This window comes from Actinomadura sp. DC4 (genome assembly GCF_030406325.1).
Lineage (GTDB): Bacteria > Actinomycetota > Actinomycetes > Streptosporangiales > Streptosporangiaceae > Actinoallomurus.
In genome coordinates this window covers 1-54,327 of the sequence record NZ_JAUEQY010000005.1, presented here as the reverse complement: position 1 = coordinate 54,327, position 54,327 = coordinate 1, and the positions used below count along the sequence as shown (strand labels likewise).

The window sequence follows — 54,327 nt, the reverse complement described above, 5'->3', positions numbered from 1 at the left end:
GACGATGCCCGCCGCCAGCCACAGCACCGCCGCGCCCAGGATCAGGGACAGGCTGGCCGGCAGCGCGCCCTTGATCATGCTGGTGACCGGGCTCTGTGTGGCGAAGGAGTAGCCGAGGTCGCCGCGGAGCAGACGGGTGACGAAGTGCCAGTACTGCACCGGCAGCGGGTCGTCGAGACCCAGCCGGTGCCGTACGAGGGCGAGTGTCGCCGGGGTCGCGGACTTGCCGGCGAAGCGCGCCGCCGGGTCCTTGGAGGTGGCGAAGAAGAGGATGAAGACGCCCAGGGTGACGATCCACAGGACCAGTACCCCGAAGAGGATCCGCCGGATCAGGAAACGGAACATGTCGGCTACTTCCTCTTCTTCTGCTTCTTGCGGTTGGCCCTCTGGGCCGCGAACAGCCGCTCGGACCGCGGGTCGAGCGCGTCGCGTACGGCGTCCCCGAGGATGTTGAACGCCAGCGTGGTGAGCAGCAGGAACAGCGCCGGGATGAACAGCGTCCACCAGGCGACCGTGTAGCTCTCGGTCGCGTCGGCGAGCATGTTGCCCCAGCTCGGCGTACGGGGGTCGGTGCCGGCGCCGAGGAAGGACAGCGTCGACTCGAAGATGATCGCGGTGGGGATCGTCATCGAGCCCAGCACCGTCACCGGGGCGATGAGGTTCGGGATCACGTCGATGAACATGATCCGTACGTTGCTCGCACCGAGTGACCGCGCGGCCTCGATGAACTCCCGCTCCTTGATCTGCAGCACCTGCCCGCGGACGATCCGGCCGATCGAGGCGAACGAGAAGAAGGTGATGACGAAGATCGTCAGCGGAGTGCTGGCCCCGAACGCCGCCGCGAGCGCAATGGCGAACAGGAGGTACGGGAAGGACAGCGTCACGTCCATGAACCGGGCGAGGATCGTGTCGATCGCGCCGCCGTAGTAGCCGGCCGTCGCGCCGATGATGACGCCCAGGATGACCGCGAGCGCGGTCGAGACCAGGCCGACGAGCAGCGAGACGCGCGCGCCGTACACCCCGCGTACGAGGATGTCGCGGCCGAGCCGGTCCGTACCCAGGTAGTGGTGGCCGTTCGGGCCCACCGGGAGACCATCGTCGGTGACGCCGAACTTCCGGTCGCCGAAGTCGGGCTGGTAGCCGACCCACTTGGCGATGAGCGGCGCGAGCAGCGCCATGAGGACGAGCAGGATGATCACCGTCAGGGAGATCATCGCCGCCTTGTCCTGACGGAGCCGCGCCCAGGCGAGCTGCCACGGGCTGCGGCCCTCGATCTTGCGTCCGCCGGGCACCTCGCTCGCGGGCGGGACCGAGGCCTCGGCTTCGAGATCAGTGAGGCTCATGATCGATACCTATGCACTCGGGAGCGTGGGCTCGGTGGACAGCTGATCGATCGCGGCGTGCTCCTCGGCGAGGTTCTCCGCGGGCTCTACGGGGTGGTGGCAGGCGGTCAGGTGACCCGCGCCGTCGCCGCCCCGCACGACGAGCTCGGGCACGAGGTCGACGCAGTCCTCCTGGGCCTTCGGGCAGCGCGGGTGGAACCGGCAGCCGGACGGCGGCCTGATCGGCGAGGGCACGTCGCCGCTGAGCACGATCCGCTCCCGGCGCTCGGCGGCGTCCGGGTCGGCGATCGAGGCGGCGGACAGGAGAGCGCCGGTGTAGGGGTGGCGGGGGTTCTCGTACAGCTCCTCGCCGTCGGCGTTCTCCGCGAGCTTGCCGAGGTACATCACCGCGACCCGGTCGCTCACGTAACGTACGACCGACAGGTCGTGCGCGATGAAGACGTAGGTGAGCCCGAGCTCGTCCTGAAGGTCCTTGAGCAGGTTGATGACCTGCGCCTGAATCGACACGTCGAGCGCGGAGACCGGCTCGTCACAGACGATCAGCTTGGGCTTCAGGGCCAGCGCGCGGGCGATGCCGATGCGCTGCCGCTGCCCGCCGGAGAACTCCGCCGGGAAACGGTTGAAGTGCTCGGGGTTCAGGCCGACGAGCTCCATCAGCTCCTGGACGCGCTTCTTGCGCTCCGCGCCCGAGGCGGTGCCGTGGATGTCGAACGGGTCGCCGATGATCGCACCGACGCGGCGGCGCGGGTTGAGGGAGCCGTACGGGTCCTGGAAGATCATCTGGACGTCGCGACGGAACGGCTTGAGCTGCCGTCCGCGCAGCCGGGAGATGTCCTGGCCGTCGAAGACGATGCGCCCCTTGGAGATGGGGTGCAGGCCCGTGATGCAACGGGCGAGAGTCGACTTTCCACAGCCGCTCTCGCCCACGATCCCGATCGTCTCGCCGCGGCGGACCTTCAGGCTCACACCGTCGACCGCGTGGACGCGGGCGACCTCGCGCTTGAAGATGATGCCCTGCTTGATCGGGAAATGCTTGTAGACGTCGTCGATCTCGACGAGGACGTCAGAGTCCTGGCTCACTGCGCCTCCCCGGCGTCCACGATGGTGGTGTCCCCCGAACGGCCGGCGGCGACCGCCTCCTGACGGATGCGCTCCGCGTCCGCGCTCAGCCCGGCGGCCTCGTGCGGCAGCCAGCAGGCGGACGTGTGACCGAGATCCGGGAAGCCGTCATTGTCGTTGACGGGGGTGAGCTGTGGTTCTTCCGGAACACAGCGGTCCATGACGTACTCGCAGCGCGGGTGGAAGGCACAGCCCGACGGGAGGTTGATCAGGGAGGGCGGCTGCCCGGGGATGGGCTTGAGCCGCTCCTTCGCACCCGTCGAGCCGGGGATCGACTCCAGCAGGCCCTTGGTGTACGGGTGGTGGGGGCGGTAGTAGAGCGAGCGCCGCTCGGCGTGCTCGACCGGCTTGCCGCCGTACATCACCAACACGTCGTCGGCGAGGTCGGCGATCACACCGAGATCGTGCGTGATCATGATGAGAGCCGTGTCGAACTCGCGCTGCAGCCGCAGCATGAGGTCGAGGATCTGGGCCTGGACGGTCGCGTCGAGCGCGGTGGTCGGTTCGTCCGCGACGATGAGCTTGGGGTTCAGCGAGAGCGCCATCGCGATCATCGCGCGCTGGCGCATACCGCCGGAGAACTGGTGGGGGTAGTCGTCGACCCGCTGGTCGGGCTCGGGGATCCCGACCATGCCGAGAAGCTCGACCGCCCGCTTACGTGCCTGAGCCTTGTTGACGTCCGGCTCGTGCTGCCGGATCATCTCGGCGATCTGCTTCCCCACCTTGTACAGGGGGTGAAGGCTCGACAGGGGATCCTGGAAGATCATTGCGATCTCCTTGCCACGGACCCGACGAAGTTGCGCGTCGGACATGGCCAGCAGATCCTGCCCCTCGAACAGGGCCTCCCCATCGATCAGAGCGCCCGCCGTAAGACCGAGGAGCGTCTGGGTGGAGACGCTTTTCCCGGAGCCGGACTCGCCGACGATGCCCAGTGTCTTTCCTCGCTCGACGGCGAACGACACGCCCCGGACGGCTTGTACCAATCCGTCAGACGTGTCGAATGAGACCTTTAGGTCTCGGACCTCGAGAAGGCTCATGTCCTCCCCTTCGAAAGCTTGCTGCCTCGTGCCAGAGCCACAGCATGTCTACCTGATAACGGCTCTGCCTGCGACATCGCCGCCAATGGACGGTACAGCTCCATTACTGGAGCCTGCAGCAGTGCGGCCGGGCTCGCCGCCACCGACGCGCCCGGCCGCCACCTGCTGTTGTACGTCAGCTACCGGAGCTGAGCCACAGGTTGGTGAAGTCGAACTGCTGAGCGATCGGCAGCCAGACCGCACCCTTGACCCGCGAGGAGTGGTACCACGGGGTCTTCTGCGCCATGAAGGGCACGATCGCCGCGTCCTTCATGATCTGCACGTCGGCGGCGTGCCAGAACTTCTGGGTGTCCTCCGCCGTCTTGGCCGTGAGGGCCTTGTCGATCAGACCGTTGGTCACCGGGCTGTCGTAGTCACCGTAGTTGGAGGTGCCATCGGCCCAGTTGCGGCCGTCGAACAGCGGGGAGATGACGGCGCGGCCGTTGTTGCCGAACCAGTCCGGCACCCAGCCCGGCGCGGCGACGTCCCACTTGCCGGCCGTGGTGTTGTCCGTCTTCTGCAGGAACTGCGTGTAGAAGTCGGCCTGGGGAACCGGCACACCCTCGACGGTGATGCCACACGCCTTGAGGTCCTGCGCGTAGCTCTGGAAGATCGCCGGGTGGTTGCCGGCCTGACGGTAGGCAGCCTTGATCTTGAAGCCGTTCGGGTAGCCGGCCTCGGAGAGAAGCGACTTGCACTTGGCCGGGTCACCCTGGCTGCCGTTCGTCGGGTAGAGGTTGTAGTCCTCGTAGCCGATGCTGTCCGGCGGGATGATGGTGTTCAGCGGCGTGTTGTACTTCGGGCCACCGTAGACGCGGGCCAGCGCGACCTTGTTGATCGCGTACTCGATCGCCTGACGCACCTTGAGCTTCGACATCGCCTTGTTGGCGTTCGGGCTCCGGAAGTTGAAGACCAGGTACGGGTTGGAGATCGGCGGGCCGTTGACCGTGAGGTTCGGGTCGTTCTTGGCCGCCAGCCGGCCGAGCGCGGAAGCCGGCATCGCCACGTCTGCGGAGATGTCGGCGCTGCCGCCCTCGAGCTGCTGCTGGACGCCCTCGGGCGACTCCTGGCCCTCGGTGAACACGATGCTGTCCACGTACTGGTGGCGCAGGGGGTCGGTGTCCTGCTTCCAGTTCGGGTTCTTCTCGAAGGTGATCGACTTGCCGGGGTTGAACTGCGTCACCTTGTACGGACCGGCCGACACGAGGTGACGGAACTGGTCCGGGCTGCCCGGCACGTACTTGTAGTACTCCACCGGCACGGCCGACGCGAACGTCATGCCGAGCAGGCTGATGAAGTCCGAGGCGGGCTTCGTCAGCGTGAACTGGATGGTGGCGTCGTCCAGGGCCTTGACCCCGGAGATGTCGTGACCGTTCTCGTAGGTCTCGATGCCCTTGGGGTCCTGCTGGAGCTTCTTGTCCTTCAGGAACGGGTCACAGTAGGACTGCATGCCCTTGATGTTGGGCAGGTAGTAGTTCGGCGCGCCGACCGGGGAGGCCGGGTTGCACATGTGCTTGAAGGCCCGCACGAAGTCGCCGGCCACCATCGGCCGAGGCGGCTGCGAGTCCCACATGATGCCCGGACGGATCTTGATCTTGTAGGTCAGACCGTCCTTGCTGATGCCACCGTTGTCCGCCGTCGGCATCTCGGCCGCCGCGTCGGGCACCGGCGTGCTGGCGACCTTCGCGTCCTTGGAAGCGGGGTAGGCGAACAGCTGGCGAGAGTAGGTCCGCTGGAAGGCGCTCGACACGGTGCTGTAGGCGCTGGTCGGGTCCAGGTTGTCCTGGCCGCCGGCGCCGACGAGCTTGAGCGTGCCGCCCTTCTTGGGCTTGCCGTCGTCTGAGCTGCTGCTACTGCCGCTCCCGCCGCCACAGGCGGCAAGGCCGACAGCGAGCACGCCGATGGCGGCCGCTGCCCTCAGCCCCGTCGTTCTACCAGTCATGTACGCCCTCCTCCGGCCTTGCGGCCGTCTTACGCTATGGGGTCAAAGCATGCCGGGGCAGGCACGCCTCAAGGTGCGAGAACACCCTGAGCCGGGGTCAGAGTCCAGCTCAGATTGGTAAAGAGTGGGACTGGTTACTCAACCGTTCAGATCGCGAGACAAGCCCGTGACAACGTGACGACATACCGTCAAAGGGGCATTGCGCTACGTGTCGCCGTGGGGGGTGTCCTCTGCCGGGCCGATCCGTTCTGGTTGAGCACGTGTCCCTCTCGCATTCCCGGTGGTGACGGAGGCCGCTCTGGGAGTCGTCCCAGGTGACCGGCTTCTCGTCAAAGGGGATTGTAAGCGGGTCGTCCCAGGTCGCAGACACCAGGAGGCCCGTACGCGATGCGCACGGGCCTCCTGGTCATTCAGGACGTAACGGTCAAGCTGCTTACCGCTCGGCTTGCTTGGTCGCGGTGGCTCCTCGCTACCGCTCGATGTCCCCGGCGATGAAGCCCTCAACAGCCTGGCGGGCCTCGTCGTCGTTGTACTGGACCGGCGGCGACTTCATGAAGTACGAGCTGGCCGACAGGATCGGGCCGCCGATGCCGCGGTCCTTGGCGATCTTCGCGGCGCGCACGGCGTCGATGATGACGCCGGCGGAGTTCGGGGAGTCCCAGACCTCGAGCTTGTACTCCAGGTTCAGCGGGGTGTCGCCGAAGGAACGGCCCTCGAGGCGGACGTAGGCCCACTTGCGGTCGTCGAGCCACGGCACGTGGTCGGACGGGCCGATGTGCACGTCGGCCTTTGCCATCTCGTGCGGGATCTGCGAGGTGACCGACTGGGTCTTGGAGATCTTCTTGGACTGGAGGCGCTTGCGCTCCAGCATGTTCATGAAGTCCATGTTGCCGCCGAAGTTGAGCTGGTACGTGCGCAGCAGCTCGACGCCGCGGTCCTCGAACAGCTTGGCCATCACGCGGTGTGTGATGGTCGCGCCGACCTGGGACTTGATGTCGTCCCCGACGATCGGCACGCCGGCGTCGGTGAACTTCTGGGCCCACGTCGGGTCGCTGGCGATGAAGACCGGCAGGGCGTTGACGAACGCGACCTTGGCGTCCAGGCAGCACTGGGCGTAGAAGCGGTCGGCCGCCTCGGAGCCCACCGGCAGGTACGACACGAGAACGTCGGCCTGGGTGTCCTTGAGGATCTGGACGACGTCGACGGGCGACTCGTCCGACTCCTGGATGATCTCGCGGTAGTACTCGCCGAGACCGTCGAAGGTGTGGCCGCGCTGGACGGTGACGCCGGACGGCGGCACGTCGCAGATCTTGATCGTGTTGTTCTCGCTGGCCACGATCGCCTCGGACAGGTCGCGGCCGACCTTCTTGGCGTCCACGTCGAACGCCGCGACGAACTCCACGTCACCGACGTGGTAGTCGCCGAACTGAACGTGCATCAGACCGGGGACGCGCAGGTCGGTCGAGGCATCCTTGTAGTACTCGACTCCCTGGACGAGCGAGCTCGCGCAGTTGCCGACTCCGACAATGGCGACGCGCACTGAACCCATGCGGGGTGCTCCTTTTTCTCTTGATGCCGGGACGCGCTCGCGTCTCTCAGCGGTTCTCTTCGTCTTGCTGTGCGCGCTCGCGCCCGATCAGCTCGTTGAGCCACCGGACCTCGCGCTCGACCGACTCCAGCCCGTGCTGCTGCAGCTCGAGCGTGTAGTTGTCTACTCGCTCCCGAGTGCGGGCCAGCGCGGTACGTACGCCATCCAGCCGTTCCTCGAGGCGGCTGCGCCGGCCTTCGAGGATCCGCAGCCGTACGTCGGCGCGGGTGTGAGCGAAGAAGGCGAAATGCACTCCGAAGCCCTCGTCCTCCCAGGAGGCGGGGCCGGCCTCGGAGAGGAGCTCCTGCAGGTGCTCCTTCCCTTCGGCGGTGAGCTTGTAAACGATCTTCGATCGACGAGTGGCGGCCGGCCGTACGGCGGTGGGCTCTTCCTCGTCCTCCGTGATCAGCCCCTGCCCGAGCAGTTGCTTCAGACACGGGTACAAGGACCCGTAGGAGAACGCGCGGAACATGCCGAGCAGCGTGTTGAGCCGCTTGCGCAGCTCATACCCGTGCATCGGGGACTCATTGAGCAGCCCGAGCACGGCGAGTTCGAGCACGCCACCCTTGCTTCTCATGACACCCTCCGCTCCACCACTCGTCTCGATGTATCGCTCGAATGTATCGACTCGATACATCTGAAAGATACGTCGAGCGGTTCGCGACCGCAAGCGCGAACCCTTGTGACGTCGGCGTGGCGCGTCAGAACAGCACACGAGGGGGAGGCCAGAGGCCCCCGAGGCGTCGTAGTCTGCTGGCATGTGGTCGCAGCGAATGGTCGTCGACTACGGCCTGGCTCGCCGGGCGACGCTCGCCGACCTGTTCTCCGGCGGGCTGACCGTAGATGACGCATGCGACGCGCACCCGTACCTCCTGCGGGCGGCGAAATACCACGGTGAGCCCACGGACAACGCCTGCCCGGTGTGCCAGAAAGAACGCCTCACGCACGTCACGTACGTCTACGGTGACCAGCTCGGCCGCTACGCCGGCCGTGTGAAGGCCACCCGGGAGCTCCAGGAGATGGCCCGGGAATTCGGTGAGTTCCGGGCGTACGTGGTCGAAGTGTGTCAAAGTTGCGGCTGGAACCACTTGACACGCTCGTACGTACTAGGACATGGGGAGACTGCCCCCGACGAGGGCAGAACCGCACGCACGTAGCTGTGGCTTAGCTGTGGAAACCTCCACAGGCGGTCTCGCTCACTCGTCCGCCCCAGTACTGTCGGACGGATTGAACGCCGTACCCCAGTGAACGAGGTCGCGTGAGTTACGGAAGCGATAACGGGCCAGAGTACGGGCCACGGGGACATGAGAGGCCCACCCCGCCGACCCGGCCGCAGACGCCGGTCGGCCGGTCTGACCTGCCGTCGCTGCCCAGCGGTTCTCCGCAGGGCGGTCTTGAGCGTTACGGCGGTCCTCCCAATCGACCACCCGGTCCGCCGCGCCGCCCAGGCGGGCCCGGAGGCCCTGGGGGTCCGGGCGGCCCCGGCCGTCCTGGTGGACCCGGTGGGCCTGGCGGACCCGGTGGACCGGGCCGACGCCGTGCCAGTGGTAGTGGCAGTGGCGGTGATGGCGGTCGCCGCGGCACGCGGGGCAAGGCGCCGCAGAAGGTCGGATGGAGACGGTTCGTCCCCTCCTGGAAGATCGTGCTCGCGGTGATGGGCGTCGGTACTCTCGCCTCCATCTGCATGGTCGGGGTCGCCTACGCGATGGTCAAGGTCCCCCAGGTCAACGCCGACGCCACGGTCCAGGGTTCGACGATCTACTACAGCGACGGCAAGACCGTCATGGGCAAGATCGGCTCATCGCGACAGATCGTCAAGCTGAACGAGATCTCGCCGGCCATGCGCGACGCCGCGCTCGCCGCCGAGGACCGCAAGTTCTACAGCGAGTCGGCCATCTCTCCGACGGGCATCGCCCGGGCCGTGTTCAACAACCTCTCCGGGGGCGACACGCAGGGTGGATCGACCATCACCCAGCAGTACGTCAAGAACGCCTACCTCAACCAGCAGCGGACGTTCACCCGGAAGTTCAAGGAGATCTTCATCTCGGTGAAGGTCGGCAAGCAGCAGGACAAAGACACGATCCTGCAGAACTACCTGAACACGATCTTCTTCGGCCGTGGGGCGAACGGCATCGACGCCGCCGCCGAGGCCTACTACAAGGTGCACGCCAAGGACCTGACCGTGCAGCAGGCGGCGGTGCTCGCGGCCTCGATCAAGGAGCCGGACGACGGCTCCGGGACCTCGTACTACGACCCTCGCAGTACCGGTCAGAAGCACCTCGACGCCATCGCGCGCTACAACTTCGTCCTCGACGGCATGAACAAGATGGGCAAGCTGTCCGACGCCGACCTGGCGAAGTACCGGGACCATCCGACGATGACGGTGAAGAACTCGGGCGGCGCCACGTTCGCGGGGCAGAAGGGCTACTTGATCCAGCGGGTCAAGAACGCCATGCACAACATGAAGTTCTCTGACCAGGACCTCCAGACCAAGGGTCTGAAGATCTACACGACGTGGGACAAGAACCTTCAGGAGAAGGCGAAGGTCGCGGTCGAGCACAACCTCCAGTCCACCGGCATGCCGAAGGACACCCGTGTCGGGCTGGTCTCGATCAATCCGAAGAACGGGGAGATCGAGGCGGCGTACGGCGGTAAGGATTATCTGAAACGGTTCGTCGACGACGCCTTCTACGCCACGGCCCAGGTCGGTTCGGGCTTCAAGCCGTACGTGCTCGCCACCGCGCTGACGCAGGACATCGGCCTGAAGAGTCAGTTCGACGCCAGCGCGCCGGCCTACTTCGACACCAAGGGCGACCGGGTGCACGCCGGTGATCCGGGCGCGTTCGAAGTGCACAACGACGAGGGCAACCCCGTCCAGCCGGTGGTGAACCTCGTCACGGCCACCCAGATGTCGTACAACACGGTCTACGTCCCACTCGGCTTCAAGGCCGGATCGGACAACGTGCTGTCCCTGGCCACGAAGGCCGGGCTGCCGGAAGACGCGATGAAGCCGCACGTCGGCCAGTCGGGTTTCTTCCTGGGCCAGTCCTCGATGAGCCCGCTGGACCAGGCGACCGGCTATGCCACGATCGCCAACGACGGGGAGTACATCCGTCCGCACACGATCCGCAAGGTGCTCGACGCCAACTTCCACCCGTACCAGCAGTCGCGGTGGAAGAACGTCGAAAAACACCGGGCCTTCGACTCGGACGTCGCGCATGACGTGCAGTACGCGATGCAGGCCGTCGTCAGGTCCCCGGGTACCGGTATCCGTGCCGCGCTGCCCGGCCGGGAGGTCGCGGGCAAGACGGGTACCACCAACGCGAACAAGGCGGCCTGGTTCAACGGGTTCACACCCAACCAGCTCGTGACGTCGGTCGGAATGTGGCGTTATGACGATCCGGTCACCAAGGGAAAGAACAAACACGCGGGCCGGTACGTGTCCATGACGAACGTCGGTGGCCTGGCCAGGGTCAACGGTGGTAACAACCCGGCCCAGATCTGGCACGACTACATGAGCAGCGCGCTGCAGGGCAAACCCGTCACGACGTTCCCGCCGGCTGCCAACGTCGGGAACCCCGAGCGGTACGCCACAGCGAGGCCGACCCCGACCCCGACCCCGACGCCGACGGAGACGCCGACGTGCCGGCCGGACCAGAACCCGATGAGAGACCACTGCAAGCCGGGTCAGGACGACGGGACGCCGGACTGCACCCTTCACCCGCATCGGTCCCAGTGTCAGAATTCGACGCCGCCGACGCAGCCGACGTGTCAGCCGCCGTTCGGCTGCCAGTCGACGCCGCCCGGCGGTGGCAGTGGGGGTGGCAAGGGCGGCAATGACGTCCAGGAGCACGCCGCCAGACCGATCGACGAGTAGCGTTCTGGCGTCATGGGAGAACCCCAACTGATCGGCGGGGGCGGGGGGGGGGCAAGCCCCACCCGCCCCCCCCCCCGGGGCCCCCGCCCCGGGGGGGGTGTGCCCGGCCCGGTGGCCCCCACCCGCCGGGGGGGGGGGCGCGGGGGTATTCAGAAGAGGGGGGGGGGGGGGGGGGGGCGGCGTGGGGGGGGGGGGGGGGGGTGTGGGGGGGGGGGGGGGGGGGGGGGGGGGGGGGGGGGGGGGGGGGGGGGGGGGGGCCCCCGGGGCTATATCCCCCCCGCCCCCCCCCCCACCCCCCGTCGGCCTGTTTGGGAGTGGGCCCTGGGGGGCCCCGGCGGGGGGGGGGGGGGGGCGCCGGCCCCCCCCCCCCCCCCCCCCCCGCCGACGTGCGCACCGGCCCGTGGCATCTTGTCCCGGCCCTGTTCGCCACGACCGTCGTCGTCTCGGTCCTCGGCTATATCCAGAAGCTTCCGTGCCGCGGGGCCGGGTTCGACTTCGTGCCCACGGTCCGCAACGCCTGTTACACCGACGTCTATCCGCTCTACTTCGGGCGCGGGCTCGCCGACGGCAAGATCCCGTACCTCGACAAGATCCCCGAGCCGGTCGAATACCCGGTCCTGACCGGCGGCTTCATGCACGTCGTGGCGGTGGTGTCGCGCTGGTTCGGCGGTTCGGACGCCGTGTCGCGCGGCATGTGGTTCTACGACCTCACGTGCGTGGCGCTGATGCTCTGCGCCGTGGTCACCGTCGTCGCCGTCGCGTACGCCTCGGGCCGGCACGGCCTGCGGACCGGCCTGCTCGTCGCGGCCTCGCCCGCCCTGCTGCTGTCGGCGTACATCAACTGGGACCTGCTCGCCGTCGCGCTGTCCGCTCTCGCGGTCGCCGCCTGGGCGCGCCGCCACCACGGCCTGGCCGGGGTGCTGCTCGGGCTCGGGGTGGCCGCGAAGTTCTATCCGCTGCTGTTCCTCGGCCCGCTGTTCCTGCTCTGCCTGCGGGCCGGACGGCTACGGGAGTTCGGGCGGCTCCTCGGCACCGCCGTGGTCGCGTGGCTGGTCGTGAACGTGCCGATCATGCTGCTGGCCTTCCACAGCTGGAGCCGTTTCTACACCTTCAACCAAGAGCGGCCGGTCGACTGGGGCTCGATCTTCTTCATGGCCGGGCGCAAGGGCCTGTCGTCGGTGGACGACGTGCCGACGCTCAACCTCATGGGCGAGACCGGCTTCGCGGTGCTGGCCCTGGGCATCGCCCTGCTCGTCCTCCTCGCGCCCCGGCGTCCCCGGCTGCCACAGGTGCTCTTCCTCGTCCTCGCGGCGTTCCTGCTCACCAACAAGGTCTGGTCGCCGCAGTACATCCTGTGGCTGCTTCCGGTGATCGCGCTCGCCCGGCCGAAGCTCCCGGCGTACCTGCTGTGGCAGGCCGGAGAGATCGTCTACTTCTTCGGCATCTGGTGGTATCTCCTGGCGGGTTCGCTGCAGCAACCCGGCATGGGCCTGTCGGACACGCTGTCGGCGGTCTTCTCCGGGCACGCTCCGGCCGGCGGGATCAACGACAACGTGTACTACATCGCGCTGCTCGCGCGGTTCCTGACCGTGCTGCTGCTGGCCGCGCTCGTCGTGGTCGACATCCTCGTCCCACGGCTCGACGTCGTCCGCGGAGACGGGGTGGACGACCCGGCGGGAGGCGTGCTGGACGGCGCCGACGACCGATTCGTGCTCCTGAGGCGGCGTACGGCACCCCAGGCAGCCTGAGTGGCGACTCCTGCGAGGCTGCTCGAGGGGGTCGACCGGCCGGCCCTCGGCGCGTGGTTCGGCACCCGCCTGGGCGTCCTCGTCACCTCGGTGACCATCGCGGCGTTCTGGTCGTACGGGGACTTCAAGGACTCCTTCCTGGAGCGATGGACGCAGTGGGACGTCGACCTGTTCATCGAGATCGCCAAGTACGGCTACCGGGGCGACCCGGCTCAGCCGCAGGACGCCGGGCTGCCCGCGTTCTTCCCCGGCCTGCCGATGCTGATCCGCACAATCCACATCGTGATACCGAGCTGGGAGCTGTCGGCGCTGCTGATCAGCCTCGTGGCCGGGACGGTGGCGATGGCCGCGCTGGCGCGCCTCGGCGGCGCCGGCACCGGCCCGAAGGCCGTGCTCGCGCTGCTGCTCAGCCCGTACGCGGTGTTCCTGTTCGCGGGGTACTCGGAGACGCTGTTCCTGGCGTTCGCGCTGCCCGCCTGGCTGCTGGCCCGGCAGCGCCGCTGGGAGCCGGCGGTGCTCTGCGCGATGGGCGCGGCCTGCGTACGGGTCACCGGGATCTTCCTGGCCGTGGCGCTCATCGTGGAGTTCCTGGTGGCCGACCGGCGCTGGCGCGTGGCGCCGTGCCTGCTGGCGCCGTTCGCGCCCGTGTTCGCCTACACGGTCTACCAGTGGCGGCGTACGGGGGACTGGCTGGCCTGGCAGCACGCGCAGCAGGAGGGCTGGGGGCGATCGCTCGCCTGGCCGTGGGAGGCGTTCCATACGACGTGGGACGCGGCGTTCGGGGTGCACAATGAGTTCACCGGGGCGTTCCGGGTGGAGCTCGTCGCGGCGGTGGTCGGGGTCGCGCTGACCCTCTGGCTGCTCGTGCGCCGGCGATGGGCGGAGGCCGTCTATGTCGGCCTGCCGCTGGCCTCGCTGCTCACCTCGGCGTTCTACCTGTCCATCGGCCGGGCCACCTTGTTGTGGTGGCCGGTCTGGCTGGCGATCGGCTCGTTCCGCCGTCCCGCGTACATCGTGACGGTCCTGCTCTTCGTGCCGCTGCTGGTTTCAGAGATCGCGCTGTTCACGTCCGGCAAGTGGGCGGGATAGCCTGCTGAGTGGGTGACCGAATGATCGAGGAACTCCTGACCGGACGGCTGGAGCCCGGTGTCCACCGGTGGGCGACCTCCCATCGGGAGGCGGCGCGCGGCGTCACCGAGGCCGAGCGTGAGGGCTGGCGCGTCTTCTGGCTCGACGGCACCGGCCTGCGCGACAAGCGGACCCTGCTCGACCGCTGCGCCGTGGAGTTCTCGCTGCCCTCGTACTTCGGGCACAACTGGGACGCGCTGCAGGACTGCCTGAACGACCTGTCGTGGGCGCCGACGGCGTCCGGTTACCTCGTGGTGTACGACCACTGGCAGGACCTGGCGGACGCCGACCCGTCGGTCCACGGCACGCTCCTGGAGATCTTCGAGGCGGCCATCGCCTACTGGCGGAAGACCCCGACCTCCATGGCCGTGCTCCTGCCCGAGGCTTAGAGGTTGTCGCGCAGCCAGGCGATGTCGGCGGCCTGCCCGTCGCCGGGGGTCTCGACGACGACCGGCGCGCCCGCGTCGCGTACGACCTTGAGGATCAGCTCGGGGTCGATCTTGCCGTCGCCGAGGTTCGCGTGCCGGTCGGCGCCGGAGCCGAAGGCGTCGCGGCTGTCGTTGCAGTGGACCAGGTCGATGCGGCCGGTGACGGCCTTCACCCGGTCGACGATGTCGGTGAGGTCCTCGCCCGCGGCGTGCGCGTGGCAGGTGTCCAGGCAGAACCCGACGTCGAAGCCGTCCAGGGCGTCCCACAGCCGGGCGATGCGCTCCAGCATGCGGGCCATGGCGTTGTCGCCGCCCGCGGTGTTCTCGATGAGCACCGGGACCGCGGTCGGGGTCTCCATCCGCTCGAAGACCTTGCGCCAGTTGTCGAAGCCGAGCTGCGGGTCGTCGTTCTTCAGCACGTGCCCGCCGTGCACGATCAGGCCCTTGGCGCCGATCTTCGCCGCGCCCTCGAGCTGCTGGGTGAGGATCTTGCGGCTCGGGATGCGGATGCGGTTGTTGGAGGTCGCCACGTTGACGACGTACGGCGAGTGCACGTAGATGTCGACGCCCGAGTCGCGGATCTCCTCGTGTTTCTCCGGCAACACGGGAGCCTTCCACCCCTGAGGGTCGCCGAGGAAGAACTGCGCGACCTCGGCCTTCTTCGCGGCGGCCGCGGCGAGGGGGTCGGTCTGGTCGACGTGGGCTCCGATACGCACCATGGCGTCGAGCCTACGCGCAGGCGGCGGCCCGCGCGTCAGATCGTGAAGCCGCCGTGCGAGAAGCCCAGCCCGAGCCCGACGAAGGCCAGCCCGATGCCGATGACGTTCACCCAGCGCTCCCTCGTGGTGGCGGAGACGAGCTGGGAGTACAGGCCGAACAGGACGGCCGCGATGCCCACGCAGACCGCGACGAGGTGCGCGGGGGAGATGATGCCGGCGACGAACGCGACCAGACCGCCGGCGAGGGTGATCGCGGCGAGGGAGGTCTCCCGTCCGTGCGCCCTGCGGTTCCGATGCCGTGCGAGGACCGATCGCATTTGCGTGTACACCCCCTCTTTCCGTACTTCCCTGCGAGACGCCTGGTCAAGCAGCTCGGATCCCGTCTCGGTTCTGTCGGACCCTCGCGATAATGTCGAACACGATTTCGAATGGAGGCTGCGATGATGACCCGCGAGCTGATGGCCGTCGACGACGTCGAGCTGATCGATGAGCTGTCCCTGCTGACCACCCAGACCGCGCGCATGCGGTCGCGGATGGCCGACATCATGACCGAGCTCGATCGCCGGAGAGCGGGCGATTGAGCAGCTGGTTGTTGGTAACCTGTGTCGATCGCGCGGAGCCGATCCGCGACGAGACGCAAGGCCCTCCTGTCACGGAGAGACCGTGACCGCACCAGTCCAAAGGAGGTTGGGACTCGCATGCGTCGTTACGAACTCATGGTCATCCTCGACCCCAGCACCGAAGACCGCACCGTCGCACCGTCACTCGACCAGTTCCTCAACGTCGTCAAGACCGACGGCGGCAGCGTGGAGAAGGTCGACGTCTGGGGCCGTCGGCGCCTGTCGTACGAGATCGAGAAGAAGTCCGAAGGCGTCTACGCGGTGATCGACCTGACGGCGACCCCTGCCACGGTCAAGGAGCTCGACCGGCAGCTGAACCTTCAGGACACCATCCTGCGCACGAAGGTCATCCGGCCCGAGGCCCACTGAGCCTTCGCTTTACACGTCACCCGAATCTGTAGCTGGAGAGCCTCATGGCAGCAGGCGACACCCAGATCACGATCGTTGGCAACCTGGTCAACGACCCGGAACTCCGCTTCACCCCCAACGGGCAGGCGGTCGCCACGTTCCGGGTCGCGTCCACGCCCCGATTCCGCGACCAGCAGTCCGGTGAGTGGAAGGACGGCGAGTCGCTCTTCCTCACCTGCAACGTCTGGCGGCAGGCGGCGGAAAACTGCGCCGAGAGCCTTCAGCGCGGCATGCGGGTCATCGTCCAGGGCCGGCTCAAGCAGCGGTCGTACGAGACCCGCGAGGGTGAGAAGCGCACCGTCTACGAGATCGAGGCCGACGACGTCGGTCCGTCCCTGAAGAGCGCCACCGCCAAGGTCAACAAGACTCAGCGGCAGGGTGGCGGCTTCGGTGGCGGCGGAGGCGGCGGCCAGGGTGGCGGCGGCTTCGGCGGCGGCAACCAGGGCGGCGGAGGCGGCAACCAAGGCGGCGGCTTCGGCGGCGGCGGCGGTAACCAGCCTGCGGACGACCCGTGGGCCACGGGTGGCGGCGGCGGAGGCGGCGGATTCTCCGACGACCCGCCGTTCTAGCCCCATCCCTCATCATCCAACCGACCATTCCCGCGTGAGCGGGGCTCTCTCAGGAGGAGCACCACGATGGCGAAACCGGCACCACGCAAGCCCAAGAAGAAGGTTTGCCTGTTCTGCCAGGAGAAACTCTCCTACGTCGACTACAAGGACACTGCGCTGCTGCGCAAGTTCATCTCCGACCGCGGCAAGATCCGCGCCCGCCGGGTGACAGGCAACTGCACCCAGCACCAGCGCGACGTCGCCACCGCGATCAAGAACGCCCGCGAGATGGCGCTGCTGCCCTACACCAGCACGGCTCGCTGAGAAGGGAGACACTGATCATGAAGCTCATCCTGACTCAGCAGGTCTCCGGCCTCGGCGCTCCGGGCGAGGTCGTCGATGTCAAGGACGGCTACGGCCGTAACTACCTGATCCCGCGCGGCTTCGCGATGCTGTGGACCCGCGGCGCGGAGAAGCAGATCGACTCGATCCGCAAGGCTCGCAGCGCTCGCGAGATCGCCAGCATCGAGCAGGCCGAGTCCATCCGCGGCGACCTCGAACGCCTGAAGGTCCGCCTGCGCACGCGCGCGGGTGAGAGCGGTCGCCTGTTCGGCGCCGTGACCCCGGCCGACATCGCCGGCGCGGTGAAGGCGGCCGGCGGCCCGCAGTTGGACAAGCGTCGCATCGAGGTGACCAACCCGATCAAGACGGTCGGCGCCCACAACGTCGCCGTCCGCCTCCACCCGGAGGTAAGCGCGAAGATCGCACTTGAGGTCGTCGGCGGGTAGTCAGCATTGTGTTGGAAGGGCCGGGTCCTGTCGGGACCCGGCCCTTTCGATATGTGCTCCTTGACGGCGCCGCTCACCGCCGCGGGCAGCGTGGCAAGCCGGTGAGGTCAGGAGACCACCGGCCAAGGCAGTGCCGGGAACGAGCTGCGTCGGCAATGCCGCAGTGGCGAACGCAACGGACTTGACGCGGCCCCCCGCCGACGCCACCGACGAGAAGGCGGTCGGTGCCGCGCTGAAGGGCTGCGACGCGGTCGTCCGCCTCGCCGCCCTGGCACCTCAGTCTGGGCGCTCCATGCGAGGGCGTCGTGGGCAGGGTGTCGGCGGCGCTCAGACCACGTGCGCGCACCGCGTGTCCCGAGGGCGCCGCATGAGAGCCTGCGTCGAGGCGTGCTCTTCCGAGGGGGCCGCCCGCCTCGGCGGAGGACGCTCCTGAGTCACGTCCATCCGACGTTGTCCACAGGAGACGATCGGGTTATCCACAGTTCCGTCGGGCGCTCTCGACGGGGGCTGTGTGGTGCGGAACCCTTGGTCTATGGGCTACTGCTCCGTCCTCATCTGCCGGCGTGGGCCGCCGGTTCCTTGCGGCTATGCACAGGTCTGACTGATCCCCCTTGTGCTAGTTGATCCGTCGTTCCACGTGAAACGCCCGAATCTAACGTTCTCGCTTTCTGTGATCGTCTGGCTACGCTGGCGATCAGTCGCGGAGCGGGGGGTGATGTGTGACCGGCGCAGAGGGGATACTTCGCCGAAATCTTCTGCGTACGGCGATCGGAATCGCCGCCGCGGATGTGATGCTTGCCGGAGGTGCCATGCAGGCCAACGCCGCTAGTGGACCGAAGGTCTACACGCGCAGAGAGTGGGGCGCCGACTCGCCTCGCCGGCCGCCCCGGCTGATCGATCGGCCGCCCGATCACATCATCGTCCACCACACCGCCTCACCCAACACGAGCGACACGTCCCGGGCGCACGCGTTCGCGCTGTCACGGCAGATCCAGCGATTTCACATGGACGGCCGTCATTGGGACGACATCGGCGAGCAACTGACGATCAGCCGAGGCGGCCTGGTCATGGAGGGCCGCGCGGGCAGCCTGCAGGCCATCGCCCGCAACGGCCTGGTGGTCGGGGCGCAGTCCCTGCACCACAACCGCCACACGTTGGGCATCGAGAACGAAGGCACCTACATCAGCGAAGAGGTGCCCGCCCGACTGTGGAGATCACTGGTCGAAGTCTGCGCCTGGCTGTGCATGGCCCACAACCTGAACCCCACCACCGCGATCGTCGGCCACCGCGACTACAACAGCACCGACTGCCCCGGCGACGTCCTGTACCGGCGTCTCCCCCGACTCCGTAGAGAGGTCTCACGCATCATCGGCCAGGACGCCGACGACCCGAGCGGCGACGAGGACATGTCAGATGACCCGCAACATGTTCTCCTGTCGCACCGCCGCCACCGAACCGCCAAGCACTGACCCCTCAGCCGACGAGGCCGACGCGCCACGAAATCCGCGTGGCCCGACCACCAACCGCCGACGGCCGAGGGTATGCGGCGGCGCTGCACGAGGGGATCGCCGACGCGTTCTCGTGTCGCCGAGACGGCGACGGGGCAGCGAAGCGCTGACAGGTGGGGGTAGCGGTGGTAGACGCTCGCCGACGTGATCGGCGTCGGACCACTGAGCACTGACGCCTGGCCGGCAGTGGCGACGTCCGGGATTCCCGGCTGTTGCACTGGTGTCACCGATCGCCACTGCGGCGGCTCGGGTGGCGGTCATGGATACGGCGGGGAAACCGCAGCGTGCTCTCCTGCCGTATCGCCGGTGTTCGGTGGTGAGGGCTGACGGGCAGGGTGGCGAGGGCGACCCGTTCGGATCTTGGGCGTGGCTTCTGCCGCTCTGCGGGTGGTGGATTGCCGAGCGCTGATGGCTTGGGCGGCGGTGGAGGCGCTTCAGGGGAATCCGACGAAGTTCGCCTGGGCCCCGGCGGCGATGGGCCATGAGACCTCGACGGCTCAAATGGCGCGGGCGGTGCGTCAGGGGATTTTCAACGTGTTCTTTGTCGAGCCGGCGGTATCGAGACACCCGTGCTGACGGCCTGGGCGGTGATGGAGACGCGTCGGGGATTCAACGCGTTTCTCCGTCGCATCGGCGGTGTGGAGTCGCCGAGTGCTGACGGCCCGGGTGGCGGTGGCGGCACGTCGGGAGTCCCTCGACGTGCTCCCCTGTTGCACCGCCGGTACCGGGCCGTCGAACACTGAGGCATCGCTCGATCAGGTCTCGATGGTCATGTAGCGGGCGCGTCGCCGGGCGACGTCGGGGTCGAGTCCTTCGACGAGAGCCCAGATGCCGGCCACCCGTTCAGCCCAGGCTTCGGGTGGAAGACCACCCAGGCCCTCGGCTGCGAGATCGTCGATCGCCCGGGTGAGGCTGGCAAGCCGCTCGCCATGAGTAGAACACATGTTCGAAGTCTAGCGTGATCCACCGACATTCGAGTGGCTTTGAGAGACAGATGAAGCGTGTCTCGCCCCCGTCGTCCACAGGACCGGCCGTCCACCGGACCTGGAGCGGACAAGATCAAATGCCAGCTCGACCGGGGACCCGCGAGTTCGGTCGTCCGCCCCAATGCTCCTGGCGGGCGACGCGGTCCGAGCATCCCCACACCTCCGACACAAACAGCATCTCGCACGGCACCGACATTCCCACTGTCTGAAATCAGGGCCAGGCCCGGCGTCGAAGAGCCCGCACAGCCGGGCCGCACGAGACCCGCAGCCCGATCACCAGCCGTCCCGGCACCATAAAAATCGGCTCGTCTACTCGCCAAGACCATCGGACGACGATGGCTCGCCGAACCACCCGCGGAGAGCATTCCGCAGCTCACCGACATCCTCCCCCGCCCATGCGACATGACCGTCCGGCCGCAAGAGCAGCGTGTCGGTCTCCTCCGTGGCGCCGGTCACCATGTCGACGCGCTCCGCCCAGGGCCGTACGGCATCGCGCACCTCCGCGCGGTCGGCGAGGTCCAGCAGCAGAGGACGTCCCGCGAGAGAGAGGTCGGCGACGCGCGTCGGCCCCGAAGCGGTCTTCAGCTCCAAATCCGGACAGTACAGACCGGCCAGCGGGTGGTCCCCCGACGCCCCGTACCGAATGTCGAGCTCGCCCATGAGGTCCGTCAGCAGCCGGTTCGCCTCAGGTGTCTCGGCGAGCATCGTGAAGATGTCCCGCAGCGCGTCCACGCCGGGGCCGGGCCGCATCAGCGCCACCTGCGCCCGCGTGTTGTGCAGCACCCGTTCCGCCACCGGATGGCGCTCGGACGAGTACGTGTCGAGCAGGCCGGCGGGCGCCCACCCCCGTACGGTGGCCGCCAGCTTCCACCCCAGGTTCACCGCGTCGCCGAGGCCGAGGTGCAGCCCCTGCCCGCCGAGCGGCGGGTGCACGTGCGCCGCGTCGCCCGCCAGCAGGACCCGGCCCGCGCGATAGGACGGTGCCTGCCGCGTGTTGTCCGTGAACCGCGTCACCGAGTGCACCGCCGTGATCGTCACGGACGTCCCCGACACGCGCCGCACCGACTCCTGAAGCTCGGCCTGGGAGACCGCGCGCGAAGCGGGCGGCCCGTCGAACTCCAGCGTCAGCACTCGCTGCGGATGAGGCCCGCGCACCATGAGACCGTGCGGCACCCGATGCCAGCCCATGGGAAAGAAGTCCGGATCGTCGAAGTCGGCCAGCGCCTGGTGCCCGGTCGTCACACCGTCAAGGCCCGGGAACGCGAAACCCGCCGCCTTCCGGACCGGGCTCCGGCCCCCGTCGCAGCCGATCACCCAGCCGGTACGCACCTCGTACGGACCGTCCGGGCCTGAGAGGGAAACGGTCACGCCCGCATCGTCTCGGTCCAGCCCGGTGAACGAGTGTCCGCGCCGGATGGCGACACCGAGCGACAGAGCACGCTTCTCCAGCGCCTCCTCGATGCGCTGCTGCGGCGCCATCACCAACGACGCCGGCGCCGAGCCGCCCCGCAGTACCCACAGGCCGGCGAAATGTCCCGTCGGACGACCGCCCGCCGCGGCCTGCAGGCTGGACCCGCCGGGCTTCCGCCCGCCCATCAGGTCCGCGATGCTCGGCAGGTCGCCGAGCAGCGAGACCACATCGCGGCGGGTGAGGATGTCCGCGCCCCGGCCGCTGACGGCACCCGCCTTGAGCGTCGGATCGATCGTCTCCCGGCGCTCGACCACGAGCGTGCGGATCCCGTACGACCCCAGCTCGCAGGCGAGGAACAGGCCGACCGGTCCGGCTCCTGAGATGACCACCTCGTACATGCCACACTCCCCTTAACGCTGTTAAGGACTTAACGCTGTTAAGGCTGCATTGAACAGTGTTAAGTTGTCAAGCCAAGGAGGTGACGATGGCTCTCGACCGCGAGACCGTGCTGGACACCGCGCTGAGGATCATCGACGAGGTCGGCCTCGACGGGCTCTCGCTACGGCGCCTGGCCAAGGAGCTCGGCGTCCAGGCACCGGCGCTGTACTGGCACTTCTCCAGCAAGAAGGACCTGCTCGACCATCTCGTCGCCCTGGTGAACGAGCGCGCCGAGAGCGGCACCGACGGCCCCGCGCCCGGCCAGTCATGGGACGAATGGCTCGCCGAGGGCATGCGGATGCGGCGTCGTTCGATGCTGGCCCAGCGCGACGGCGCGCGGCTGACGGCCGGAAACCGGCCCACCGCCGACAGCCGGCCGCGCATCGAACGTACGCTCGGCGTGCTCGTCGCGGCCGGGTTCACTCCGCAGGACGCGATCCGCGCCGTCCTCGTCCTGGGGCACTACGTGAGCGGTTTCGTCATGGACGAGCAGTTCGACGCCGACCGCGAGGACGACGAGCCGCAGGACCTCGGAGACTTTCCGATCATGCTGGCCGGCGGCCGGGCGGCGCTCGACCGGGACACGCTGTTCGAGTACGGCCTGCAGCGCATGCTCGACGGCATGCGCGCCCAGCTCAGCGTACGGCCCCGGTGACCAGCCACGCGTCGTCGCGCGCCCGCAGGCCGAGCGTGACCAGGCGTGCGGCCATCCACACGCCGATCGCGAGCCACAACGCCACGAGCCCGCCCCCATAGGCGTGCACGAGCCAGGCGGCGGGCAGGAACGCCAGCGTCTGGATGACCCCGACGATCGCCAGGTACGCCTGGTCGCCCGCGCCGATGAGCACGCCGTCCAGCACGAACACCACCCCGGCGATCGGCTCCAGCAGCGCGACCACGAGGAGCGCGGCCAGCAGCTGTGACCGTACGGACGGATCGGCGCTGAACACGGCCGGCAGCCACGGCCGCGCGACCAGCACGAGCAGGCCGAACACCACGCCGCACGCGATGCCCCACTGGATCATGCGCCGCGTCGCCGTACGGGTGCCGGCGATGTCACCGGCGCCGAGATACCGGCCGGTGATGGCCTGCCCGGCGATCGCGATGGCGTCGAGCGCGAACGCCAGCAGGTTCCAGACGTTGGAGGCGATCTGGTGCGCGGCGATCTGCGCGTCGCCCATCCGCGCCGCCACCGCGGTGCCGATGACCAGCACGACCCGCAGGCTCAGCGTACGGATCATGAGGTTGAAACCGGCGCTCGCCGACGCCCGCAGGCCCTTGGCGTCCGGCCGTAGCGGTGCGCCGTGCCGCCGTGCGCCTCGTGCGACCGCGGCGGCGTACAGGACGGCCCCGCCGGTCTGGGCGAGCACGGTCCCCCAGGCGGATCCGGCGACGCCCCAGCCGAAACCGAGGACGAACAGCGCGCCGAGCAGGCCGTTAGCCGTGAACATCCCGATGGAGACGTACAGCGGCGTCTTGGTGTCCTGCATCCCGCGCAGTACGCCGGTACCGGCCAGCACGATCAGCATTCCGGGCGCGCCGAAGAGGCTGATGTGGAGGTAGGTCTGTGCCTGCGGCGTCACCGCGGCGGACGCGCCGAAGGCGTCGACGAGTGTGGGCGTCAGCGGCCAGCCGACCGCGATGATCAGGCCGCCGATGATCGCGGCGAGCCAGATGCCGTCGACACCCTGACGGATCGCCTCGCGCAGATTGCCGGCCCCGATCTGGCGCGCCACCGACGCCGTGGTGCCGTACGCGAGGAAGACGCACAGGCTCACGAACGTCGCGAGGACCTGCCCGGCCACACCGAGCGCACCGAGCGGGACCGTGCCGAGATGGCCCACGATCGCCGAGTCCGTGAGCAGGAACAGCGGCTCGGCCACCAGCGCCCCGAACGCCGGGAGCGCGAGGCGGAGGATCTCCGGGTCGTGCGGGTGCCGAAATGCCATGATTCGCCACCGTAAACCACAAACGACCGTTGTCGCTTACCCGGTGCTGTGGGTGACCTGTGGATGACCGGCGCCCGAGCTTTCTTCAACCCACAGGCGGTGGACGGTGTTTTCGCAGGTGGAAGGGTCTACAGGGGGAGGTCGCCGAGTAATCCACAGGCTGTCCACAGGCACTGTGCACAGCCGTCCCGGCGTGTATGCACAGGCCGTCCACAACGGGCTCCACAGCCGCCTTTGCGTATGACAGAGCCAACCCCCAAACTGTCGGAGCAGTGAGATAGATGTGGAAGGTGTGAGCGGCTGAGACGACAGGGGGTGCGGATGTGAGCGTCACCGAGATGTCGTCCCACGAGAGCGAGTTCGAGCGCACGCCACCGCATGACCTGGCCGCGGAGCAGTGCGTCCTGGGCAGCATGCTCATCTCCCAGACCGCCATCGCCGAGGTCATCGAGCTGCTCTCGGCCCGCGACTTCTACCGCCCCGCGCACCAGATGGTGTACGAGCGCGTCCTCGACCTGTACGGCCGCGGCGACCCGGTCGACGCGATCACCATCAAGGACGAGCTGCTCAAGCGCGGCGAGCTGAGCCGCATCGGCGACGCGCCCTACCTCCACACCCTGGTCGCCTCGGTTCCGACGGCCGCCAACGCCGGCTACTACGCGAAGATCGTCGAGGAGAAGGCCATCCTGCGGCGGCTGGTCGAGGTCGGCACCCGCATCGCCCAGCTCGGCTACAGCACCGACGGCGCCGACGCCGACGACCTGCTCGACCGCGCCCAGGCCGAGGTCTACGCGGTCGCCGACAAGCGCACCGGCGAGGACTACGCGCCGCTGAGCGACATCATGCCGGGCGCCCTCGACGAGATCGAGGCGATCGGCAGCCGCGGCGGCCAGATGGTCGGCGTCCCGACCGGCTTCACCGACCTCGACGCTCTCACCAACGGCCTGCACCCCGGTCAGATGGTCATCATCGCGGCTCGTCCCGCCATCGGGAAATCGACCCTGGCCTTGGACCTGGCGCGGGCGGCGGCGATCAAGCACCAGCTGGCGACCGTGGTGTTCAGCCTGGAAATGGGACGCAACGAGATCACCATGCGCCTGCTGTCCGCCGAGGCGCGGGTCGCGCTGCACGCGATGCGGTCGGGCTCGATGAACGACGAGGACTGGACGCGCCTGGCGCGGCGCATGAGCGAGGTGGCCGAGGCACCGCTGTTCATCGACGACTCGCCGAACATGTCGATGATGGAGATCCGGGCCAAGTGCCGCCGCCTCAAACAGCAGCACGACCTGCGCATGGTCATCATCGACTATCTGCAGCTCATGCAGTCCGGCAAGCGGGTGGAGAGCCGCCAGGTCGAGGTCTCGGAGTTCTCCCGGTCGCTCAAGCTCCTCGCGAAGGAGCTGGAGGTTCCGGTCATCGCCCTCTCCCAGCTCAACCGTGGTCCCGAGCAACGTACGGACAAGAAGCCGATGGTGTCGGACCTGCGTGAGTCCGGCTCGATCGAGCAGGACGCCGACGTCGTCATCCTGCTGCACCGCGAGGACGCGTACGAGAAGGAGTCACCCCGGGCCGGTGAGGCCGACCTGATCGTGGCCAAGCACCGTAACGGACCGACCGCGACCGTCACCGTCGCCTTCCAGGGGCACTACAGCCGCTTCGTCGACATGGCCCACTGATCGACCGTGGCCATGGGCGGGGATTTCCCCGGCACCATGGCCACCGTCGGGTACGGCTCGTGTCCAGGCGCCATGACGGCGCTCACAGCGTGCGCAGCGCCTCGGTGGGGGACAGACGGGCGGCGCGCAAGGCGGGCAGCAGGCCGGCGATCGCACCGATCACGATCGCGGCGCCGATCCCGCCTGCCCACGCCTGGGCCGGGATGACCACCGCCCAGCCCTTGGTGTTCGCGTAGATCGCGGTGGTCAGCGCTCCGGCCACGACCCCCGCCACCCCGCCGAGCAGCGCGAGCATGATCGCCTCGGACAGGAACTGCGTGCGGATCTGTCCCCGGGTCGCGCCGAGCGCCCGGCGCAGCCCGATCTCCGACCGGCGTTCCAGCACCGAGATGATCATGATGTTCGCGACCCCGACCGCGCCCACGATCAGCGCCACCAGCCCGAGCCCGAGGAACAGGCTGTTGAACGCGCCCTCCGCGGCGGCTCGCGCGGTGAGCGCGTCGGACGGCTGGCTGACGTCGACGTCGCTGGGCGACTCGGGGTTCGCGGTCCGGGCGAGCGCCTCCTGTACCGAGTCGACCTTGTCCACCCGGGCCCGTACGTACACCGTCGTCGGAGGTCCGGCCACCGCCCTTCCCTGATCGACGGTCGTGTAGCTGAGGTACCGCTCCGCGGCCGGGTAGCCGATCAAGGCGCTGGTGTCGATGTCGATCGACAGCGTCGCGGGCTTCAAGATGCCGGCGACGTAGAACCACTGGTTCCTCAGCCAGATCCGCTGCCCCGGATAGACGCGGTCGATCCCGAGCCGCTGCGCGGCGAGCGCGCCCAGCACCGTGACCGGCTGGCGCTCGGTCGCCGGGTTCAGCCAGCGCCCCTGAGCCACGCCGGTTCCGACCACTTCGGGCAGGTTGAGGCTGACGGCTCGTACCTTCAGGGCGTTGGTGTCGACCACCGGGACCAGCGGGCTGCGGTAGACGTTCGTGTTGTCGATGGCACCGGCGTGCGCCACCTGCTCGACGTCGGGCAGGTGGGAGATCCGCCCCGGCGCGGCGAGCGGGAGCTGGGCCGGCCCGCCGCTGAACGACTGGCCGGTGTTCGCGGTCAGCAGGTTCGTGCCGAGCTGGTCGATCTCGGCCAGGAGCCCGGCCTGGGAGGACGCGGACAGGCCGAGCACCGCCACGATCGACGCGGTGCCGATCGCTATCCCGAGCGCGGACAAGGCGGCCCGCAGGCGGCGAGCCCGGATTCCGATGCCGGCCACGCGCATCTGGTCGGACAGCCTCATACGCCCTCCGTCGAAGGCGCCGCGCTGTCGGCGACGATGCGCCCGTCGAGGACCTGCAACCGGCGGGGCATCTGGGCGGCCAGTCCACTGTCGTGCGTGATCATGAGGATGGTCGCCCCGTCGGCGTTGAGCTCGTGCAGCAGCTCGATGATCGACGCGCCCGTCTTGCTGTCGAGGTTTCCCGTCGGCTCGTCGGCGAGCACGATGGCCGGGCGGCCGACCAGAGCGCGGGCGATCGCCACGCGCTGGCGCTGTCCGCCCGACAGCTTGCCCGGCCGGAAGTCCGCCCGGTCCTCCAGCCCGACCCGGACGAGCGCCTCGGCGGCACGCGAGCGACGCTCGGCACGTCCCGCGCCGCCGTACAACAGGCCGTCGGCGACGTTGTCCAGGACGGTGGTGTGCTCGGACAGGTGGAACTGCTGGAAGACGAAGCCGATGCTGCGTGCCCGCAGGGCGGCGAGCCGGCGATCGGTGAGCGCCGCGACGTCCTCTCCGTCGATCCAGACCCGGCCTTCGCTGGGCCGGTCGAGCGTGCCGAGGATGTGCAGCAGCGTGGACTTGCCCGATCCGGACGGGCCGACGATCGCCACCATCTCCCCGCGCCGTACGGTGAAGCTCACGCCGCGCAGCGCGTGGACGGGAGGCTGCGTGCCGTACGTCTTGGTGACCTGCTCCAGTTCGAGGACGTTCACGTCGACGGCACCACCACTCGGTCGCCGGCCGTCAGGGCGCCGGAGACCTGCACCCGTCCGTTGGCGTCGTCGAACAACCCCGGCGTGACCGGGACGATCCGGGTCCTGCCGCCGGCCCCCGCCGCGACCTCGACCGCGTATCCCCCTCCGGCCTGGCCGATGAGCGCGGTCACCGGCACGATCAGCGCGTGCTCGACGCCGTCCGTGGTGATCTGCACCTGGACGGGCGCCTGCTCGAGGGTTCCGGCGTCCTTCGGGTGCTCGAGCGTGACGTAGACCGGGAGCGTGGCCGACTCCGAGGCGTCCTTACGAGAGGAGGTCACGACCGTGCCGATCCGGCGGACCACACCGGACGTGATCCGGTTGTCCGGCAGCGTGATCTGCGCTCGGTCGCCCTTCCTGACCTCGGACTGCTGGGAGGCGTCGAGCTTCACGGTCACCTCGCGCCGGTCCGACGACGCCTCCATGATCGGACGGCCCGAGCCGGCGCCCGTGCCGTTCTCGACCATCACCTTGCCGATCCGCAGCGGGCCGGGCAGGAACACCGCCCGGCCGAGGTCCAGCCTGCCCGTCACGTCGGCGCCGCGTTTGTCCTGGAGCTTCTCCAGACCCTCCGCGGTCTCCCAGCCGAAGTAGTCCGAACCGGGATCGAGCTCGGACTTGCCGGCGTAGCCCTCGTTCACCAGGGTCTTGTTCAGCGCCCGGACGTCCTTGCCGCGGTCGCTCACGGCCAGGTCCCGGTACGCGGGCGTGCCTCCGCAGATCAGGATCACCGGCTTCTGGTCGACCTTGTACAGCGTCTCGCCGCAGTCGATCTGGGTACCCGCCGCGGGCACCCAGGTGTACGTCCCGCTCGCCCGGTTGACCACCGAGTACGGGCTCCCGTCGGCGCCGGCCGAGTACGAGAGCGTCCCGCTCTGGCTGACCTGCGAGGAGAGCGGGCCTTCCTGGACCGCCGCGAGCGACGTCCCGGCGCCGGCGGTCGTGGCGGCCTTGCCGTCGTCGCCGGACACGCCCGTCACGGCGAGGACCACGCCGCCGCCCGCGACCACGAGCGCGGCGGCGCCGCCGAGTGCGAAGCGCCGCCTACGCCGCCGGGCCGTGGTCTCAGCCGCCATTCTCCGAGCCTCCGTCCCCATTCACGTTGCGGCATGCCTTGAGCGCGTTCTTGAACTGCGTCGAGTTGGTGTTGATGCGGTCCCTGGGCACCAGAAGACGCCCGTCCTTCGGGTCGGGGAAGTCTCGTATGCCGTTCGCGCGCATACACCGCGCGAACTTCAGCCACTCCGCCTGCTCTTTGGCCACGGTCGCCGGGTCGTCCTCCAGCCCGGGCGGCTCCTGCGACTTGCACGCCTGCTGTGCCTTCTTGAACTGCGGCGTGTTCTTGTTCGGTCCCCCCGCCGCGATCATGAACTTGCCGTTCTTGTCGGGGTCGGGGAAGTTGGTCACGCCGTTCTCGCGCATGCACTGCGCGTACTTCACCGCCTTCTCCAAAGCGGAGTTCGCGGAAGAGCCGGTCGAGCCGGTAGAGCCGGATTTCGAGTCGCCGGAGCCGCCACATCCCGCGACGGTCAGGGTCAGGGCGGCGGCCGCGGCGGCCAGCAGCAAAGAGGCCTTGTTCATACCTCCACTGAAGCCGGACGGCCGTTGCGGTGGCGTATGCGGTTTTTCATACGCCCGCGATATACCGAATCCCCAGCGTGGCAAGGCGATCCCGCCGCCGGTGATCGCTACCGCAGGTGCGGGACGGCCCGTCCGTGAACCGCGCACTGCCGGGCGTCCGGGCCGAGATCGATGCAGGCTCCGGGGAGCCGGATCGTGACGAGGAGACCGCCGGTGGGGCGGGGCGTGAGGTCGAGGGTCCCGTCGTGTGCCCGGACGATGCTGTGCACGATGGCCAGCCCGAGGCCGACGCCGGCGTGCTCGTCGGTGCGTACGCGTTCCGTCCCGCGTTGGAAGGGCTCGGTGAGGGTCGGCAGGAGTTCCGGCGGGAGCGGATCGCCCGTGTTCTCGACCCGCAGCAGGCTCGCGTCGTCCTGCGATCCGGTGTGGATCGTCACGGTGCCGCCGATGGGGAGGTTGTGGACGATGGCGTTCTGGACGAGGTTCGTCACCATCCGCAGCAGGAGCGCCGCGGAGCCGGCGGTCTGTGCCGCCTGGCCGGTGACGTCGAGCCGGATCCGGCGCTTCTCGGCGAGGGGAAGCAGCGTCTCGGCGGCCTCTTCGGCGATCAGGGAGAGGTCGACGGGCTCGCAGGTGAAGTTCCGGCGGTCGGCGCGGCTGAGGAGCAGCAGGGCCTCGGTGAGGTCGATCGCCCGCGTGTTGACGGTCTGGAGGCGTTCGAGGAGCTCACCCTGATCCTGGGTGGGGTCGTTCCGGGCGAGGTCGAGGAGCGTCCGCGAGATCGCCAGCGGGGTGCGCAGTTCATGGGAGGCGTTCGCGGCGAATCGTTGCTGTTCGGCGACATGGGACTCGAGCTGTTCGAGCATGGTGTCGAACCCGTCGGCGAGTTCGCGGAACTCATCTGTGCGGCCCTGCAGCCGGATCCGGTGGGACAGTGATCCGCTCGAGGCCATCCGTGCCGCGTCCGCGATCCGCGTGAGTGGTGCGAGCATCCGGCCGGCGAGGATCCATCCTCCCAGGAGGCCGAACACCAGGAGGAAGGCCAGCGCCACGGCCGCGGCGGGGGCGAAGCCGCGCAGGAGCTCGGGGCGGCTGGGCCCGATGATGATCACGCCGCCGAATGTGTTCCGGATCGATCCGGCGCTGCGGGTCGGTACCCAGCGCAGCACGAATATCCACATCACGGCCAGCAGGAGGGTGCCCGCGACGAAAAGGAATCCGGCGTAGCTGATGGTGAGCTTCAGCCGGGCGCTGAGGCCTGGGCGTCTATTCATGAGTGCTGCCAGAGACCATGTCGGTGTCGGTGTCGATTCGGTAGCCGACGCCGGGCACCGTGGCGATGAGCCCTGGTTCGCCGAGTCGTTTGCGAAGGGCGGAGACGGTGATGCGGACGGCGTTGGTGAAGGGGTCGGCGTTGGCGTCCCAGGCCCGTTCCAGCAGCTCTTCGGCGCTGATCACACCGCCCTGGGCGGCGACGAGGACTTCGAGAACGGCGAACTGCTTGCGGGTGAGCGCGACGTAGCGTCCGTCGCGGAAGACCTCACGGCGGAAGGGGTCCAGCCGCAGGCCCGCGATCTCGTGTACCGGAGGCCGGGCGTGCGCGCGTCTGCGGTCGAGCGCCCGCAGACGCATGACGAGCTCTCGAAGCTCGAACGGTTTGGTGAGGTAGTCGTCGGCGCCGAGCTCGAACCCGGAGGCCTTGTCGTCGATCCGGTCGGCGGCGGTGAGCATGAGGATCGGAATGCCACTGCCGGAGGCGACGATGCGCCGGGCGACCTCGTCGCCCGAGGGGCCGGGGATGTCGCGGTCGAGGATCGCGAGGTCGTAGGAGTTGACGCCGAGCAGTTCCAGGGCGGTGTCGCCGTCACCGGCGATATCGGCGGCGATCGCCTCCAGCCGGAGACCGTCACGGACGGCTTCGGCCAGGTAGGGCTCGTCCTCCACGATCAGCACGCGCATTCCTGCAGCTTAGGCAGCACGGCATATCGCCCGCGTATGCGAACCTCTACGTCGCCGGCGGCGAGCCGTGATCCTCCCGCTCGGCGATCAGGGTGTACAGCATGGGCAGGGACTGCCCGCTCACCCGGAACCGGTAGCGCCCGTCCGCGTCCGGCGTGTGGTCGCGGCCGACGTCCATGGGCGATTCAAGGTGTTCGTCCAGCCGTACGACGCGCAGGCCGGCACCGATCGCCGCCGTGACGATCTCCCCCAGCGAGTGGGCGAACTGCACCGTCGTCGTCGGCGAGGCCGAGGCCGCGTACGACTCCGAGGCGGTGAACCGGTGCGGCCCGTCGAAGGCGTACGGGAAGTCGAGGACGAGCGGGTCGAGGCCGTTCGTCATCTGCCACAGCGGATGGCCGTCGATCAGCAGCAGCCGTCCGCCGGGCCGCAGCGTCGCCGCGACCGACGCCATCCACGCGTCGATGTCCTCGATCCAGCACAGGATGCCGATCGTCGCGTACGCGAGGGCGAACCGGCCGTGCAGCGCCGAGGGCAGGCCGGTCGCGTCGGCCTCCAGGAACCTCACGTCGGCCCCGCAGCGGGCCGCCAGGTCACGCGCCTTCTCCAGCGCCACCGGCGAGAAGTCCACCCCGGTCACCCGCGCCCCGCGCCGGGCCAGCGAGATCGAGTCGAAGCCGAGGTGGCACTGCACGTGGAGCACGTCGAGCCCGGACACGTCACCGGCCGCCGACGCGAGGCCGGCACGTTCGACGTCGGTGAGCGAGTCCGCCCCGGCCACCAGGCCCTGGCCGTCGTAGTAGGAGTCCTGGCCGTGGGCGGCCGCCCAGACGTCCCAGTTGGCGCGGTTGATCGGTGTCGCGTCGCCGGTCATGCCGGTGACACTAGGGCAATCCGGTAACCCACTCCCGGCGTGGTGGTGATGACGGGTGGGTCGCCGAGCTTGCGGCGCAGCCGGCCGATGGTCACCGTCACCGTGTTGGTGAACGGGTCGGCGTTCTCGTCCCAGACCTGTTCGAGCAGGTCCTCGGCGCTGAGGAAGGCCGGACCCGCGCGCAGGAGCGCCTCCAGCACGCCGAACTCCTTGACCGAGAGCTCCACCTGGCGCCCGTCGCGGACGACCGTACGGCGCAGTGGGTCCAGCTCGATCCCGGCCGCGCGCAGCGTACGGGCCCGTGCCGAGGGGCGGCGGCGGGCCAGGGCCTGGACGCGCAGCACGAGTTCGGGAAAGTGGAACGGCTTGGTGAGGTAGTCGTCGGCGCCCAGGCCGAGGCCGCTGACCCGGTCGCCGGGCGCGCCGGCCGCGGTCAGCATCAGCACCATCACGCGGTCGTCGTGCGAGGTGATCATCTGGCAGAGGGTGTCGCCGTGGACGCCCGGCAGGTCGCGGTCGAGGACGACCACGTCGTACGCGTTCGCGTCGAGCTTTGCCGCGGCCTCCAGGCCGTCGAGGGCGGAGTCCACCGCCATTCCCTGGTCGCGCAGCCCCTCGACCAGGACCTCGGCGAGCGACCGCGCGTCCTCCACCACCAGGACCCTCATGCCGCGGCCCCGGGCAGCGCGACCTCGGCTCGCAGACCGCCCTGAGGGCGCGCGCGAAGGTCGAGCGTGCCACCGTGCGCCGACGCGATGGCCGCGACGATCGACAGGCCGAGCCCCGCGCCCTCCGAGGAGCCCGTACGGTCGGCGCCGAGCCGCCGGAACGGCTGCGCCAGCGAGGCGACCTTCCGCGGGTCGAGCGGCGAGCCGCCGGACTCGACCACCAGCCGTGCGGTCCCGGCGGCCGTCGACGTGGCCACGAAGATCGGGCCCTCGCCGTGCCGGAGGGCGTTGTCGACCAGGTTGTCGGCGAGGCGCCGTAGCAGCGTACGGTTCCCCGACACCATCGCGCCCTCGGCCGCGACGTCGAGATCGCGTCCGTCCAGGTCGCCGGCCCGGTCGGCCAGCGCCGACGCCACGACGTCGTCGAGCGAGAGCGCCACGCGGTCCGGGAGCGCGCCGGGCTGCGTACGGGCGAGGGTCAAGAACCCCTCCAGCAGCCGGTCGACCTGGTCGAGCTCGGTGCGCAGCCGTCCCGCCAGGGAGACGGTCTGGGCGGGTACGGGCTCGGGCTTGGCCATCGCGACGTCCAGCGACGCACGCATCGTGGCCAGCGGGGTCCGCAGCTCGTGGGAGGCGTTGGCGACGAAGCGGCCCTGGGCGGTGAACGCGCCTTCGAGCCGTGACAGCAGCTCGTCGATCGTGTCGGCCAGGTCCTTCACCTCGTCGGCGGGGCCGGCCACGGCCAGGCGCTCGTGCAGGTTGTCCGCCGAGATCCGCCGGGTGGCCGCCGTCATGGTGCGCAGCGGCCGCAGGACCCGGCCCGCGACGAGGTGGCCGAGCACGACCGAGACCACCGCCATGACGGCCAGCGCGATCACCGACCCCACCAGCAGCTGACGCGCCTGGGCGGCGTGCGCGTCGGCGAGCTGACGCTGGAGCTCGCCGATGCGCGCCTGGGTCGGAGACGGCGGATCGGTCGGCACGGGACGCGTGAACGAGGCCCCCGAGGCCAGGAAACCCGAGATGGCCAGCAGGCCGACGCCGGACAGCAGGAACACGGCCCCGTACAGGGCGGTGAAGCGCAGCCGTACGGGCCGCCGCGACAGAGTGGGACGACGGACCATTGGCGACTCCCCGCATTCCATGCCGTACCGGCCTCAAGGATGCCCGGACGGACCTAACAACGGAATGACAGGCATCGTTCGGCCCGCGTTATGGCCTCTCGCCCAGAGTTCGGTGCCAGACCGACGACGGGAGCACGACATGAACATGAGGATCCTGGCGGCCGTGGGCGGCCTCGCCCTGCTCACGGGAGCCTGCGGCCACGCGGGGGAGCACGAGGCGGCCGGCCCGAGCAAGGGAGCGTCGACGTACGAGCAGGCCGTCGCCTTCGCCAAGTGCATGCGCACGCACGGCGATCCGAGCTGGCCCGACCCGGGCCCGGACGGGGCGTTCCCCAACAACAACGGCAGCCTCGACAAGTCGTCGTCGCGGTTCAAGACGGCGTCCGCGGCCTGCAAGAAGCTCGAACCGGGCTCGCCGCCGCAGTCGGTCTTCCAGGCGGACTACCGCAAGCTCCTGAAGTTCTCCGCCTGCATGCGGGCGCACGGGCTGCCGAAGTTCCCCGACCCGATCCTGGAGGACCACGGCGTGGGCTACAAGGGCGATGACATCAACCCGAACAGCCCGCAGTACAAGACCGCCCACCAGGCCTGCCGCGCGCTGGCCCCGGAGGGCATGTGACCATGTCCACCCGATGGCGATGGACGGCCGCCGGGGCGGTCGTCGCGACCGTGGTCGCCGTCACCGCCGCCTTCACCCACCGCTCGCGCGAACCCGCGGAGCCCTCGGCCGCGGCGTACGCGACCTCGACTGCGCCGGTCGACCGGCGGTCGCTCGTGTCCCAGACGAGAGTGGCCGCCACCTGGGGCTATGCCGGTGACTACGCCGTCGTGAACCAGGCGCCCGGCACGATCACCGCGCTGCCGAAGATCGGCAAGGTCGTACGGCAGGGCCACGTGCTCTACCGGGTCAGCGGCCGTCCCGTCGTCCTCCTGTACGGCCGGGTCCCGGTGTACCGCGCGCTCTCGTACGGCATGACCGGCCGGGACGTGACCGAGCTCAACACCGCTCTGGTGAGGCTCGGCTACGGGCACATGGGCAGCCGGCGCCACTTCGGCCTCGAGACCGGCTACGCGCTGGAGAGACTCCAGCACCACCTGGGCGTGTCCCGTACGGGCCGGCTGGCCCTGGGGGACGCGGTGTTCCTGCCCGGGGCCGTACGGGTGACCGGGAAGCAGGGCGTCCTCGGGAGTCCGGCACGCCCCGGAATGACCCTGATGTCGGCCACCTCGCCCACTCCCATGGTCAGCGTCGACCTCGACGCCGGCCAGCAGACCCAGGTCGCGACCGGTGACAAGGTGACGATCACGCTGCCGGCCGGCACGACCACCCCCGGCGTGGTGTCCTCGGTCGGCAAGGTCGCCAAGAAGCCGGCGCGCGGCAGCGCGCCCACGATCACGGTCCGGGTGCGGCCGACCGAGCCCGGCAAGGTCGAACTCGACCAGGCGCCCGTACAGGTCTCCATCGTGACCGGCCAGGTGCGCGACGCCCTGGTCGTGCCGGTCAGCGCGCTGCTCGCGCAGGCGGGCGGAGGGTACGCGGTCGAGGTGACGGGACCGCGGAGCAACCGGCTGGTGGCCGTGACGCCCGGGCTGTTCGACGACGCGGACGGCCTGGTGGAGGTGACCGGGCCCGAGCTGGCGGCCGGCCAGCGCGTCGTGGTGCCGACCGCATGAGCGCGCCCGTGCTCGAACTCGACGCGGTGACCAAGACCTATCCGGGCCGCCCGCCCGTGGAGGCGGTACGCGGCGTGAGCTTCGCCGTCGAGCCGGGCGAGCTGCTCGCCATCACGGGCCCGTCGGGGTCGGGCAAGTCCACCCTGTTGCACCTGATGGGGTCGCTGGACCGGCCGAGCGCCGGGACGGTGCGGATCACCGGCCGGGACGCCGCCGCGCTGAACGACCGGCGGCTGTCGCGGCTGCGCGCCACCAGCATCGGCTTCGTCTTCCAGCAGTTCTTCCTCGCCGAGCACTCCACCGCACTGGACAACGTCGCCGACGGCCTGCTGTACGCCGGGGTCGGCCCGGCCGAGCGCCGGGAGCGTGCCGCGGCGGCGCTGGAGCGGGTCGGCCTCGCGCACAAGTCGGCCGTACGGCCCACCCGGCTGTCGGGCGGTGAGCGGCAGCGCGTCGCGATCGCCCGTGCCCTGGCCGGCCGCCCGGCGATCGTGCTGGCCGACGAACCCACCGGCAACCTCGACAGCGCGACGGGCCGGTCCATCCTCGGCCTGCTGACCGAGCTCAACGCCACCGGGGCCACCATCGTGGTCATCACGCACGACTCCGGCATCGCGGCTCGTTTCCCTCGCCGCATCGGCATGCTCGACGGCCGGATCAGCGAGGAGGGAACATGACCGGGGACCTGCGTCCGGCGGACCTGGCCCGCCTCGCCGTCGTCGGACTGCGCACCCGCAGGCTCCGCGCCGCGCTGTCCGCGCTCGGCATCGCGATCGGCGTGGCCGCGATCGTCGCCGTCCTCGGCCTGTCGGCCTCATCACAGGCGGGGCTGCTCGCCGAGATCGCCAAGCTCGGCACGAACCTGCTGACGGTCTCGAACGGACAAGACGTCACGGGCGACGCGGCCGAGCTGCCGACCGGCGCGCCGGCGATGATCGGCCGGCTGCCCGGCGTCATCCGGGTGGAGGAGATCGGCACGGTGAACGCGAAGGTGTACCGCAGCCCGCTCATCCCGGCCATCAACACCAACGGCCTGACCGTGAGCGCCTCCGGGCTCGGGCTGCCCGCCGCCGTGGGCACCTCGATGGCCCAGGGGCGCTACCTCAACGCGGCGACCGCGCGCCGGCCGGTCGTGGTGCTCGGGGCGGGCGCGGCCCAGTTGCTCGGCGTCGACCATCTGTGGCCGAACGAGCGGATCTGGCTCGGTGGCCAGTGGTTCTACGTCACCGGAATCCTCAAGCCGGCCGTGCTCACGCCGATCGTCGACTCGTCGGTGTTCGTCGGCTATCCGGCGGCGCAGCGCTATCTCGGCTTCGACGGACATCCCTCCACCGTCTACATCCGCGCCGAGACCGAGCGGGTGAACGCCGTGCACGCCCTCCTGGCCGCACAGGCGGATCCGGAGGACCCGACGCAGGTCAGCGTCAGCGTGCCGTCGGCCGCGCTGGTCGCCCAGGCCGAGGCCAAGAGCGCCTTCAACGTGCTGTTCCTCGGTCTCGGCGCGGTCGCGCTGCTGGTCGGCGCCATCGGCGTCGCCAACATCATGGTCATCTCCGTGCTGGAGCGGCGCAGCGAGATCGGGCTGCGCCGGGCGCTCGGCGCCACGAAGGGGCACATCCGGGTGCAGTTCCTCGCCGAGGCGGTGCTGCTGGCCGCCGGCGGAGGCGTGATCGGCGTGGCGGCCGGGGTGCTGACCACCGCGGTGTACGCGACCGCCAAGGGCTGGGCGGTGGTCATTCCGCCGCTCGCCTGGGGCGGTGGATTCGGCGCGGCCCTGCTCATCGGGGCCGGGGCGGGGCTGCTTCCCGCACTGCGCGCCGCGCGGATGTCCCCCACCCGGGCGCTCTGGAGTGTGTGAGAAGCCGGGCCAGGGGCAGTCCTGGCCCGGCTTCAGCTGCGGGGTATCACCAGCTGCTGTAGGACCAGCTGTCCCAGCCGCCACCGCCCCAGTCGTCGTCGCCCCAGTCGTCACCCCAGCCGCAGTCGTCATCCCAGCAACTCTGAGGTGCGACGCTGACGGAGTGCGAGGCGGCCTTGACCGGTTGTTGCGCGCCGGCCGGAGCGGCCGTGCCCACCGCGAGTGCGGCGAGTCCTGCGAAGGCGGTGCCGGCGATGGCTCCCGCCACCCGTGCCCGGATTCTCATAGCAGACTCCCTCGGTCCTTCCACGGCTTGCCCCTGCGGCGCTCGCGCCGGGGGGTCGTGCGACAGCTCGTGCAAAGTCACCCGATCGCCCCCAGGCTATGCCGGTATGTCCGTATGGCGCGGTTGTCCTGGGGTGACACCTCGCCGTACACCCCAGGGTGACCAAGGCGGAAGATCGGCGCCGCATCCGCTGTTGTGCACTGCGGTCCGAGCTCGGCGACAGGGGAGCAGACATGCCACAGGCGGTCAGGTACGAGGAGTACGGCGGGATCGACGTGCTGCGGGTCGTGGAGGTGGAGCGGCCGGTTCCGGGCCCCGGGCAGGTCCTGGTCGCGGTGAAGGCGGCGGGCATCAACCCGGGTGAGGCGGCCGTCCGCGAAGGGGTGTTCGCGGAGCGGTGGCCCTCGACCTTTCCGTCCGGGCAGGGCAGCGACCTCGCCGGAGTGATCGAGGAACTCGGCCCGGACGTCGAGGCCTTCGCGGCCGGCGACGAGGTGATCGGCTTCACGCACGAGCGGGCCAGCCAGGCCGAACTGGTCGTGGTCGAGGCCGCGGACCTGACGCGTCGCCCCGAAGGGGTCTCCTGGGAGGCGGCCGGCTCGCTCTTCGTCGCCGGTACGACGGCGTGGGCGGCGGTACGCGCGGTCGCGCCCGGCGAGGGGGACACGGTCGTCGTCTCCGGTGCTGCGGGCGGGGTCGGCTCGCTGGCCGTGCAGCTCGCCCGGCGCACCGGCGCGACCGTCATCGGGCTGGCGAGCCCGGCCAACCACGAATGGCTCGCCGCGCACGACGTGGTGCCCGTCGCGTACGGCGAGGGTGTGGCCGATCGTGTCCGCGCCGCGGCGCCGGACGGGGTCGACGCGTTCATCGACACCTACGGCGACGGTTACGTCGAGCTCGCCCTCGAACTCGGCGTCGCGCCCGAGCGCGTCAACACCATCATCGACTTCCCCGCCGTGGAGAAGCACGGGGTCAAGGCCGAGGGCAACATGGACGGGGCGAGCGCCGAGGTGCTCGCCGAGCTGGCCGCGCTGATCGCCGACGGGCGGCTCGAGGTGCCGATCACCAGGGTCTACGCGCTCGCCGACGTACGCGCGGCGTACGAGGAGGTCGAGCGCCGCCACGCCCGGGGCAAGATCGTGCTGCGGCCGTGACCGATCTCGCGGTCGTGGAGGTGCCCCAGTGGCGGGGTTCGGGTGCGGTGACCGCGCACCGGCTGCGTGAGGGCGCGCGGCTGCTCGCCGGCCTGGTCCCCGGGACCGCCGAGCGGGTGGAGGTCGCGGACGCGGCCGGCGACGCGGCCTTCGCGGCCAACGCCGCGAACGTCCGGGCCGCCCTCGGCCGTACGCGCGGGCGGCCCGTGTTCGTCGCCGGCGGCGACTGCGGCGTCGAGCTGGCGCCGGTCGCCGCGGCCCTGCGCCGGTACGGCGACCGGCTGGCGGTCGTGTGGTTCGACGCGCACGGGGACCTCAACACGCCCGCGTCCTCGCCGTCCGGCGCGTTCCACGGCATGGTGCTGCGCACGCTGCTCGGCGAGGGGCCGGCCGGGCTCGTCCCGGACCGGCCGCTGCGTCCGGGGCAGGTCGTGCTCGCCGGCGTACGGGCGCTCGACCCGGCCGAGCGCGCCTACGCCGAGGCCGAGGGCCTGCCGATCGTGGCGGACCCGGACGCGCTGGTCGCGGCGGTCGGCGACGCGGACGCGGTGTACGTCCACCTCGACCTCGACGTGCTCGATCCGGAGACCTTCGCCTCGGTCGGCACGCCCGAGCCGGGCGGCCTGACGCCCGGCCAGGTGATCGAGATGGTCGCCGCCCTGGCGGACCGTTTCGAGATCGCGGGGGTGGGCGTCACCGAGTACGAGCCCGCGCGGCCGCGCGACCAGGAGACGCTCGCCGGCCTGGTCGGCGGGGTCGTCGCGGCGTACGCGTCGTCGGAGGTCCGCGCGATCGAACGCCGGGCGTTCGCGGCCTGGCCGGCCGGGAGCGTACGGGAGGAGGCGGGCTGGCTGCTGCGGCACACGCCGGGCGTGGGGCGGCGGCGGTCGAACTCGGCCGTCCCCGTCTCGGAGGCCTCGATCGAGCACCTGGAGGCGTTCTACCGTTCCCGCGGCCGGCCGGCGATGGTGCAGCTCGGCGGCCCGGCGCACGCGGAGCTGGACGCGCGCCTGGCCGACCGGGGTTACGTCGTCGACGCGCCGACGTCCGTGCTGACCGCGTCCACCGCCGATGTCGTGGCGGCGACCCGCGAGGGCTCCGCCGAACTCCGCGAGCGGGCGGACTGGCTGACGACCTTCGCCGAGCTGGACGAACACACCGACAGCGCGCTGATCGGGGAGAAGGTGATCTCCCGCATCGCCGCGCCCGCCGGTTTCATCAGCGCGACGCGCGACGGCCGGGCGGCGGGGATGGGACTGTTCGCCGCCGACTCAGGCTGGGCGGGGGTGTTCGCGATGGCGACCCGGCCGGAGTGCCGCGGGCGGGGCGTCGCGACGGAGGTCCTCGGCGCGGGCGCGCGGTGGGCGCTGGCCCAGGGCGCGACCCGGCTGTACCTCCAGGTCGAGGACGGCAACGCTCCGGCCGGGGCGCTGTACGGTCGCGCGGGCTTCGTGCGCTCGCACGGCTACCACTACCGGATCCGGCGGTAGACCCCGGTCACTTGGCCTCGACCCTCCCGAACGCCTCGGGACCCGTCGTCAGCGCGTCCTGCGCCGCCTGCCAGGCGGGGTCTGCGGGGTAGAGCTCGCTGCGGAGGTAGGCCCAGGTGAGCCGTCGCACGGCGGCGACGCGCTCGGGGTTCTCGTCGGTGGTCTCGGCGACGTCGTAGCCGGAGACGCCGCCGAGACCGTGCCCGGCGCCGAACAGCGTGAGCAGGGTCTTGGGGGCCGGGGCGAGATGGTACGGGTCGGCGTGCCACTCCGGGCCGCGGACCGTCAGGTGGGGCGAGGGGTCGTCGTCGCCGGCGACCACGAGCGCGGGTGTGGTCATCTTGGTGAAGTCCGTGGTCAGGAAGAAGGAGTAGTTCTCGACCACGGCCTGGGTGACGGCGTCGCCGCCTCTGCCCGGCGCGGCGAGGAGAACGCCCGCCCTGATGCGGGGCTCGGCGAGGTCGACCTCGGTTCCGTCGGCGGGGTCGGTGAGCCGGGCGCCCAGCAGCAGGCTCGCGGTGTGCCCGCCCATCGAGTGACCGGCCACGGCGACCCTGCCCGGGTCGAGCCGCCCGCCGAGCTGCGGGACGGCGGCCTCGATCGCGTCGAGCCCATCGAGAACGCGCGTCATGTCCTGGGCGCGCGAACGCCAGTACAGAGGGGCCTCGGGGTCGCCGGGGTCCAGGTGCAGCGTCCTCGAACTCAGGTGGGTGGGCTGGATGACGACGAAGCCGTTGGCCGCCCAGTAGTCGGCGAGCGGGGCGTAGCCGTGCAGTGAGGACAGGTGGTTCGAGGGTCCTTGGCCGTGCGAGAGCAGGATGATCGGCAGCTCGTCTCCGGTGACGGGCGCGGAGACGCGTACCTGGAGGTCGACGGCGCGGCCGGGCGCCGGCAGCACCACCGGGCCGACCGAGAGGACAGGGGTGGGTTCACTCATGATGGGCCTCCCAATGACAAAAACGGAACCTCGCTCCGGTAAAGATACGGAGCGAGGTTCCGCTTTGTCAAAGGGTGCTATCGCCGATCGGGCGAGCCCGCCTCGATCCACTCGTAGACCGCGCGTACGCCGTCGGCCAGGTCGGTGTGTGCGGTCCAGCCGAGATCGGCACGCGCGCGGTCGACGGTGAGGGCGCTGCGCAGCACCTCACCGGCACGGGCCGGCGCGAACTCCGGGTCGAGCGTGCGGCCGGCGGCCTTGCCGACCACGTCGATGAGGTCGAGGATGCTGGTCTCCCGGCCGGTGCCGATGTTCCAGACGCCGGCCTTGCCGGTGCGCGCGGCGGCGAGGAAGGCCTCGGCGACGTCGCCGACGTAGACGTAGTCGCGGGTCTGCGTGCCGTCGCCATAGACGGTGGGCCGCTCGGCGCGCAGCGCCCTGCCGCAGAAGATCCCGACGACGCCGGCCTCGCCGGTGGGGTCCTGCCGCGGCCCGTAGACGTTGGACAGGCGCAGAGCCGCGTGCGTCGTGCCGTACAGCCGGTTGTAGAGGGCGAGGTACTGCTCGGCGCAGTACTTCGCGGTGCCGTACGGCGCCTCGGGCCCCGGCTGCTCGTCCTCGGAGGAGGGCACCCGCACCCCGGCGCCGTAGATGGCCCCGCCCGTACTGGCGAACACGACCCGCGCCCCGATCGCGCGCGCGGCCTCCAGCACGTTGACCGTGCCGACGACGTTGGTCGTCGCGTCCACCGCCGGCGACTCGACCGAGGTCCGTACGTCGATCTGCGCGGCGAGGTGACAGATCACCTCGGGCCGTACGCTCTCGACGATCGACGCGAGCGCGGCGCCGTCGGTGATGTCGACCACGGAGACCGGGACCGAGGGATCGAGACGCCCGGGCCGCCCGCCGTTGTCCACGACGACCGCCTCGTCCCCGCCGGCGAGGAACGCATCCGTCACATGTGAGCCGATGAACCCGGCACCGCCGGTCACGAGAGTCCGCATGTCGGGCAAGCCTAGGTGCTGTTTTCCCAAGCCGCCGCCCGTACCCCGCCGGGACGGCCTCCTCCCCGGCCGGACGAGGCCCGTGATGTGGCCCGTGATGTGGCCCGTGATGTGGCCCGTGATGTGGCCCGTGCCGGCTATGCCGGGCGGAGCATCTTCTTCGCCGTGCGCTCCAGGGTGCGGAGGGAGCCGAAGGTCTCGTCGATCTCCTCCTTGAGGGCTTCGGCGGTCGCCGTACGCTCCTCCTCCGACAGCAGGACCTGGTTCGGGGTCAGGAAGGCCACCCCGCACGCCATCGCCGTGAGCTGCAGGAGCTGCGTCGCCGCCGTCATCAGCGGCTCCTCGACGTCCAGCGCGCCGACGACGAGCCGGAAGTGACGCAGCGCCGCGAACGCCGACTCGAACGCGACCGTACGCGGATCGCCCAGCGGCTCCGTCACCGCCTGGTACGCCGCGGCGATCCGGGTGTTCTCCGTCGCGACGTCGAGGTCCTCCGACAGGTCCTCGCGCCGCAGCTGCGCGAACGCCGCACCGAGCAGCCGGCCGGTCAGCTCGGGCCAGTCCTGTTCGCTCACCTCCTCGGGAGACTCGATGCCGAGGGCGACCAACGCGTCGCGCACCTGCCGGGGGGTGAGGGGCTCTGCCGTCATGTCGCAGAAGCGTAAGTGATCAGATGCCGCCCGGCACTGTCCCTGATGCGCTTCACGAGGAGATAGACGGCAGGTAATTCGCGCTCCTGCCTGGGGCGGGTGGGACGTAGGCTTCGACCCTGGGCGCGGCGAGGGTCACGCGGTGCCCGACACGATCCGAAAGGAACCCCCGCCATGAGGAAGTTCGGGGAGAGCTGGGTTGGTGCGGTCGGTCTCGGCTGCATGGGCATGAGCTGGGCCTACACCGAGTCCGAGCGCGACGACCGCGCGTCGGTGGCGCTGATCAGGGAGGCCGTCGACCTCGGCGTGACGTTCCTCGACACCAGCGACGTCTATGGCGCGGGGCACAACGAGGAGCTCGTGGGCCAGGCCCTGCTGGGCGTACGCGACCGGGCCGTGCTCGGCAGCAAGGTCGGCCTCGTCACCGACCCCGGCACGGGCGAGGTGGTCCGCGACGGCTCGCCCGGACACGTACGCGAGGCGGTCGAGGCGAGCCTGCGCCGGCTCGGTACCGACGCGATCGACCTCTACTACCTGCACCGCGTCGACCCCGACGTGCCGCTCACCGAGACGTGGGGGGCCATGGCCGAGCTGGTCGGCGAGGGCAAGGTCCGCCATCTCGGTCTGTCGGAGGTCGACGTCGCCCAGGCCGAGGAGGCGCACGCCGTGCACCCGGTCGCGGCGATCCAGTCCGAGCTGTCGCTGTGGACGCGCGACGCGCTCGGCGCCGCGAACGGCGACGGCCCCGGTGACGTCGTCGGCTGGTGCGCCGCGAACGGCGCGGCGTTCGTGCCGTTCGCGCCCCTCGGCCGCGGCTTCCTCACCGGCGCGGTGACGAAGGCGAGCTTTGAGGAGAGCGACCTTCGCGGCCGGATGCCGAGGTTCCAGGAAGACGTCCTGGAACAGAACCTCCGCATCGTCGACGTCGCCCGTACGGTCGCCGAGCGGCTCGGCGCGACCCCGGCCCAGGTCGCCATCGCCTGGACGCTTTCCCAGGGCGAGCACGTCATCCCGATTCCCGGCACGAAGAAGCGCCGCTACCTCCACGAGAACACCGTGGCCGCCGGGGTCGACCTCACCGATACCGATCTGGCCGAGCTCGACGCCGTACCCCCTCCTGTCGGCACCCGTTACTAGGCTCTCGCGAAGACGCAAGAACCCCCGGCGGCTCGCACGACGTGTCACCGGTAACGCGCTTCGACGTTCCCCTAGGAGTGGCCATGCCCATGCCCGCCCCCGACTTCGAGCGGCTCTTCGTGCCCGGCACGCGGCACACGCTGTGGGGTGACACCGCCGTTACGATCCGCCTGCGGACCGGCACCGAGCTGTCGCTGCCGTCCGGGCGGGTCGTCGCCGGTGAGCCGTTCATGTTCGCCGGCATGGAGGACTCCTCCGGGTTCGTCCAGCGGGTGCCGCCCGGCCGATACCCGCTGGTGCTCGTCCTCGGCGTGTTCGGCGAGGGCACCGAGGGTGAGCACTCGACGATCGCCGCGGCCCGCCTGGTCATCCGCGACGAGCCCGTCGACTCGTGGGAGCTCGCGGTCTACGAGGGCCAGGACCCGTCCGGCCTGGGCGACGACGAGTTCTTCGGCTACCCCGTCGACGGCGGCACCGGCGGTTTCGTCGACGTGCAGAACATCGCGCCTCTCTGCGCCGACCACGACGTCTACCTCGACCGGCTGATGGAGGCCCTCGACGTACGCGCCGAGGACTACGTCGCCCCGGTGGTCCTGACCGACGACGCGTCCGAGCCGATCGTGGTCGCGTTCTCCTCTGGAGGCGGCGACGGCTTCTACCCCACCTGGGTCGGCCGTACGGCGGGGGGCGAGGTGGCCTGCCTGCTCACCGACTTCTTCCTGCTGCCAGGCGAGGACGAGGACGAGGATGACGAGCCGGACGCGCCGGCGCCCTCCTTCGGGCTCGGCGACTTCGCGCAGGGGCACGAGATGCGCGTCGGGCAGGCGCTGCGGCGCCAGTCCCTGACCTCGCCCTCCGGCCGGTACGTCTTCGTCCACCAGGACGACGGCAACCTCGTGCTGTACGACAACGCCCGGCTGGAGGCGCGCTGGGCGACCGGCACCTGCGCGTCGAACGCGCGGCTCTGCACTCTGCGCGAGAAGGAGGGCCTGGTCCTCTTCGACGGCGGTGGCCGTCAGGTCTGGGCCTCGGGCGTCTCCGGCGGTTTCGCCGCGCGGCTGATCGTGCGCGACGACGGCGACGTCGTGGTGGAGGACTTCGCCGGTACGGCGGTCTGGTCCTCCGGCACCGCCGAGGCGGCGGCGCCGGACGGCCCGCCGGCGATCGGCGACCGCATGCTCCCCGGGCAGACGCTCGGCCGGCAGTCCCTGACCTCCCCCTCGGGGCGCTACACCTTCGTGCACCAGGACGACGGCAACCTCGTGCTCTATGACAACCAGGGCGGCCACGCGGCGTGGTCCTCCGGTACACAGGGGCTGGACACCGCCCGGTGCGTCCTCCACCTGGACGGAGACCTCGCCCTCTACGACAGGGAGGCCCGCGCCGTGTGGTCCACGGACACGGGCCGTCACCCGGACAGCGTGCTCAGCGTCGGGGACGACGGCGTCGCCCTCCGTGCCACGGACGGCACGGTGCTGTGGAGCGCCCCGGCCGCCCCCGCGGGCGGCCGGCCCTGGAAGGAGCCGCTGGGGCAGCCGTTGTCGGCCCTGCGGCCCGCGGTGCCCGCCGTACCTGCCGTGCCCGCCAAACCCACGCGGCCGGTGTCGGCGGCCGTGCCGGGGTCCCCCCTCCGGCCGGCGGTCCCGACACGCCCGGCGGTCCCGTCACGTCCGGCGCGCCCGGCGGTTCAGAAGCGCCCGGTGGACGAGGCGGAGTAGCCGGCCGGGCCGTCGCAGAGCGCCGCGCCGATCGCGGCCGTGGCGTCGGCGTCCTGGGCGTCGGTGCCACCGGGGTCGAGGTTCACCATGACGGTCGCGCGCCGTCCGTCCACGGTCGCGCCGCCGAGCGTCTCGAACCCGAAGATGTCGCCGCCGTGCCCCCAGTACACCCCGCCGCACGGCAGCGACCGGCTCTCCAGGCCCAGGCCGTACGCCCGCCCGTCCGCGCCGCCGGTCGCCCGCGTCGTCATCATCTCCCTGAGCTGCGCCGGGCGCAGCAGCCGCCCGTGCAGGAGCGCGTCGAAGAACCGCGACATGTCCGCGCCGCTGGAGATCATGTCGCCGGACCCGGCGGCGACCGAGGGGTTGAACTCCGTCATCTCGACGACCGGCGTGCCGTTGTCGGGCCGCACGTAACCGCGCGCGTGCGGGCCGGGGATGGTCGTCCGGTCGCCGGGGACGGACGTCGCGCGCAGGCCGAGAGGCGTCAGGATGCGCCGCCGGATCTCCTCTCCGTACGGGTGCCCGGTCACCTTCTCGATCAGCAGCCCGGCCAGCAGGTAGTCGGTGTTGGAGTAGCTCCAGCCCTTGCCGGGCCGGAACAGGGCGGGATGGCCGAGGGCGAGGCTCAGCAGGGCCGAACGGTCGTAGTGGGCGTACGGGTGGGCGATGAGGTCCGGGAACGAGAGGTAGATCAGGTAGTCGGGCAGCCCGCTCGTGTGCTGGAGCATCTCCCGTACGGTGATCTCGCGGCCGTCGTTGCCGTTCCCGCGCACCAGGCCCGGCAGGTAGCGCTCGATCGGGGCGTCCAGCGCGACGCGGTGCTCGCCGACGAGCTGGAGCACCACGGTCGCGACGTACGGCTTGGTCATGCTGCCGATCCGAAACCTGCCGTCGCCCGGGATCGGCGCACCGGTCTTCAGGTCCCCGACCCCGCTGGTGAGTACCGCGCGGCCGGTCCGGTCCTCGACCTCGGCGAACGCTCCCGGGGCCCCATCCTCGCCGGTCAGCCGCTGGAGCACCTGGCGCAGGCCGGGCCGCTCCGTGGCGGCCGTCGCCCGCGGCGACGCCGCGACACCCGCGGCCACGGCCAGGGCGAGCGCGCCGCCCACCACTCGTACGTATCTCACGTGATTCCTCCCCGTCGGTCGTGCAGGAGCCATCACGTTAGGAAGCGCGCGCTGTCGTCCGCGTCACCCGCGAGAGCCATCGCACGCGTCGTACTCAGGGGTCCATCACGGTGAGGATGAAACGCACATCCTCGGTGCTCTCGTTCGCGTACGAGTGCGGCCGGTCGCCGCGGAACACGACCGCGTCGCCCTCGGTCACCTCCGTACGCTCCTCGCCGACGAGCAGGCACAGCAATCCGGACTCGACCGTGATGATCTCTCGGGTGCCGGATGTGTGCGCCTCGCTGTCGCGGCGTTCGCCGGCCCGCAGCTCCCATCGCCACAGCTCCACCGACGGGCGCGGGTCGCTGCCGGCCAGCAGCGTGCCGGTGCCGCCGGAGGGCCCGTGCCACAGGACGACGTGCCGCGCGGCCGGGAAGAGCTGGATCGCCGGGTCCTCCTCCACCTGGACGAGGCGGGTGAGGGGAACGCCGAGGGTCTCCGCGACGCGGATCAGCGTGCCGAGGTTGGGGTTGCCGCGCGCCTGCTCCAGGGCGACGAGCACGCCCTTGCTGACCCCGGCGCGCGCGGCGAGCTGGTCGAGGCTCCAGCCGCGTGCGCCCCGCAGGGCGCGTACGGATCGTGCCACCGCGTCGCCGACCTTGTCTGCCATCGCCTCACACCTCAGCGGTCGATATAATGCACCGTACGGTACGATATTCCGACCGGACCGGGAGGGGCCACCATGCTGGAACGAATTCTCATCGAGGACACCGTACGCGCGTTGCGCCCCGACTTCGCGGTGCTGCTGATGACCGCCGAGGGCCTGGTGAACGGGCCGTCCAGCGGGGACACCGTCACCACCGGCGACCTGGCCGAGTCCGCCGGACCCCACGTGGAGGCCTGGCGCGAGGCCTACCGAGGCTTCGGGGTGAACCCCAAGCGCGCCCGGCCCTCGGTGGACGCCCTGCTCCGCCGCGCGGAGCTCCCCGGCATCAACCGCGTCGTGGACGCCTACAACGCGATCAGCGTCCGATACGGCCTGCCCATCGGCGGCGAGGACCTCGACGCGTACGACGGTCCGGCCCGGCTGGTCCGGGCCGACGGGAGCGAGCCGTTCGCCACGGTCAAGAACGGCGAGCCGGTCGTCGAGCACCCCGAGCCCGGCGAGGTGGTCTGGCGCGACGACGCCGGCGTCACCTGCCGCCGCTGGAACTGGCGGCAGTGCACCCGCACCCACATCACCGAGCGGACCAAGAACGCGCTGTTCGTCATGGAGCGGCTGGACCCGTACCCGCTCGAACGCCTCACCGCCGCAGGCGCCGACCTGGCCGCGCTGCTGCGCGAGATCACCCCGTCGGTCCTGATCGAGACACGCCTGGTCGAGCCATGATCATCATGTTCGCGCTGGCCTCGGCGATCGTGTTCGGGGCCGGTGACTTCTGCGGCGGGGCCGCCTCTCGGCGTGCGGGCTCCACGTCCGTCCTGCTCGTCAGCCTGCCGGCCGGGCTGGGGCTGCTGCTGATCGTCGCGCTGGCACTCGGCGGCGACACGCGTTCGGGCGCGCTCGCTTGGGGCGTCGCCTCCGGCATCGCCGGCGGCGCGGGCCTGCTGGTGTTCTACCGCGCTCTGGCCGAGGGCCCGATGAGCGTGGTCGCCCCGGTGTCGGGCCTGATGGCCGCCGTGGTGCCCGCCGTCGTCGGCGTGGCGAGCGGCGACCGGCTGTCGATCGCCGCGTTCGTCGGGATCGGGCTGTGCCTGGTCGCCATCTGTTTCGTCAGCATCGAGAAGGGCGGCGGATCCGTACGCCGGCTGAGCGGGCCGATCCTGGCCGTGCTGGCCGGTGCGGGCTTCGGGTCGTTCTTCGTCTTGATCCAGCACGGCGACGACGGCACCCTGTGGCCGCTGGTGGCCTCCAAGGCGGTCAGCGTGCTGATGGTCGTCGCCGCGGCGATGGTGGCCGGGCACGGGCCGGCGTCGGTGCTGCGGAACCGCGTCACACTCGGCGTCACCCTGCTGGCGGGCTCGCTCGACGTGCTCGGTAACGCGCTGTACGTCCTGGCGGCGCGCGAGGGGATGCTCAGCATCGCGGGGGTGCTCAGCTCGCTGTATCCGGCGAGCACGGTGCTGCTGGCCAGAGTGGTGTACGGCGAGCGGCTACGCCCGATCCAGCGCATCGGCCTGATCGTGGCGGTGGCCGGAGTCGGCCTGGTCACGTCGAACTGAGGCTCCCGGCCCCCTGGGGAGCCGGGAGCCGGTGTTCAGCCCAGATTGACGACGATGTCGGAGTGCTGCGGGCTCGACCGCAGACCCGCCGACTCGAGCGCCTTGCGGTAGGAGTCCATCATCGCGGTGGCGTCATCGGCGGTGCCGAACAGGTCACCGAGCTCACGCCAGACCCGCGCGGTCGCTCGCGAGGTCTCCAGCCCGGCCAGTTCGTCACGGGTGGCGCGCAGCGCGGCGAGTGCCCCGGTGCGGTCGCTCGTGGCGATCAGTGCCTGGGCCAGCATGAGCCGGGCCCGGATGGAGGTGACCGAGGACTCGGGCTTGGAGGTCAGCTCGTCCAGCACCTGCTTGGCGATCGAGACGGCCGCGGCCGGCTCGCCGAGCAGCACCTTCGAGCGTGCCTTCTCGATCTTGCACTCGGCCGCGTCCACGCCGCTGAGCATGGGCTCGGCGGCGTTCAGCAGTTCGAGCGCCTTGCCCGCGTCCATCGGGGACGCGCCCGACGGGAGAAGCGTGCGTGCGGCGGTCACCCGCAGCCGCGCCTGCGCCTTGGCCTGGTCGCCGCCGGCGTGCAGGGCGAGCGCCTGCTCGGCGAGATAGAGCGACTCGCCGCCCTCACCCTCGTCCAGCGCCTGCTTGCTGGCCTCGACGTAGGCCGAGACCATGACGGCCGGGTCGGGCTCGGTCGCGGACAGGAGCCGCTCGGCGAGCTCGCCCGCCGGCTCGGGCTCGCCGCGGTCGAGGTAGGTCGCGATGAGAGTACGGCCGATTTCGGCCGCGTCCTCACCGCCGAGCAGGCGAAGGTCGGCCAGGCGGCTCAGCGCGGACTCGCCCAGGGCGAGCGTGCGGCCGAGGTCACCGGCGGCGCGGTAGCAACGGGACAACACGATCGTCACCGGCAACCAGCCCGCGCGACCACGGTCGCGCGTCGCCTCCTCGCGCAGCTCCTCGAGAGCCTTGATCGCCTCTTCGCCGCGGCCCATCGTCTCCAGAGCCCGCGCGCGACCCCACCGGGCGCGCTTCATGAGCTCGGGGTCGTTGTCGACCGCTTCGAGGATCTCCCCGAACCACGCGAGAGCCTGCTGGGCGTCGCCGCCGAGCAGCGAAAGCTCCGCGTGACGTGCGCGTACCTGCAGGTGCAGGCGTTCTTCCGGCTCGATTCCCTCGGAGAGGTACTCCGGCAGGCAGCCGAGGCGGCTGGCCAGCAGCCGTACGACGGCGGGCGTCGGGGTTCGCTTCCCCGACTCGATCAATGAGATGTAACTGTCGGACAACTCGGTCCCGGCAAGCTGCGCCTGAGAGAGGTGCTTACTCAGACGCAGGTTACGGACTCGTTCACCAACGCTTCCTTGACCCGGCATCTCGACTCACTTACCGAAGGGCTTCACGCGGATTGGGTTACGACCTGATTGTGGGTTGCACTACCTCACAGAAGGAGGGTAACCCAAACAACTTGGACAACGTGTAGGTGTTCGGGTCAAGTTACCGAGTAGAGATCAGTCGTCGCCAGAGTCACTCGTCGGGAAGATCATGCTGCAGACCTCTAGGTACAACTGCTCAGGGTACGGGAGGTAGTCGACAACGCGGAAGGCTTGATCTTGACCGGCGGACTCAAGAACGAACTCGCCATAGCCGAGCATCCGGCCGCTGATCGAGCGTTGGAAGCTCATGTCGGTGACTTTGGCCAGCGGCATCATGGCCACCTTACGAGTGAGCAGCCCGGTGGTCAGGAGCATGCGCTGGTTGGTGATGACGAAGTAGTCCACCGACCATGTCGCGACCTTCCAGACGAACCATGCCAGCAGCACCAGCCACGCCCACCAGATCCAGTTGACCAGGGCGCCGTTGCGGTCCACGACGACATTGCTCAGCACGCCCGCGACCACCAGCCCACCGAGGACGAACGCGATGGGGGTCATGAGGACGGCCGGATGCCGGCGTACGGTGATCACCTGCTGCTCGTGCGGCAGGAGATAGCGGTGGATTGAGGCCGGCGCGGAGTCGCCGGGGGTCACGAGCCTCATAGCGCGTTGACGAACCGGGACAGCGAGTCGCCGGCGGAGGCGAGGCTGCCGGCCGTGCTGTGGACGATGCGGGCGGCGCCGCCAGGAGACTTGAGCAGGTAGAAGGCCACGAAGGCCGCCAACGCCCAAGTGAGGTACTTCTTCAAGGAACCCCGCCTCCCGAAGCCTGACCCACTGACCCAACTCAAGTAGTACACCAGCCGTGGATGTGGCTGCAAAGAGGCGCGTGACCGTATCTGGTCGCCGAAACCGGCGTTAACAGGACATTGACTACGATCAGCTCCCACCGTGCCCTTCGGCGGCCGCCAGCGCGAGTACTTCGAGGTGCTTGCGGGCGATGCGCTCGACGAGTTCGGGGGACGCCTCGCCGATCACCTCTTCCGCGCTGTGCCGCGCCGCCTCGACGCACCGGATCACCATCTCCGCGGGATGCACCTCGCCGAACTCCTTGGCGAGGTTCTCGGCAACCGCCTCAAACGACCACGTCATAACGCTCCCCGACCTACCGCCGGCGACGCGATGCGCCACCGGACCCCCGATGCTCACGATCCGTGACAGGCTATTACCCTCTGTGCGTGGATCTTGAACGCGGGCCGGGAGGCTAGACGACGCCGTACAGACGATCTCCCGCGTCACCGAGGCCCGGCACGATGAAGCCGTTCTCGTTGAGGTGGTCATCGATCGCCGCCGTGACGATCCGTACGGGCACGCGGGATCCGGACAGGGCCTCCTCCATGTGCGCGATGCCCTCGGGTGCGGCGAGCAGGCAGATCGCGGTCACGTCGTCGGCACCGCGCTCCAGGAGCAGTTCGATGGCCGCGGCGAGGGTGCCGCCGGTGGCGAGCATCGGGTCAAGGACGTAGCACTGCCGGCCCGACAGGTCATCGGGCAGCCGCGTCGCGTACGTCGTGGCCTTCAGGGTGCCCTCGTCGCGCACCATGCCCAGGAAACCGACCTCCGCCGTCGGCAGGAGGCGGGTCATGCCGTCCAGCATGCCGAGGCCGGCGCGGAGGATCGGCACCACCAGCGGTTGTGGCCGCGTCAGGCGTACGCCATCGGCCGGGCCGACCGGTGTGGTGACCGTCACATCGGCGACGCGGACGTCGCGGGTCGCCTCGTACGCGAGAAGTGTGACGAGTTCGTCGGCCAGCCGCCGGAACGTCGGTGAGTCTGTGGTCTCGTCGCGAAGCGTCGTCAGCTTGTGGGCCACGAGCGGATGATCCGCCACCAGGGTCTTCATATTGGATCACGGTAGCCGAATGGATACCTGAGCATGGGGAACGTACCCGTCATGGACGATCGCATGAGTCATGAGGAGGTCAGAGATCGACTTCGCCGCCGGGCGGTGTTCTTGCGTGAGCTGGCAGAGGCTCGTGAGCTCCGCAAGCGCGTGAGCCCCCGGCGATCACGGCGAGAACGCGTCAGAGCCGCACTCCGCATGCGTACGTTCCGGGCGAACTAGGGGGTTCCCGCCACGCAGGTTTCGCGGTGCCGCAAGTGTCGCAGCCCCACATCTGTCAGGATGCCCGAGCAGGACGCGCGCCGGTGGGGTGAAGATGACGCAACTGGACACGGCGGATTTTGCTGTCGTGGTCTCCCGCGAGGACGACGCCTGGGAAGTAGAACAGCTTCCCATCGCGTTGACTGAGGACCTCGCGGGCTTGATCCATGCCCTCAGGCAACAGCCCAGCATGGCGGGCACGATCGGCATGGCCGCGGTCGGAGACGACTTCTTCGTGGCGCTACGGGTGCTGGCGGACGAGGTGATGATCTTCCTGTCCGACGTCACGGCCTCACTCGACTGGCCACTGGCCGGGCAGGTCGTCGAATTCCTCGAGCTGGACATCCCGGACGACGAGGACCTCGACCAGGTGCTGCCGGCCGGCGACATGTCGATCTTCGCGGACCTCGGGCTCGACGAGATGGAGCTCGGTGCTCTCTCCGGCGACCTCGACCTCTACCCCGACGAGATGCTGTCGAGCATCGCCACACGCCTCGGATTCGGCGCCGCTTTCGAGCGTGCGATCGAATGACCGTCGCATTTCGGAGACAATGAAGGCGTGCCGTACTTCTCCATGGCCTTCGCCCGCGGCGACGCCGGATGGATCGGGACCGAGGCCGACCTTGCCGAGGTCGCCGGTGTCGATGACATCACCGACATCATGCGAGAAACCGCCGTCGAGACGGCGGCCGACACGGTCGTCCTCCTCGTCGAGCAAGAAGACGAGTGGTTCGCCGTCGTACGCCTGGACGACGGCGAGGACCCACGTGTCTTCCTCTCCGACCCCCGGGCGACCCTGACCAGCGATCTCGCCCGCATGCTCCACGAGCAGATCGGCGCCATCGACGAGGTCCCCACCGACGATCCCGTCGGCGACCCCGGACTGCTCTCCGACCTCGGCACGGACGCCCCACGCCTGAACGAGCTCGGCGAGCGCACGCTGCCCGGTGACGCGCTGTCCGTGATCGCCGAGCGTGCGGGGTTCGCCGACGACTACGAGCGTCTCCGGTAGCTCCTCATGCGCGAGCCGGCCATGGCGGAGGCGATGCGCCTCGCGTTGCGCGAGGCCGGCCGGGCGGCTGGCGACGTCCCGGTGGGCGCGGTGGTCCTCGACCCGTCGGGCCAGCTCCTGGGCGCGGGCTGCAACGAACGCGAACGTACGGGCGACCCGACCGCGCACGCCGAGATCCTCGCCCTGCGCCGAGCCGCCGCCCGCCTGGGCGAATGGCGGCTGACCGGCTGCAGCCTGATCGTGACGCTGGAGCCGTGCACGATGTGCGCGGGAGCCGCGGTTCTGGCCCGGGTCGAACGCATCGTGTACGGCGCGATCGACTCCAAGGCGGGGGCAGTGGGATCGCTCTGGGACGTCGTACGCGACCGGCGCCTCAACCACCGCCCGGAAGTCATCGCCGGCGTCCTCGCCGAGGAGTGCGGGAGCCTGCTGACCGAATTCTTCGCCCGGAGGCGGGACTGAGGAGGCGTGAGCTTCCGGTAGGCTCGCGTCTTGGTGGAGTCGCCTAGTGGCCGAGGGCGCACGCCTCGAAAGCGTGTGATGGGGCAACTCATCCGTGGGTTCAAATCCCACCTCCACCGCTGGGTGGCTTACCCTGCTCGCCGCCCCCCTGTTGGGGGGCGGCTTCGCGTTTCCCAGCTCCATTCGCCCGGGGGGCCGAGCCCCCCGGAGCCCCCGCGATTGACGGTTGCTGTCATCCCGTTGCTCGCCGCCCCTTCGGGGCGGCATCGGGCTTCCTCCGCCTCTTCCGCCTCTTCCGCTTCCGCGCTTCCGCCTCTTCCGCTTCCGCGCTTCCGCGCTTCCGCCTCTTCCGCCTCTTCCGCTTCCGCGCTTCCGCCTCTTCCGCTTCCGCGCTTCCGCGCTTCCGCCTCTTCCGCTTCCGCGCTTCCGCGCTTCCGCCTCTTCCGCCTCTTCCGCTTCCGCGCTTCCGCCTCTTCCGCTTCCGCGCTTCCGCGCTTCCGCCTCTTCCGCCTCTTCCGCTTCCGCGCTTCCGCCTCTTCCGCTTCCGCGCTTCCGCGCTT

The 54,327-nt window shown here is 70.1% G+C and carries 59 protein-coding genes and 1 tRNA gene (1 of these 60 only partly in view); 28 read left to right on the top strand and 32 right to left on the bottom strand.

Going from position 1 to position 54,327, the window contains the following annotated elements:
- The 7 genes from QWU11_RS09745 to QWU11_RS09715 form a co-directional block, all read right to left on the bottom strand.
- Window positions 1-345, bottom strand: the 5' end (the start) of a protein-coding gene (locus QWU11_RS09745; RefSeq protein ID WP_290104758.1) for an ABC transporter permease. It extends 600 nt beyond the left edge of the window; only the first 345 of its 945 coding nucleotides appear in the window; it begins with the start codon at window positions 343-345; its stop codon lies beyond the left edge, outside the window.
- A 5-nt stretch (window positions 346-350) separates the two neighbouring features.
- Window positions 351-1,343 (bottom strand): ABC transporter permease, encoded by a 993-nt coding sequence (locus QWU11_RS09740; RefSeq protein ID WP_290104757.1) that lies wholly within the window; start codon window positions 1,341-1,343, stop codon window positions 351-353.
- A gap of 9 nt (window positions 1,344-1,352) precedes the next feature.
- Window positions 1,353-2,423, bottom strand: coding sequence for a dipeptide ABC transporter ATP-binding protein (locus QWU11_RS09735; protein WP_290104756.1), 1,071 nt, complete (start codon window positions 2,421-2,423; stop codon window positions 1,353-1,355).
- Complete coding sequence (locus QWU11_RS09730; RefSeq protein ID WP_354670824.1) at window positions 2,420-3,424, bottom strand: ABC transporter ATP-binding protein; 1,005 nt, start codon at window positions 3,422-3,424, stop codon at window positions 2,420-2,422. The genes QWU11_RS09735 and QWU11_RS09730 overlap by 4 nt, the downstream gene beginning before the upstream one ends.
- A 250-nt stretch (window positions 3,425-3,674) precedes the next feature.
- Window positions 3,675-5,480, bottom strand: a complete 1,806-nt coding sequence (locus tag QWU11_RS09725; protein WP_290104754.1) for an ABC transporter substrate-binding protein — start codon at window positions 5,478-5,480, stop codon at window positions 3,675-3,677.
- 469 nt (window positions 5,481-5,949) lie between these two features.
- A complete protein-coding gene (locus QWU11_RS09720; RefSeq protein WP_290104753.1) occupies window positions 5,950-7,029 on the bottom strand; it encodes an inositol-3-phosphate synthase in 1,080 nt (359 codons plus the stop codon).
- 46 nt (window positions 7,030-7,075) lie between these two features.
- On the bottom strand, window positions 7,076-7,645 hold the full coding sequence (locus tag QWU11_RS09715) for a PadR family transcriptional regulator (RefSeq protein ID WP_290104752.1): 570 nt from the start codon (window positions 7,643-7,645) through the stop codon (window positions 7,076-7,078).
- Window positions 7,646-7,826: 181 nt separating this feature from the next.
- On the opposite strand from QWU11_RS09715, the gene QWU11_RS09710 reads away from it, so the two are divergent.
- The 5 genes from QWU11_RS09710 to QWU11_RS09690 all read left to right on the top strand — a co-directional run bounded on the left by QWU11_RS09710 (window position 7,827) and on the right by QWU11_RS09690 (window position 14,210).
- The gene (locus QWU11_RS09710) at window positions 7,827-8,225 is read left to right on the top strand and encodes a DUF5318 family protein (RefSeq protein ID WP_290104751.1); all 399 of its coding nucleotides are present in this window, start codon (window positions 7,827-7,829) and stop codon (window positions 8,223-8,225) included.
- Window positions 8,226-8,722: 497 nt separating this feature from the next.
- Window positions 8,723-10,945 (top strand): transglycosylase domain-containing protein, encoded by a 2,223-nt coding sequence (locus QWU11_RS09705; protein ID WP_290104750.1) that lies wholly within the window; start codon window positions 8,723-8,725, stop codon window positions 10,943-10,945.
- A gap of 386 nt (window positions 10,946-11,331) precedes the next feature.
- Complete coding sequence (locus QWU11_RS09700; protein WP_290104749.1) at window positions 11,332-12,693, top strand: glycosyltransferase 87 family protein; 1,362 nt, start codon at window positions 11,332-11,334, stop codon at window positions 12,691-12,693.
- Window positions 12,694-13,782 carry a mannosyltransferase family protein gene (locus QWU11_RS09695; RefSeq protein ID WP_290104748.1) on the top strand — a complete coding sequence of 363 codons (1,089 nt, stop codon included), beginning with the start codon at window positions 12,694-12,696 and terminating at the stop codon, window positions 13,780-13,782. It begins immediately after the preceding gene.
- 20 nt (window positions 13,783-13,802) lie between these two features.
- Window positions 13,803-14,210, top strand: coding sequence for a barstar family protein (locus QWU11_RS09690; protein ID WP_290104747.1), 408 nt, complete (start codon window positions 13,803-13,805; stop codon window positions 14,208-14,210).
- Here QWU11_RS09690 and QWU11_RS09685 read toward each other — a convergent pair.
- Together QWU11_RS09685 and QWU11_RS09680 are read right to left on the bottom strand one after the other, a co-directional pair.
- Complete coding sequence (locus QWU11_RS09685; protein WP_290104746.1) at window positions 14,207-14,968, bottom strand: deoxyribonuclease IV; 762 nt, start codon at window positions 14,966-14,968, stop codon at window positions 14,207-14,209. The two genes, QWU11_RS09690 and QWU11_RS09685, sit on opposite strands and share 4 nt — an antisense overlap.
- Before the next feature lie 35 nt (window positions 14,969-15,003).
- A complete protein-coding gene (locus tag QWU11_RS09680) occupies window positions 15,004-15,285 on the bottom strand; it encodes a hypothetical protein (RefSeq protein ID WP_290104745.1) in 282 nt (93 codons plus the stop codon).
- A gap of 123 nt (window positions 15,286-15,408) precedes the next feature.
- Between QWU11_RS09680 and QWU11_RS09675 the strand changes: the two genes are divergently transcribed.
- The 7 genes from QWU11_RS09675 (at window position 15,409) to QWU11_RS09645 (ending at window position 19,416) form a co-directional block, all read left to right on the top strand.
- Complete coding sequence (locus QWU11_RS09675) at window positions 15,409-15,549, top strand: hypothetical protein (RefSeq protein ID WP_290104744.1); 141 nt, start codon at window positions 15,409-15,411, stop codon at window positions 15,547-15,549.
- A 117-nt stretch (window positions 15,550-15,666) separates the two neighbouring features.
- The gene (gene rpsF, locus QWU11_RS09670; protein WP_290104743.1) at window positions 15,667-15,957 is read left to right on the top strand and encodes a 30S ribosomal protein S6; all 291 of its coding nucleotides are present in this window, start codon (window positions 15,667-15,669) and stop codon (window positions 15,955-15,957) included.
- 44 nt (window positions 15,958-16,001) lie between these two features.
- Entirely contained in the window at window positions 16,002-16,565 is a 564-nt protein-coding gene (locus QWU11_RS09665) for a single-stranded DNA-binding protein (protein WP_290104741.1), read from the top strand.
- Window positions 16,566-16,631: 66 nt separating this feature from the next.
- The gene (gene rpsR / locus QWU11_RS09660) at window positions 16,632-16,868 is read left to right on the top strand and encodes a 30S ribosomal protein S18 (RefSeq protein WP_252781265.1); all 237 of its coding nucleotides are present in this window, start codon (window positions 16,632-16,634) and stop codon (window positions 16,866-16,868) included.
- Between the two features lie 17 nt (window positions 16,869-16,885).
- Window positions 16,886-17,332, top strand: a complete 447-nt coding sequence (rplI, locus tag QWU11_RS09655; RefSeq protein ID WP_290104738.1) for a 50S ribosomal protein L9 — start codon at window positions 16,886-16,888, stop codon at window positions 17,330-17,332.
- Window positions 17,333-18,141: 809 nt separating this feature from the next.
- Window positions 18,142-18,801 carry a peptidoglycan recognition family protein gene (locus tag QWU11_RS09650; protein ID WP_290104737.1) on the top strand — a complete coding sequence of 220 codons (660 nt, stop codon included), beginning with the start codon at window positions 18,142-18,144 and terminating at the stop codon, window positions 18,799-18,801.
- A 405-nt stretch (window positions 18,802-19,206) separates the two neighbouring features.
- A complete protein-coding gene (locus QWU11_RS09645; protein WP_290104736.1) occupies window positions 19,207-19,416 on the top strand; it encodes a hypothetical protein in 210 nt (69 codons plus the stop codon).
- 179 nt (window positions 19,417-19,595) lie between these two features.
- Here QWU11_RS09645 and QWU11_RS09640 read toward each other — a convergent pair whose 3' ends face one another.
- Together QWU11_RS09640 and QWU11_RS09635 are read right to left on the bottom strand one after the other, a co-directional pair.
- Window positions 19,596-19,784, bottom strand: coding sequence for a hypothetical protein (locus QWU11_RS09640; protein ID WP_290104735.1), 189 nt, complete (start codon window positions 19,782-19,784; stop codon window positions 19,596-19,598).
- A 351-nt stretch (window positions 19,785-20,135) separates the two neighbouring features.
- Window positions 20,136-21,635 (bottom strand): FAD-dependent monooxygenase, encoded by a 1,500-nt coding sequence (locus QWU11_RS09635; protein WP_290104734.1) that lies wholly within the window; start codon window positions 21,633-21,635, stop codon window positions 20,136-20,138.
- Window positions 21,636-21,721: 86 nt separating this feature from the next.
- Here QWU11_RS09635 and QWU11_RS09630 point away from each other — a divergent pair, with 86 nt between their 5' ends.
- A complete protein-coding gene (locus tag QWU11_RS09630; RefSeq protein WP_290104732.1) occupies window positions 21,722-22,330 on the top strand; it encodes a TetR/AcrR family transcriptional regulator C-terminal domain-containing protein in 609 nt (202 codons plus the stop codon).
- Here the strand turns inward: QWU11_RS09630 and QWU11_RS09625 are convergent.
- Window positions 22,311-23,624, bottom strand: coding sequence for an MATE family efflux transporter (locus QWU11_RS09625; protein WP_290104731.1), 1,314 nt, complete (start codon window positions 23,622-23,624; stop codon window positions 22,311-22,313). The genes QWU11_RS09630 and QWU11_RS09625 overlap by 20 nt on opposite strands.
- Before the next feature lie 338 nt (window positions 23,625-23,962).
- On the opposite strand from QWU11_RS09625, the gene dnaB reads away from it, so the two are divergent.
- Window positions 23,963-25,300 (top strand): replicative DNA helicase, encoded by a 1,338-nt coding sequence (dnaB, locus tag QWU11_RS09620; RefSeq protein WP_290105106.1) that lies wholly within the window; start codon window positions 23,963-23,965, stop codon window positions 25,298-25,300.
- Window positions 25,301-25,382: 82 nt separating this feature from the next.
- Here dnaB and QWU11_RS09615 read toward each other — a convergent pair whose 3' ends face one another.
- The 9 genes from QWU11_RS09615 to QWU11_RS09575 all read right to left on the bottom strand — a co-directional run bounded on the left by QWU11_RS09615 (window position 25,383) and on the right by QWU11_RS09575 (window position 33,525).
- Complete coding sequence (locus QWU11_RS09615; protein WP_290104730.1) at window positions 25,383-26,585, bottom strand: ABC transporter permease; 1,203 nt, start codon at window positions 26,583-26,585, stop codon at window positions 25,383-25,385.
- Entirely contained in the window at window positions 26,582-27,277 is a 696-nt protein-coding gene (locus tag QWU11_RS09610; protein WP_290104729.1) for an ABC transporter ATP-binding protein, read from the bottom strand. The genes QWU11_RS09615 and QWU11_RS09610 overlap by 4 nt, the downstream gene beginning before the upstream one ends.
- Entirely contained in the window at window positions 27,274-28,395 is a 1,122-nt protein-coding gene (locus QWU11_RS09605) for a peptidoglycan-binding protein (RefSeq protein WP_290104728.1), read from the bottom strand. The genes QWU11_RS09610 and QWU11_RS09605 overlap by 4 nt, the downstream gene beginning before the upstream one ends.
- A complete protein-coding gene (locus QWU11_RS09600; RefSeq protein WP_290104727.1) occupies window positions 28,385-28,900 on the bottom strand; it encodes a hypothetical protein in 516 nt (171 codons plus the stop codon). Before QWU11_RS09600 ends, QWU11_RS09605 begins: the two co-directional genes overlap by 11 nt.
- 107 nt (window positions 28,901-29,007) lie before the next feature.
- Window positions 29,008-30,174, bottom strand: a complete 1,167-nt coding sequence (locus QWU11_RS09595; RefSeq protein WP_290104726.1) for a HAMP domain-containing sensor histidine kinase — start codon at window positions 30,172-30,174, stop codon at window positions 29,008-29,010.
- A complete protein-coding gene (locus QWU11_RS09590; RefSeq protein WP_290104725.1) occupies window positions 30,167-30,859 on the bottom strand; it encodes a response regulator transcription factor in 693 nt (230 codons plus the stop codon). The genes QWU11_RS09595 and QWU11_RS09590 overlap by 8 nt, the downstream gene beginning before the upstream one ends.
- Before the next feature lie 46 nt (window positions 30,860-30,905).
- Complete coding sequence (locus tag QWU11_RS09585; RefSeq protein WP_290104724.1) at window positions 30,906-31,733, bottom strand: class I SAM-dependent methyltransferase; 828 nt, start codon at window positions 31,731-31,733, stop codon at window positions 30,906-30,908.
- Window positions 31,730-32,401 (bottom strand): response regulator transcription factor, encoded by a 672-nt coding sequence (locus QWU11_RS09580; RefSeq protein ID WP_290104723.1) that lies wholly within the window; start codon window positions 32,399-32,401, stop codon window positions 31,730-31,732. The genes QWU11_RS09585 and QWU11_RS09580 overlap by 4 nt, the downstream gene beginning before the upstream one ends.
- Window positions 32,398-33,525 carry a HAMP domain-containing sensor histidine kinase gene (locus QWU11_RS09575; RefSeq protein WP_290104722.1) on the bottom strand — a complete coding sequence of 376 codons (1,128 nt, stop codon included), beginning with the start codon at window positions 33,523-33,525 and terminating at the stop codon, window positions 32,398-32,400. Before QWU11_RS09575 ends, QWU11_RS09580 begins: the two co-directional genes overlap by 4 nt.
- 139 nt (window positions 33,526-33,664) lie before the next feature.
- Between QWU11_RS09575 and QWU11_RS09570 the strand changes: the two genes are divergently transcribed.
- Genes QWU11_RS09570 through QWU11_RS09555 form a run of 4 tightly spaced genes read left to right on the top strand, consistent with a single transcriptional unit; the run spans window position 33,665 to window position 37,057 of the window.
- Window positions 33,665-34,144 (top strand): hypothetical protein, encoded by a 480-nt coding sequence (locus QWU11_RS09570; protein WP_290104721.1) that lies wholly within the window; start codon window positions 33,665-33,667, stop codon window positions 34,142-34,144.
- A 2-nt stretch (window positions 34,145-34,146) separates the two neighbouring features.
- A complete protein-coding gene (locus QWU11_RS09565; protein ID WP_290104720.1) occupies window positions 34,147-35,199 on the top strand; it encodes a hypothetical protein in 1,053 nt (350 codons plus the stop codon).
- A complete protein-coding gene (locus tag QWU11_RS09560; protein WP_290104719.1) occupies window positions 35,196-35,876 on the top strand; it encodes an ABC transporter ATP-binding protein in 681 nt (226 codons plus the stop codon). Before QWU11_RS09565 ends, QWU11_RS09560 begins: the two co-directional genes overlap by 4 nt.
- Window positions 35,873-37,057 carry an ABC transporter permease gene (locus tag QWU11_RS09555; RefSeq protein WP_290104718.1) on the top strand — a complete coding sequence of 395 codons (1,185 nt, stop codon included), beginning with the start codon at window positions 35,873-35,875 and terminating at the stop codon, window positions 37,055-37,057. Before QWU11_RS09560 ends, QWU11_RS09555 begins: the two co-directional genes overlap by 4 nt.
- A gap of 46 nt (window positions 37,058-37,103) precedes the next feature.
- Here the strand turns inward: QWU11_RS09555 and QWU11_RS09550 are convergent, their stop codons facing one another.
- A complete protein-coding gene (locus QWU11_RS09550; RefSeq protein WP_290104717.1) occupies window positions 37,104-37,343 on the bottom strand; it encodes a hypothetical protein in 240 nt (79 codons plus the stop codon).
- 233 nt (window positions 37,344-37,576) lie between these two features.
- Between QWU11_RS09550 and QWU11_RS09545 the strand changes: the two genes are divergently transcribed.
- Entirely contained in the window at window positions 37,577-38,497 is a 921-nt protein-coding gene (locus tag QWU11_RS09545) for an NADP-dependent oxidoreductase (protein WP_290104716.1), read from the top strand.
- Window positions 38,494-39,987, top strand: coding sequence for a GNAT family N-acetyltransferase (locus tag QWU11_RS09540; RefSeq protein WP_290104715.1), 1,494 nt, complete (start codon window positions 38,494-38,496; stop codon window positions 39,985-39,987). The genes QWU11_RS09545 and QWU11_RS09540 overlap by 4 nt, the downstream gene beginning before the upstream one ends.
- A 7-nt stretch (window positions 39,988-39,994) precedes the next feature.
- On the opposite strand, the gene QWU11_RS09535 is transcribed toward QWU11_RS09540, so the two are convergent.
- From QWU11_RS09535 to QWU11_RS09525, 3 genes are all read right to left on the bottom strand, one after another.
- On the bottom strand, window positions 39,995-40,924 hold the full coding sequence (locus QWU11_RS09535; protein WP_290104714.1) for a chlorophyllase: 930 nt from the start codon (window positions 40,922-40,924) through the stop codon (window positions 39,995-39,997).
- Window positions 40,925-41,001: 77 nt separating this feature from the next.
- Complete coding sequence (locus QWU11_RS09530) at window positions 41,002-41,928, bottom strand: NAD-dependent epimerase/dehydratase family protein (protein ID WP_290104713.1); 927 nt, start codon at window positions 41,926-41,928, stop codon at window positions 41,002-41,004.
- A 137-nt stretch (window positions 41,929-42,065) separates the two neighbouring features.
- Window positions 42,066-42,578 carry a hypothetical protein gene (locus QWU11_RS09525; RefSeq protein ID WP_290104712.1) on the bottom strand — a complete coding sequence of 171 codons (513 nt, stop codon included), beginning with the start codon at window positions 42,576-42,578 and terminating at the stop codon, window positions 42,066-42,068.
- A 174-nt stretch (window positions 42,579-42,752) separates the two neighbouring features.
- Between QWU11_RS09525 and QWU11_RS09520 the strand changes: the two genes are divergently transcribed.
- A complete protein-coding gene (locus QWU11_RS09520; protein WP_290104711.1) occupies window positions 42,753-43,715 on the top strand; it encodes an aldo/keto reductase in 963 nt (320 codons plus the stop codon).
- Between the two features lie 83 nt (window positions 43,716-43,798).
- Entirely contained in the window at window positions 43,799-45,433 is a 1,635-nt protein-coding gene (locus QWU11_RS09515) for a DUF4241 domain-containing protein (protein WP_290104710.1), read from the top strand.
- Here the strand turns inward: QWU11_RS09515 and QWU11_RS09510 are convergent.
- Entirely contained in the window at window positions 45,403-46,563 is a 1,161-nt protein-coding gene (locus QWU11_RS09510; protein ID WP_290104708.1) for a serine hydrolase domain-containing protein, read from the bottom strand. The two genes, QWU11_RS09515 and QWU11_RS09510, sit on opposite strands and share 31 nt — an antisense overlap.
- 94 nt (window positions 46,564-46,657) lie before the next feature.
- On the bottom strand, window positions 46,658-47,215 hold the full coding sequence (locus QWU11_RS09505; RefSeq protein ID WP_290104707.1) for a cupin domain-containing protein: 558 nt from the start codon (window positions 47,213-47,215) through the stop codon (window positions 46,658-46,660).
- 72 nt (window positions 47,216-47,287) lie between these two features.
- Here QWU11_RS09505 and QWU11_RS09500 point away from each other — a divergent pair, with 72 nt between their 5' ends.
- Both QWU11_RS09500 and QWU11_RS09495 read left to right on the top strand, forming a co-directional pair.
- A complete protein-coding gene (locus QWU11_RS09500) occupies window positions 47,288-47,935 on the top strand; it encodes a phenylalanine--tRNA ligase beta subunit-related protein (protein WP_290104706.1) in 648 nt (215 codons plus the stop codon).
- The gene (locus tag QWU11_RS09495) at window positions 47,932-48,768 is read left to right on the top strand and encodes a DMT family transporter (RefSeq protein WP_290104705.1); all 837 of its coding nucleotides are present in this window, start codon (window positions 47,932-47,934) and stop codon (window positions 48,766-48,768) included. The genes QWU11_RS09500 and QWU11_RS09495 overlap by 4 nt, the downstream gene beginning before the upstream one ends.
- A gap of 35 nt (window positions 48,769-48,803) precedes the next feature.
- On the opposite strand, the gene QWU11_RS09490 is transcribed toward QWU11_RS09495, so the two are convergent.
- The 5 genes from QWU11_RS09490 to upp all read right to left on the bottom strand — a co-directional run bounded on the left by QWU11_RS09490 (window position 48,804) and on the right by upp (window position 52,032).
- Window positions 48,804-50,129: a helix-turn-helix domain-containing protein gene (locus QWU11_RS09490; RefSeq protein WP_290104704.1), complete on the bottom strand. Its 1,326-nt coding sequence runs from the start codon at window positions 50,127-50,129 to the stop codon at window positions 48,804-48,806.
- 135 nt (window positions 50,130-50,264) lie between these two features.
- Window positions 50,265-50,792 carry a PH domain-containing protein gene (locus QWU11_RS09485; protein WP_290104703.1) on the bottom strand — a complete coding sequence of 176 codons (528 nt, stop codon included), beginning with the start codon at window positions 50,790-50,792 and terminating at the stop codon, window positions 50,265-50,267.
- The gene (locus QWU11_RS09480; RefSeq protein ID WP_290104702.1) at window positions 50,789-50,938 is read right to left on the bottom strand and encodes a hypothetical protein; all 150 of its coding nucleotides are present in this window, start codon (window positions 50,936-50,938) and stop codon (window positions 50,789-50,791) included. The genes QWU11_RS09485 and QWU11_RS09480 overlap by 4 nt, the downstream gene beginning before the upstream one ends.
- 130 nt (window positions 50,939-51,068) lie before the next feature.
- Entirely contained in the window at window positions 51,069-51,281 is a 213-nt protein-coding gene (locus QWU11_RS09475) for a hypothetical protein (RefSeq protein WP_290104701.1), read from the bottom strand.
- Between the two features lie 112 nt (window positions 51,282-51,393).
- Entirely contained in the window at window positions 51,394-52,032 is a 639-nt protein-coding gene (gene upp / locus QWU11_RS09470; protein ID WP_290104700.1) for a uracil phosphoribosyltransferase, read from the bottom strand.
- Between the two features lie 316 nt (window positions 52,033-52,348).
- On the opposite strand from upp, the gene QWU11_RS09465 reads away from it, so the two are divergent.
- The 4 genes from QWU11_RS09465 (at window position 52,349) to QWU11_RS09450 (ending at window position 53,886) form a co-directional block, all read left to right on the top strand.
- Window positions 52,349-52,825: a tRNA adenosine deaminase-associated protein gene (locus QWU11_RS09465; protein ID WP_290104699.1), complete on the top strand. Its 477-nt coding sequence runs from the start codon at window positions 52,349-52,351 to the stop codon at window positions 52,823-52,825.
- 27 nt (window positions 52,826-52,852) lie between these two features.
- Window positions 52,853-53,305: a tRNA adenosine deaminase-associated protein gene (locus QWU11_RS09460; protein ID WP_290104698.1), complete on the top strand. Its 453-nt coding sequence runs from the start codon at window positions 52,853-52,855 to the stop codon at window positions 53,303-53,305.
- Between the two features lie 6 nt (window positions 53,306-53,311).
- Window positions 53,312-53,767, top strand: coding sequence for a tRNA adenosine(34) deaminase TadA (gene tadA, locus QWU11_RS09455; protein WP_290104697.1), 456 nt, complete (start codon window positions 53,312-53,314; stop codon window positions 53,765-53,767).
- A 32-nt stretch (window positions 53,768-53,799) separates the two neighbouring features.
- Window positions 53,800-53,886 (top strand) — tRNA-Ser (locus tag QWU11_RS09450).
- Window positions 53,887-54,327: the final 441 nt, after the last annotated feature.

Excerpts from the sequence above, each read along its gene's own strand:
- QWU11_RS09560 (WP_290104719.1), top strand. The coding sequence starts at position 35,196 with ATGAGCGCGCCCGTGCTCGAACTCGACGCGGTGACCAAGACCTATCCG.
- QWU11_RS09605 (WP_290104728.1), bottom strand. The coding sequence starts at position 28,395 with ATGGCGGCTGAGACCACGGCCCGGCGGCGTAGGCGGCGCTTCGCACTC.
- QWU11_RS09635 (WP_290104734.1), bottom strand. The coding sequence starts at position 21,635 with ATGTACGAGGTGGTCATCTCAGGAGCCGGACCGGTCGGCCTGTTCCTC.
- QWU11_RS09545 (WP_290104716.1), top strand. The coding sequence starts at position 37,577 with ATGCCACAGGCGGTCAGGTACGAGGAGTACGGCGGGATCGACGTGCTG.
- QWU11_RS09555 (WP_290104718.1), top strand. The coding sequence starts at position 35,873 with ATGACCGGGGACCTGCGTCCGGCGGACCTGGCCCGCCTCGCCGTCGTC.
- QWU11_RS09490 (WP_290104704.1), bottom strand. The coding sequence starts at position 50,129 with ATGCCGGGTCAAGGAAGCGTTGGTGAACGAGTCCGTAACCTGCGTCTG.
- rpsF (WP_290104743.1), top strand. The coding sequence starts at position 15,667 with ATGCGTCGTTACGAACTCATGGTCATCCTCGACCCCAGCACCGAAGAC.
- QWU11_RS09705 (WP_290104750.1), top strand. The coding sequence starts at position 8,723 with ATGGGCGTCGGTACTCTCGCCTCCATCTGCATGGTCGGGGTCGCCTAC.
- QWU11_RS09475 (WP_290104701.1), bottom strand. The coding sequence starts at position 51,281 with ATGACGTGGTCGTTTGAGGCGGTTGCCGAGAACCTCGCCAAGGAGTTC.
- QWU11_RS09690 (WP_290104747.1), top strand. The coding sequence starts at position 13,803 with ATGATCGAGGAACTCCTGACCGGACGGCTGGAGCCCGGTGTCCACCGG.
- QWU11_RS09615 (WP_290104730.1), bottom strand. The coding sequence starts at position 26,585 with ATGAGGCTGTCCGACCAGATGCGCGTGGCCGGCATCGGAATCCGGGCT.
- dnaB (WP_290105106.1), top strand. The coding sequence starts at position 23,963 with ATGTCGTCCCACGAGAGCGAGTTCGAGCGCACGCCACCGCATGACCTG.
- QWU11_RS09515 (WP_290104710.1), top strand. The coding sequence starts at position 43,799 with ATGCCCATGCCCGCCCCCGACTTCGAGCGGCTCTTCGTGCCCGGCACG.
- QWU11_RS09575 (WP_290104722.1), bottom strand. The coding sequence starts at position 33,525 with ATGGTCCGTCGTCCCACTCTGTCGCGGCGGCCCGTACGGCTGCGCTTC.
- QWU11_RS09500 (WP_290104706.1), top strand. The coding sequence starts at position 47,288 with ATGCTGGAACGAATTCTCATCGAGGACACCGTACGCGCGTTGCGCCCC.
- QWU11_RS09520 (WP_290104711.1), top strand. The coding sequence starts at position 42,753 with ATGAGGAAGTTCGGGGAGAGCTGGGTTGGTGCGGTCGGTCTCGGCTGC.
- QWU11_RS09495 (WP_290104705.1), top strand. The coding sequence starts at position 47,932 with ATGATCATCATGTTCGCGCTGGCCTCGGCGATCGTGTTCGGGGCCGGT.
- QWU11_RS09525 (WP_290104712.1), bottom strand. The coding sequence starts at position 42,578 with ATGACGGCAGAGCCCCTCACCCCCCGGCAGGTGCGCGACGCGTTGGTC.
- QWU11_RS09595 (WP_290104726.1), bottom strand. The coding sequence starts at position 30,174 with ATGAATAGACGCCCAGGCCTCAGCGCCCGGCTGAAGCTCACCATCAGC.
- QWU11_RS09465 (WP_290104699.1), top strand. The coding sequence starts at position 52,349 with ATGACGCAACTGGACACGGCGGATTTTGCTGTCGTGGTCTCCCGCGAG.
- QWU11_RS09600 (WP_290104727.1), bottom strand. The coding sequence starts at position 28,900 with ATGAACAAGGCCTCTTTGCTGCTGGCCGCCGCGGCCGCCGCCCTGACC.
- QWU11_RS09675 (WP_290104744.1), top strand. The coding sequence starts at position 15,409 with ATGATGACCCGCGAGCTGATGGCCGTCGACGACGTCGAGCTGATCGAT.
- QWU11_RS09680 (WP_290104745.1), bottom strand. The coding sequence starts at position 15,285 with ATGCGATCGGTCCTCGCACGGCATCGGAACCGCAGGGCGCACGGACGG.
- tadA (WP_290104697.1), top strand. The coding sequence starts at position 53,312 with ATGCGCGAGCCGGCCATGGCGGAGGCGATGCGCCTCGCGTTGCGCGAG.
- QWU11_RS09715 (WP_290104752.1), bottom strand. The coding sequence starts at position 7,645 with ATGAGAAGCAAGGGTGGCGTGCTCGAACTCGCCGTGCTCGGGCTGCTC.
- QWU11_RS09720 (WP_290104753.1), bottom strand. The coding sequence starts at position 7,029 with ATGGGTTCAGTGCGCGTCGCCATTGTCGGAGTCGGCAACTGCGCGAGC.
- QWU11_RS09485 (WP_290104703.1), bottom strand. The coding sequence starts at position 50,792 with ATGAGGCTCGTGACCCCCGGCGACTCCGCGCCGGCCTCAATCCACCGC.
- QWU11_RS09530 (WP_290104713.1), bottom strand. The coding sequence starts at position 41,928 with ATGCGGACTCTCGTGACCGGCGGTGCCGGGTTCATCGGCTCACATGTG.
- rpsR (WP_252781265.1), top strand. The coding sequence starts at position 16,632 with ATGGCGAAACCGGCACCACGCAAGCCCAAGAAGAAGGTTTGCCTGTTC.
- QWU11_RS09565 (WP_290104720.1), top strand. The coding sequence starts at position 34,147 with ATGTCCACCCGATGGCGATGGACGGCCGCCGGGGCGGTCGTCGCGACC.
- rplI (WP_290104738.1), top strand. The coding sequence starts at position 16,886 with ATGAAGCTCATCCTGACTCAGCAGGTCTCCGGCCTCGGCGCTCCGGGC.
- QWU11_RS09580 (WP_290104723.1), bottom strand. The coding sequence starts at position 32,401 with ATGAGGGTCCTGGTGGTGGAGGACGCGCGGTCGCTCGCCGAGGTCCTG.
- QWU11_RS09570 (WP_290104721.1), top strand. The coding sequence starts at position 33,665 with ATGAACATGAGGATCCTGGCGGCCGTGGGCGGCCTCGCCCTGCTCACG.
- QWU11_RS09640 (WP_290104735.1), bottom strand. The coding sequence starts at position 19,784 with ATGTGTTCTACTCATGGCGAGCGGCTTGCCAGCCTCACCCGGGCGATC.
- QWU11_RS09585 (WP_290104724.1), bottom strand. The coding sequence starts at position 31,733 with ATGACCGGCGACGCGACACCGATCAACCGCGCCAACTGGGACGTCTGG.
- QWU11_RS09725 (WP_290104754.1), bottom strand. The coding sequence starts at position 5,480 with ATGACTGGTAGAACGACGGGGCTGAGGGCAGCGGCCGCCATCGGCGTG.
- QWU11_RS09550 (WP_290104717.1), bottom strand. The coding sequence starts at position 37,343 with ATGAGAATCCGGGCACGGGTGGCGGGAGCCATCGCCGGCACCGCCTTC.
- QWU11_RS09685 (WP_290104746.1), bottom strand. The coding sequence starts at position 14,968 with ATGGTGCGTATCGGAGCCCACGTCGACCAGACCGACCCCCTCGCCGCG.
- QWU11_RS09650 (WP_290104737.1), top strand. The coding sequence starts at position 18,142 with ATGCAGGCCAACGCCGCTAGTGGACCGAAGGTCTACACGCGCAGAGAG.
- QWU11_RS09590 (WP_290104725.1), bottom strand. The coding sequence starts at position 30,859 with ATGCGCGTGCTGATCGTGGAGGACGAGCCCTACCTGGCCGAAGCCGTC.
- QWU11_RS09505 (WP_290104707.1), bottom strand. The coding sequence starts at position 47,215 with ATGGCAGACAAGGTCGGCGACGCGGTGGCACGATCCGTACGCGCCCTG.
- QWU11_RS09625 (WP_290104731.1), bottom strand. The coding sequence starts at position 23,624 with ATGGCATTTCGGCACCCGCACGACCCGGAGATCCTCCGCCTCGCGCTC.
- QWU11_RS09710 (WP_290104751.1), top strand. The coding sequence starts at position 7,827 with ATGTGGTCGCAGCGAATGGTCGTCGACTACGGCCTGGCTCGCCGGGCG.
- QWU11_RS09665 (WP_290104741.1), top strand. The coding sequence starts at position 16,002 with ATGGCAGCAGGCGACACCCAGATCACGATCGTTGGCAACCTGGTCAAC.
- QWU11_RS09740 (WP_290104757.1), bottom strand. The coding sequence starts at position 1,343 with ATGAGCCTCACTGATCTCGAAGCCGAGGCCTCGGTCCCGCCCGCGAGC.
- QWU11_RS09630 (WP_290104732.1), top strand. The coding sequence starts at position 21,722 with ATGGCTCTCGACCGCGAGACCGTGCTGGACACCGCGCTGAGGATCATC.
- upp (WP_290104700.1), bottom strand. The coding sequence starts at position 52,032 with ATGAAGACCCTGGTGGCGGATCATCCGCTCGTGGCCCACAAGCTGACG.
- QWU11_RS09535 (WP_290104714.1), bottom strand. The coding sequence starts at position 40,924 with ATGAGTGAACCCACCCCTGTCCTCTCGGTCGGCCCGGTGGTGCTGCCG.